Source organism: Pseudomonas bharatica CSV86 (genome assembly GCF_000319305.2).
Classification (GTDB): domain Bacteria; phylum Pseudomonadota; class Gammaproteobacteria; order Pseudomonadales; family Pseudomonadaceae; genus Aquipseudomonas; species Aquipseudomonas bharatica.
In genome coordinates, this window is record NZ_AMWJ02000002.1 from 970,940 (window position 1) to 1,027,507 (window position 56,568).

50 protein-coding genes and 21 pseudogenes (2 of these 71 only partly in view) are annotated in these 56,568 nt (G+C 55.3%); 64 read left to right on the plus strand and 7 right to left on the minus strand.

Annotated features, from left to right (window positions below; all coding sequences use genetic code 11):
- From pilN to CSV86_RS18315, 27 genes and pseudogenes are all read left to right on the plus strand, one after another.
- A protein-coding gene (gene pilN / locus CSV86_RS18185; RefSeq protein WP_009399141.1) for a PilN family type IVB pilus formation outer membrane protein crosses the window boundary here: on the plus strand, nucleotides 1-1,233 show its 3' portion. It extends 600 nt beyond the left edge of the window; only the last 1,233 of its 1,833 coding nucleotides appear in the window; its start codon lies beyond the left edge, outside the window; it ends in the stop codon at nucleotides 1,231-1,233.
- 9 nt (nucleotides 1,234-1,242) lie between these two features.
- On the plus strand, nucleotides 1,243-2,571 hold the full coding sequence (pilO2, locus tag CSV86_RS18190; RefSeq protein ID WP_080604757.1) for a type 4b pilus protein PilO2: 1,329 nt from the start codon (nucleotides 1,243-1,245) through the stop codon (nucleotides 2,569-2,571).
- Complete coding sequence (gene pilP / locus CSV86_RS18195) at nucleotides 2,561-3,115, plus strand: type IV pilus biogenesis protein PilP (RefSeq protein ID WP_080604756.1); 555 nt, start codon at nucleotides 2,561-2,563, stop codon at nucleotides 3,113-3,115. The genes pilO2 and pilP overlap by 11 nt, the downstream gene beginning before the upstream one ends.
- A gap of 9 nt (nucleotides 3,116-3,124) precedes the next feature.
- A complete protein-coding gene (locus CSV86_RS18200) occupies nucleotides 3,125-4,390 on the plus strand; it encodes a GspE/PulE family protein (RefSeq protein WP_240160531.1) in 1,266 nt (421 codons plus the stop codon).
- Between the two features lie 282 nt (nucleotides 4,391-4,672).
- Nucleotides 4,673-5,839: a type II secretion system F family protein gene (locus tag CSV86_RS18205; protein ID WP_037060148.1), complete on the plus strand. Its 1,167-nt coding sequence runs from the start codon at nucleotides 4,673-4,675 to the stop codon at nucleotides 5,837-5,839.
- A 34-nt stretch (nucleotides 5,840-5,873) separates the two neighbouring features.
- Entirely contained in the window at nucleotides 5,874-6,389 is a 516-nt protein-coding gene (locus tag CSV86_RS18210) for a type 4 pilus major pilin (protein ID WP_009399124.1), read from the plus strand.
- Nucleotides 6,390-6,404: 15 nt separating this feature from the next.
- Nucleotides 6,405-7,348, plus strand: a pseudogene (locus CSV86_RS18215) (ATPase, T2SS/T4P/T4SS family).
- A gap of 97 nt (nucleotides 7,349-7,445) precedes the next feature.
- A pseudogene (gene pilV / locus CSV86_RS18220) lies at nucleotides 7,446-8,686 on the plus strand (shufflon system plasmid conjugative transfer pilus tip adhesin PilV).
- Nucleotides 8,687-8,802: 116 nt separating this feature from the next.
- On the plus strand, nucleotides 8,803-9,243 hold the full coding sequence (pilM, locus tag CSV86_RS18225) for a type IV pilus biogenesis protein PilM (protein ID WP_009399118.1): 441 nt from the start codon (nucleotides 8,803-8,805) through the stop codon (nucleotides 9,241-9,243).
- A gap of 887 nt (nucleotides 9,244-10,130) precedes the next feature.
- Nucleotides 10,131-10,487, plus strand: coding sequence for a hypothetical protein (locus tag CSV86_RS18230; RefSeq protein WP_009399117.1), 357 nt, complete (start codon nucleotides 10,131-10,133; stop codon nucleotides 10,485-10,487).
- Nucleotides 10,488-10,595: 108 nt separating this feature from the next.
- Nucleotides 10,596-10,946 (plus strand): hypothetical protein, encoded by a 351-nt coding sequence (locus CSV86_RS18235; protein ID WP_009399115.1) that lies wholly within the window; start codon nucleotides 10,596-10,598, stop codon nucleotides 10,944-10,946.
- A gap of 696 nt (nucleotides 10,947-11,642) precedes the next feature.
- Nucleotides 11,643-12,188: an STY4534 family ICE replication protein gene (locus CSV86_RS18240; RefSeq protein ID WP_009399109.1), complete on the plus strand. Its 546-nt coding sequence runs from the start codon at nucleotides 11,643-11,645 to the stop codon at nucleotides 12,186-12,188.
- Between the two features lie 293 nt (nucleotides 12,189-12,481).
- On the plus strand, nucleotides 12,482-12,802 hold the full coding sequence (locus tag CSV86_RS18245) for a hypothetical protein (protein WP_009399108.1): 321 nt from the start codon (nucleotides 12,482-12,484) through the stop codon (nucleotides 12,800-12,802).
- Nucleotides 12,750-13,280, plus strand: coding sequence for a DUF5983 family protein (locus tag CSV86_RS33835; RefSeq protein WP_446532478.1), 531 nt, complete (start codon nucleotides 12,750-12,752; stop codon nucleotides 13,278-13,280). Before CSV86_RS18245 ends, CSV86_RS33835 begins: the two co-directional genes overlap by 53 nt.
- 62 nt (nucleotides 13,281-13,342) lie before the next feature.
- Nucleotides 13,343-13,948: a DUF3275 family protein gene (locus CSV86_RS18255; RefSeq protein WP_009399104.1), complete on the plus strand. Its 606-nt coding sequence runs from the start codon at nucleotides 13,343-13,345 to the stop codon at nucleotides 13,946-13,948.
- A 378-nt stretch (nucleotides 13,949-14,326) separates the two neighbouring features.
- Complete coding sequence (locus CSV86_RS18260; protein ID WP_009399100.1) at nucleotides 14,327-14,929, plus strand: hypothetical protein; 603 nt, start codon at nucleotides 14,327-14,329, stop codon at nucleotides 14,927-14,929.
- Between the two features lie 37 nt (nucleotides 14,930-14,966).
- Nucleotides 14,967-16,406: a DUF6094 domain-containing protein gene (locus CSV86_RS18265; protein ID WP_009399098.1), complete on the plus strand. Its 1,440-nt coding sequence runs from the start codon at nucleotides 14,967-14,969 to the stop codon at nucleotides 16,404-16,406.
- Nucleotides 16,407-16,510: 104 nt separating this feature from the next.
- Nucleotides 16,511-17,851: pseudogene (locus CSV86_RS18270) on the plus strand (SNF2-related protein); the annotation flags it as partial.
- 164 nt (nucleotides 17,852-18,015) lie between these two features.
- Nucleotides 18,016-18,696 carry a cupin domain-containing protein gene (locus tag CSV86_RS18275; protein WP_009399094.1) on the plus strand — a complete coding sequence of 227 codons (681 nt, stop codon included), beginning with the start codon at nucleotides 18,016-18,018 and terminating at the stop codon, nucleotides 18,694-18,696.
- A complete protein-coding gene (locus CSV86_RS18280; RefSeq protein ID WP_009399092.1) occupies nucleotides 18,693-19,277 on the plus strand; it encodes a TetR/AcrR family transcriptional regulator in 585 nt (194 codons plus the stop codon). The genes CSV86_RS18275 and CSV86_RS18280 overlap by 4 nt, the downstream gene beginning before the upstream one ends.
- Nucleotides 19,278-19,334: 57 nt before the next feature.
- Nucleotides 19,335-20,111, plus strand: a complete 777-nt coding sequence (locus CSV86_RS18285; RefSeq protein WP_009399088.1) for an SDR family NAD(P)-dependent oxidoreductase — start codon at nucleotides 19,335-19,337, stop codon at nucleotides 20,109-20,111.
- Nucleotides 20,112-20,125: 14 nt separating this feature from the next.
- Nucleotides 20,126-20,476: an OsmC family protein gene (locus CSV86_RS18290; RefSeq protein WP_240160532.1), complete on the plus strand. Its 351-nt coding sequence runs from the start codon at nucleotides 20,126-20,128 to the stop codon at nucleotides 20,474-20,476.
- Complete coding sequence (locus CSV86_RS18295; RefSeq protein WP_016355693.1) at nucleotides 20,473-20,844, plus strand: GIN domain-containing protein; 372 nt, start codon at nucleotides 20,473-20,475, stop codon at nucleotides 20,842-20,844. Before CSV86_RS18290 ends, CSV86_RS18295 begins: the two co-directional genes overlap by 4 nt.
- A gap of 17 nt (nucleotides 20,845-20,861) precedes the next feature.
- Nucleotides 20,862-21,135, plus strand: a pseudogene (locus CSV86_RS18300) (CopG family ribbon-helix-helix protein).
- Nucleotides 21,135-21,391 (plus strand): annotated as a pseudogene (locus CSV86_RS18305) (type II toxin-antitoxin system RelE/ParE family toxin); the annotation flags it as partial. The pseudogenes CSV86_RS18300 and CSV86_RS18305, both read left to right, overlap by 1 nt.
- Nucleotides 21,392-21,547: 156 nt before the next feature.
- Nucleotides 21,548-22,059, plus strand: a pseudogene (locus CSV86_RS18310) (acyloxyacyl hydrolase).
- 738 nt (nucleotides 22,060-22,797) lie between these two features.
- Entirely contained in the window at nucleotides 22,798-23,022 is a 225-nt protein-coding gene (locus tag CSV86_RS18315; protein WP_009399080.1) for a YgdI/YgdR family lipoprotein, read from the plus strand.
- 544 nt (nucleotides 23,023-23,566) lie between these two features.
- On the opposite strand, the pseudogene CSV86_RS18320 reads toward CSV86_RS18315, so the two are convergent.
- A pseudogene (locus CSV86_RS18320) lies at nucleotides 23,567-23,722 on the minus strand (IS110 family transposase); the annotation flags it as partial.
- A 38-nt stretch (nucleotides 23,723-23,760) separates the two neighbouring features.
- Between CSV86_RS18320 and CSV86_RS32065 the strand changes: the two are divergent.
- From CSV86_RS32065 to CSV86_RS18325, 3 genes and pseudogenes are all read left to right on the plus strand, one after another.
- A pseudogene (locus CSV86_RS32065) lies at nucleotides 23,761-23,913 on the plus strand (IS110 family transposase); the annotation flags it as partial.
- Nucleotides 23,914-24,266: 353 nt separating this feature from the next.
- Nucleotides 24,267-24,381 (plus strand): annotated as a pseudogene (locus CSV86_RS33470) (IS110 family transposase); the annotation flags it as partial.
- Complete coding sequence (locus tag CSV86_RS18325) at nucleotides 24,380-24,517, plus strand: hypothetical protein (protein ID WP_158487719.1); 138 nt, start codon at nucleotides 24,380-24,382, stop codon at nucleotides 24,515-24,517. The pseudogene CSV86_RS33470 and the gene CSV86_RS18325, both read left to right, overlap by 2 nt.
- 479 nt (nucleotides 24,518-24,996) lie before the next feature.
- Here CSV86_RS18325 and CSV86_RS18330 read toward each other — a convergent pair whose 3' ends face one another.
- Nucleotides 24,997-25,200, minus strand: a complete 204-nt coding sequence (locus CSV86_RS18330; RefSeq protein ID WP_009399078.1) for a hypothetical protein — start codon at nucleotides 25,198-25,200, stop codon at nucleotides 24,997-24,999.
- Nucleotides 25,201-25,277: 77 nt separating this feature from the next.
- Between CSV86_RS18330 and CSV86_RS18335 the strand changes: the two genes are divergently transcribed.
- Nucleotides 25,278-25,457 (plus strand): hypothetical protein, encoded by a 180-nt coding sequence (locus CSV86_RS18335; protein WP_128637350.1) that lies wholly within the window; start codon nucleotides 25,278-25,280, stop codon nucleotides 25,455-25,457.
- Nucleotides 25,458-25,594: 137 nt separating this feature from the next.
- Here the strand turns inward: CSV86_RS18335 and CSV86_RS31440 are convergent.
- Nucleotides 25,595-25,684: pseudogene (locus CSV86_RS31440) on the minus strand (type II toxin-antitoxin system RelE/ParE family toxin); the annotation flags it as partial.
- Nucleotides 25,684-25,773, minus strand: a pseudogene (locus CSV86_RS31445) (CopG family transcriptional regulator); the annotation flags it as partial. The pseudogenes CSV86_RS31445 and CSV86_RS31440, both read right to left, overlap by 1 nt.
- 49 nt (nucleotides 25,774-25,822) lie before the next feature.
- On the opposite strand from CSV86_RS31445, the pseudogene CSV86_RS18340 reads away from it, so the two are divergent.
- From CSV86_RS18340 to CSV86_RS18350, 3 genes and pseudogenes are all read left to right on the plus strand, one after another.
- A pseudogene (locus CSV86_RS18340) lies at nucleotides 25,823-26,547 on the plus strand (Tn3 family transposase); the annotation flags it as partial.
- A gap of 32 nt (nucleotides 26,548-26,579) precedes the next feature.
- Nucleotides 26,580-27,494 (plus strand): annotated as a pseudogene (locus CSV86_RS18345) (helicase-related protein); the annotation flags it as partial.
- An 83-nt stretch (nucleotides 27,495-27,577) separates the two neighbouring features.
- Nucleotides 27,578-28,843, plus strand: a complete 1,266-nt coding sequence (locus CSV86_RS18350; RefSeq protein WP_170394932.1) for a hypothetical protein — start codon at nucleotides 27,578-27,580, stop codon at nucleotides 28,841-28,843.
- A 382-nt stretch (nucleotides 28,844-29,225) separates the two neighbouring features.
- Here the strand turns inward: CSV86_RS18350 and CSV86_RS18355 are convergent, their stop codons facing one another.
- On the minus strand, nucleotides 29,226-29,918 hold the full coding sequence (locus CSV86_RS18355; protein ID WP_009399075.1) for an SOS response-associated peptidase family protein: 693 nt from the start codon (nucleotides 29,916-29,918) through the stop codon (nucleotides 29,226-29,228).
- Between the two features lie 107 nt (nucleotides 29,919-30,025).
- On the opposite strand from CSV86_RS18355, the gene CSV86_RS18360 reads away from it, so the two are divergent.
- The 7 genes and pseudogenes from CSV86_RS18360 (at nucleotide 30,026) to CSV86_RS18385 (ending at nucleotide 35,700) form a co-directional block, all read left to right on the plus strand.
- On the plus strand, nucleotides 30,026-30,454 hold the full coding sequence (locus CSV86_RS18360) for a LexA family protein (RefSeq protein WP_009399073.1): 429 nt from the start codon (nucleotides 30,026-30,028) through the stop codon (nucleotides 30,452-30,454).
- A pseudogene (locus CSV86_RS18365) lies at nucleotides 30,444-30,569 on the plus strand (Y-family DNA polymerase); the annotation flags it as partial. The gene CSV86_RS18360 and the pseudogene CSV86_RS18365, both read left to right, overlap by 11 nt.
- Before the next feature lie 107 nt (nucleotides 30,570-30,676).
- On the plus strand, nucleotides 30,677-31,834 hold the full coding sequence (locus CSV86_RS18370; protein WP_009400475.1) for a tyrosine-type recombinase/integrase: 1,158 nt from the start codon (nucleotides 30,677-30,679) through the stop codon (nucleotides 31,832-31,834).
- Between the two features lie 414 nt (nucleotides 31,835-32,248).
- Entirely contained in the window at nucleotides 32,249-33,172 is a 924-nt protein-coding gene (locus tag CSV86_RS32070; protein WP_240160533.1) for a hypothetical protein, read from the plus strand.
- Nucleotides 33,173-33,210: 38 nt separating this feature from the next.
- On the plus strand, nucleotides 33,211-33,459 hold the full coding sequence (locus CSV86_RS32075) for a hypothetical protein (protein ID WP_240160534.1): 249 nt from the start codon (nucleotides 33,211-33,213) through the stop codon (nucleotides 33,457-33,459).
- Nucleotides 33,460-33,921: 462 nt separating this feature from the next.
- A complete protein-coding gene (locus CSV86_RS32080) occupies nucleotides 33,922-35,292 on the plus strand; it encodes a site-specific integrase (RefSeq protein WP_240160535.1) in 1,371 nt (456 codons plus the stop codon).
- Nucleotides 35,285-35,700 (plus strand): annotated as a pseudogene (locus CSV86_RS18385) (TetR family transcriptional regulator). The gene CSV86_RS32080 and the pseudogene CSV86_RS18385 overlap by 8 nt, the downstream one beginning before the upstream one ends.
- A 62-nt stretch (nucleotides 35,701-35,762) precedes the next feature.
- Here CSV86_RS18385 and CSV86_RS33475 read toward each other — a convergent pair.
- Nucleotides 35,763-35,909: a DUF4113 domain-containing protein gene (locus CSV86_RS33475; RefSeq protein WP_336512780.1), complete on the minus strand. Its 147-nt coding sequence runs from the start codon at nucleotides 35,907-35,909 to the stop codon at nucleotides 35,763-35,765.
- Here CSV86_RS33475 and CSV86_RS18390 point away from each other — a divergent pair.
- Nucleotides 35,844-36,017, plus strand: a pseudogene (locus CSV86_RS18390) (transposase domain-containing protein); the annotation flags it as partial. The gene CSV86_RS33475 and the pseudogene CSV86_RS18390 overlap by 66 nt on opposite strands.
- A 64-nt stretch (nucleotides 36,018-36,081) precedes the next feature.
- Here the strand turns inward: CSV86_RS18390 and CSV86_RS18395 are convergent.
- A pseudogene (locus CSV86_RS18395) lies at nucleotides 36,082-36,569 on the minus strand (hypothetical protein).
- Between the two features lie 154 nt (nucleotides 36,570-36,723).
- On the opposite strand from CSV86_RS18395, the gene CSV86_RS18400 reads away from it, so the two are divergent.
- The 22 genes and pseudogenes from CSV86_RS18400 to CSV86_RS32085 all read left to right on the plus strand — a co-directional run.
- Complete coding sequence (locus tag CSV86_RS18400) at nucleotides 36,724-37,614, plus strand: cation efflux transmembrane domain-containing protein (RefSeq protein WP_037060584.1); 891 nt, start codon at nucleotides 36,724-36,726, stop codon at nucleotides 37,612-37,614.
- Nucleotides 37,615-38,065: 451 nt separating this feature from the next.
- Nucleotides 38,066-39,231, plus strand: a pseudogene (gene umuC, locus CSV86_RS18405) (translesion error-prone DNA polymerase V subunit UmuC); the annotation flags it as partial.
- A gap of 935 nt (nucleotides 39,232-40,166) precedes the next feature.
- Nucleotides 40,167-40,865: a hypothetical protein gene (locus CSV86_RS18410; protein ID WP_009402007.1), complete on the plus strand. Its 699-nt coding sequence runs from the start codon at nucleotides 40,167-40,169 to the stop codon at nucleotides 40,863-40,865.
- A gap of 10 nt (nucleotides 40,866-40,875) precedes the next feature.
- Nucleotides 40,876-41,634 (plus strand): TIGR03759 family integrating conjugative element protein, encoded by a 759-nt coding sequence (locus tag CSV86_RS18415; protein WP_009402009.1) that lies wholly within the window; start codon nucleotides 40,876-40,878, stop codon nucleotides 41,632-41,634.
- A complete protein-coding gene (locus CSV86_RS18420; protein ID WP_031324278.1) occupies nucleotides 41,619-42,179 on the plus strand; it encodes a lysozyme family protein in 561 nt (186 codons plus the stop codon). The genes CSV86_RS18415 and CSV86_RS18420 overlap by 16 nt, the downstream gene beginning before the upstream one ends.
- A pseudogene (locus CSV86_RS18425) lies at nucleotides 42,176-42,705 on the plus strand (integrating conjugative element protein). The gene CSV86_RS18420 and the pseudogene CSV86_RS18425 overlap by 4 nt, the downstream one beginning before the upstream one ends.
- Nucleotides 42,706-42,713: 8 nt before the next feature.
- Complete coding sequence (locus tag CSV86_RS18430; protein WP_060500124.1) at nucleotides 42,714-42,962, plus strand: hypothetical protein; 249 nt, start codon at nucleotides 42,714-42,716, stop codon at nucleotides 42,960-42,962.
- A gap of 1 nt (nucleotide 42,963) precedes the next feature.
- Nucleotides 42,964-45,178: pseudogene (gene traD, locus CSV86_RS18435) on the plus strand (type IV conjugative transfer system coupling protein TraD).
- A gap of 10 nt (nucleotides 45,179-45,188) precedes the next feature.
- Entirely contained in the window at nucleotides 45,189-45,938 is a 750-nt protein-coding gene (locus CSV86_RS18440; protein ID WP_009402026.1) for a TIGR03747 family integrating conjugative element membrane protein, read from the plus strand.
- A gap of 11 nt (nucleotides 45,939-45,949) precedes the next feature.
- Nucleotides 45,950-47,419, plus strand: a complete 1,470-nt coding sequence (locus CSV86_RS18445) for a UvrD-helicase domain-containing protein (RefSeq protein WP_009402028.1) — start codon at nucleotides 45,950-45,952, stop codon at nucleotides 47,417-47,419.
- Between the two features lie 18 nt (nucleotides 47,420-47,437).
- On the plus strand, nucleotides 47,438-47,761 hold the full coding sequence (locus CSV86_RS18450) for a DUF4177 domain-containing protein (RefSeq protein ID WP_009402030.1): 324 nt from the start codon (nucleotides 47,438-47,440) through the stop codon (nucleotides 47,759-47,761).
- Nucleotides 47,762-48,280: 519 nt separating this feature from the next.
- Complete coding sequence (locus CSV86_RS18455) at nucleotides 48,281-48,598, plus strand: integrative conjugative element protein, RAQPRD family (RefSeq protein ID WP_311985879.1); 318 nt, start codon at nucleotides 48,281-48,283, stop codon at nucleotides 48,596-48,598.
- Nucleotides 48,599-48,600: 2 nt separating this feature from the next.
- Nucleotides 48,601-48,834: a TIGR03758 family integrating conjugative element protein gene (locus CSV86_RS18460; RefSeq protein WP_240160536.1), complete on the plus strand. Its 234-nt coding sequence runs from the start codon at nucleotides 48,601-48,603 to the stop codon at nucleotides 48,832-48,834.
- A gap of 69 nt (nucleotides 48,835-48,903) precedes the next feature.
- On the plus strand, nucleotides 48,904-49,203 hold the full coding sequence (locus CSV86_RS18465; RefSeq protein WP_240160576.1) for a TIGR03745 family integrating conjugative element membrane protein: 300 nt from the start codon (nucleotides 48,904-48,906) through the stop codon (nucleotides 49,201-49,203).
- 13 nt (nucleotides 49,204-49,216) lie between these two features.
- Nucleotides 49,217-49,599: pseudogene (locus CSV86_RS18470) on the plus strand (TIGR03750 family conjugal transfer protein).
- An 8-nt stretch (nucleotides 49,600-49,607) separates the two neighbouring features.
- A complete protein-coding gene (locus CSV86_RS18475) occupies nucleotides 49,608-50,258 on the plus strand; it encodes a PFL_4703 family integrating conjugative element protein (protein ID WP_037061036.1) in 651 nt (216 codons plus the stop codon).
- Nucleotides 50,255-51,148, plus strand: coding sequence for a TIGR03749 family integrating conjugative element protein (locus CSV86_RS18480; RefSeq protein ID WP_009402037.1), 894 nt, complete (start codon nucleotides 50,255-50,257; stop codon nucleotides 51,146-51,148). Before CSV86_RS18475 ends, CSV86_RS18480 begins: the two co-directional genes overlap by 4 nt.
- On the plus strand, nucleotides 51,129-52,628 hold the full coding sequence (locus CSV86_RS18485; protein ID WP_009402038.1) for a TIGR03752 family integrating conjugative element protein: 1,500 nt from the start codon (nucleotides 51,129-51,131) through the stop codon (nucleotides 52,626-52,628). The genes CSV86_RS18480 and CSV86_RS18485 overlap by 20 nt, the downstream gene beginning before the upstream one ends.
- Nucleotides 52,606-53,055, plus strand: a complete 450-nt coding sequence (locus CSV86_RS18490; protein ID WP_009402040.1) for a TIGR03751 family conjugal transfer lipoprotein — start codon at nucleotides 52,606-52,608, stop codon at nucleotides 53,053-53,055. The genes CSV86_RS18485 and CSV86_RS18490 overlap by 23 nt, the downstream gene beginning before the upstream one ends.
- Complete coding sequence (locus CSV86_RS18495) at nucleotides 53,055-56,048, plus strand: conjugative transfer ATPase (protein WP_009402042.1); 2,994 nt, start codon at nucleotides 53,055-53,057, stop codon at nucleotides 56,046-56,048. Before CSV86_RS18490 ends, CSV86_RS18495 begins: the two co-directional genes overlap by 1 nt.
- Nucleotides 56,045-56,362: a hypothetical protein gene (locus CSV86_RS18500; protein WP_009402044.1), complete on the plus strand. Its 318-nt coding sequence runs from the start codon at nucleotides 56,045-56,047 to the stop codon at nucleotides 56,360-56,362. Before CSV86_RS18495 ends, CSV86_RS18500 begins: the two co-directional genes overlap by 4 nt.
- Nucleotides 56,359-56,568, plus strand: partial view of a DsbA family protein gene (locus CSV86_RS32085; RefSeq protein ID WP_240160537.1) — the 5' portion only. 189 nt of this gene lie beyond the right edge of the window; 210 of the gene's 399 nt are visible here — the first part of the coding sequence; the start codon lies at nucleotides 56,359-56,361; its stop codon lies off the right edge, out of view. Before CSV86_RS18500 ends, CSV86_RS32085 begins: the two co-directional genes overlap by 4 nt.

Sequence of the window (56,568 nt, forward strand, 5' to 3'; positions counted from 1 at the left end):
TGGCACTACGACCCTCAGATCAAAGGAGTGAGAATCACCTATTTCGACACCAAGGTGTTTGACGTTTGGGCCTTCGGCGACGACCAGGTGATCGAAAGCACGGTCAGATCCGGATTGGTGACTTCGACAGGTGGTGGCTCGAGTGGCGGGACCTCATCCGGCTCTGGGGCTACAGGGGAATCTGGAAGCAATCAAAGCACCACCGTGCTGATCAAAACATCGTTGCTCAGCGACATCGAGAACAACGTCAAGGCGATGCTAAGCACTCAGCCCCAAGGCAGGCTGTTCATGGCCCGTTCAACGGGCACCCTGACGGTAAGCGATCGCCCAGAGGTTTTGCAGCGAATCACGACCTATCTGCAGAGCACCAACCGCAGCATCACGCGGCAAGTGCTTTTCAACGTCAAGATCTTTGAGGTCAACCTGGTCGACCGCGACCAGACGGCCGTGGACTGGGCAGCAGTCTACAAATCGGTTTCGGGAAAATGGGGTTTTTCACTGACGAACCAGGTAACCGGCATCGCGTCAGACGCCGTGTCTGGATCAGTTAGCATCCTTGATACCTCCAGTTCTCCCTGGGCCGGATCCAACGCAGTTATGCAGGCGCTCTCCGAACAGGGGCGAATTTCGGGCGTCCGATCGCCATCCATAACGACCCTTAATCTCCAACCAGCGCCTGTACAGATTGGCAACGTCCAGAGCTATATCGCCTCGAGCACAACCAGTACCACTGCTTCGGTGGGCTCAAGCACCTCGCTGACGCCGGCGACTATCACCAGCGGCTTCAACATGACGTTGATTCCTAAGGTCCTGGACAAAGAAAACATGCTGCTCTGGGTCAACCTGGCCATGAGCAGCAAGCCGGAGTTTCAAACCTTTACCAGCAACGACTCCAGCGTTCAGACAGCAAACTACGACACCAAGAATACTGCCCCCAAGGTTCTCCTTCGAAGCGGGCAAACACTGGTCCTCACGGGTTTCGAGGAGACCAATGAGAACGCGACCAAGCGAGGAGTTGGCAGCGCCAGTTTCTTTGGATTGGGTGGTGGAAGCATCCGCAGCAGCCAGCAAACGGCCCTGGTCGTTCTGATCACGCCAGTCGTCATGTCTGACAACCTTAGCGGCAGCATCCACAACCGCTTAGCGCCTTTCATTTCTGTCGCATCCCTCCTTGCCACTCCCCAGTCGAAGCGGAGCTGCGCTACACAGCCCCGCGGCTGTGTCGGGCTTTGAGGTGAACCGATGAACACAGAAGCGCCAACCACTCGTGCCTCTCGAGTACAAACCCTCCAGTACAAAGGGAGAACTTTTGTAACCGGCCTTCGCTGGCACCCGCTCGGCAGCATCACAGGTCACATGAAAGAGGCACGGCAGTTCGGCAAAGAACACCAACTGGATATCGTCACGATCAGACGCACGCCACGAATCATTCAAGCAGGTTTTGTTTCTCGATCGGATGGGGTCACCAAGGGTATGTACTCCCTAGCGTCCACTCTGGCTGGTCAGCTTGGTGAGTCTTGGATTGCAGCATGGAAGGTCTCCCAGGATGAAGACAGCTACGCCGTCGTGGCCGTCCATAAAGGGGGCATCATCCCTGGCTGCGACCTCATCAGTACTGCAGCCGAGGTACGTAAACGAGTAGCGCAACAACGAAGCCGCGGAATCGAATTTGAGCAGTGGTATCTCCCGCCCGAGTTTGAAATGGGTGGACAGCCGCTTGATATTGAAGAGTTCCTTGTCCCTTCCCGGCTCAAACGGGAATATCGACTGCGCCCGTTGGTGTTCGGCCTGTCCCGCGCGGAGTTGGTCCAACTGGCGTTGCTGGCGATGTTGGTCGCCGGCGGGGTAATCGGATACACCCAGTGGAAGTCCTACGTAGAGTCCGAGGAGCTCAAGAAGCGCATCGCTGCAGAACAAGTACGGCTGGATGCGCTGGCACGAATGGAGGCGGAAAGCGGTAGCGCGCAACCTGTCCAAGCACTCGAGCATCCCTGGGCGAATCAGCCATCTGTCCTGAGCTTTCTGGAGGGTTGCAGCTCAATCATCTATCACCTCCCACTGAGAATTCACGGGTGGTACTTCAGTGATGTTCAGTGCAATGGCAAGCAAGTCGTCGCGACCTACAAACGCTCTGGAAACAGCACCTCAGCCGAGTTGCTGACTGCCATCGGTGAAAGGTTTTCAACTCGACCGGCATTCTTTGAGCAAGGCAATGCGACTGCCTTGAGGTATGACATTTCGCTTCCAGTTGCTGGAGACGAGCCACTGCAGGACTCGCCCCAGGTTCTCTCCGAACTGAGCTCCTGGCTGCATGGTTTTTCCCAGGATCCAACTCTCAACGAAGTTCCTGTAGTCGTACCTCAGGAACCGGCACTCCCTGGCCAGCCTGCCCCTCCGCCGCCTCCACCTCCTCAGTGGAAACACTTCGAGATCAGGTACACAACCGGCGTTCCCCCGTACGACTCGATTGGCTCGGCTCCGATCAGCGTTCTGAGACTTCGGGAAATTAAGGCCGAACTTCAAACCACCCACCTCATGTGGACTGTGACAGGTGACCTGTATGCAAAATAACTCCCTGGGACTGGCGTTGCTTTGCCTGTTCGCTGCTGAGGCGGTCGCCTCCCCTGCGGATTTGTCAGGAATCGACGTTGGCGAACTCGGCAGGATCCAAAGCCAGACCATTCTGCTCAAGGCACGGGCTGAGCTTGAAAAAGCCGAACGTGAAGTAAACGACGTTGGTAACGCGGCGCAAGCACCGCAAACAACTCATGGTGCCTTCCCATCTGGAGCTGCATCGCAGGCACCCGACGGTGGAAGGCAGCAACTCCAGCATCCGGATATTCCGGTGGTCAAAGCGATCACTGGATCATCAATCAAGCTGCAGGCAACTCTGCTCTTTAGTGGTGGAGTTGAGGTTGAGGCCGGACTTGGTCGTGAGCTCCCTGGCGGGTTCCGAGTACAACAGATCACGCTCGACGGTGTAACGCTCGAGCGGAAAGGCCAGCGTTATCCCTTGGGGTTCTCTAACCAGGTCCCGGTACCAGCGAGCCCCCAATTGCCTGCAATGAGCCAGCCAGCAGCACCGCTGCCGGGCGTAACGCAGACTTACCCCTGAGGGCGGGCAATGAACACCACCATCGCCGAGCCCGGCTCCAAAAGTGTTGAGCTGCCTCCTGGAACGAATCTAGGCGTCTATTCTGCGTCGGGGAAGGTCTTAACAGGTCCTGGTGGACGCTTCGAACTCAAGCCAGAGCTGAGGCTGTTCTGTGCTCTAACCGATGACGGAACGCTTCACCTTTCGGCGCAACACTTGAGCGACCCATACATTATGGCGTTCATGGACCGACTGGAACATGAGGCGTTCGAATTTACGGTATCCGCTTGTTCAATGACGGATATCAAAGCCATCTACCAGAATTCCACTCAGGTAAAGAACAGAACAGCCTCAGCCGGTACCGACCGCCAGGCGCAAGTGCTACACATTTTGGATGACGCACATCAAAGCGGAGCGAGTGACGTCCATCTTGTGGTAGGACACGAAATCACAAAAATCTTCTACCGGATCCACGGCTTACTTTGGGAGGCTCGCCAGGAAAAAAGCCAAGTTGGATTAGAATTATGTTCCGCACTCTACAACAGCATGTGCGATGTAACAAAAGATCACTACCAACCGCAAATACCACAAGATGCACGCGTTGCTCGCAGCTTTGTACAAGAGTTGGGATTGTTTGGTGCGCGAGTTGCTACACGCCCCTTGGTTGATGGTCCATTGATGGTCATGCGTCTTTTGTATGACGATAAAACGAAGGCGACTTTAGAGTCTTTGGGGTGGTTACCAAGCCAGCTGGCCCAGCTTGCAAGGCTGAGAAGTCTTCCCTACGGAGTAAACTTATTTACTGGACCAACCGGGTCAGGCAAATCGAAATCACTGCAACAAAACCTGGACAAGCTTTACGAGGAAACACAGGGCACAAAGCACATCTTAAGTTTAGAAGACCCGCCTGAATATCCATTGAAAGCCAACCAGTCGCCATTGGGCCCTAACGAAACTTGGGCGGATGGCATTAAAAACACAGTGCGACTAGACCCCGACGTCCTTTTATTTGGTGAGATGCGAGACTCCGAATCTGCTGTGGCAACCTACCAGGGCGGACTGACCGGGCATTTGGCTTGGTCAAGTTTACATTCGAATAACGCACCAGCGTCACTGCAGCGTCTAATTGACATGGGCGTGCCAAGCTACCTAGTGACAGATCCTGCTTTAACTACTGGCCTCATAAACCAGTCGCTACTACCTGTTCTTTGCCCAAGCTGCCGAATCCCATTAAGAGAGAACTTAGGCATATTGGAAAAAGGTCTTCTCGATCGCCTTAAAAACTTGATCTTGTAGACCAAGTCAATCTGCGCGGGGAAGGTTGTGCGTGCTGCAGAAAAATGGGGGTCATTGATCGCACAGGTGTAGGCGAAATCATACTACCTGATTTGTCTTTCATGCGAACCTTTGAAAAAAGCGGAACTGGAGCAGCTCGGAGATATTGGGTGAACGAGATGGGTGGGATCACCAAGATCGCCCATTCCATCACTAAAATTGCAAGCGGCATTGTAGACCCTCGGCTTGCAGAGAGAATAGTCGGCCCTCTGGACTTTGATCGACAACTAGTTGAGCTATCAAATGTTTGACATCTTTAGGGATTTCACTTCAGGCGTAAAGGAAGCTAGCCATGCTTGGGTAGAGTCTTTCTACGCTATGCAATTTGGCAAAAAAGAGCGCATACAGTTTTATGAAAGTCTTATGGGAGTTTTGGAAGACGGCATTCCTATAGATGTAGCGTTGGAAACCGTTGAAAAAGCATTCAGCAATGACGGCAAAGAACTGCATCCGGTTTCAATCATCTGTGGCGAAATCACAATGTCAGTTCGCTCAGGGAAATCTCTTGCACAGTCATGCAGGTCTCGCGTTCCTCCTGATGAAGCTTCTCTCATTGAAACCGGCGAGGAAACAGGAAATCTGGTGCAGTCTTTTCGAGACTGCGTGAGGATTATTGAGATCCGTCAACGAATCGCAAGGCTGGTTCGTTCAGTTGTATCTCTGCCCTCGTTAACCTGGAGTCTGATGTGGGCCCTACTGTATGTGATCGCACTGTGGATGGTTCCTTCAATGTCGCGCCGTTCTGATCCAGATAATTGGACCGGAATACCCGCGCTCCTGTATCACATGTCGAACTTTGTAAGCAGCTATGGCGTATTCCTACTTTTATCTCTCGTTGCAGCAACAACACTTTCACTTTCCACCTTATCCATATTCTGCGGATTAAAAGTTCGCCCTGACAGCCCAATCTGGAAAATCAAAGCCAGCAACTTCCTACAACGCGCTCGCTTATTAGTCGAGCCTGCCCCTCCGTGGTCTATTTACAAAGCCCTCCATGGCTCCATATTCCTACTAAACATGTCAGTCATGCTAAGAACAGGAATAAACCAACTTGACGCCCTGGCCATTCTAGAAAGAAGCGCCTCACCCTGGATGCAGGAGCGCTTAGCGGCGATTCACTACGGTGTTAGTTCAGGGAAGAACTTCGGTGAAGCATTGAAGCTCGCTGGACACCAGTTTCCAGACACCATGGCCATTCACTACCTCGGAGTACTCGCTACCAGGAAAGGGTTCGCTGAGTCGATGGAACGCTTCGCCAACCGCTGGCTTGAGCAAACACTACTTCGAGTCGAGGCCACCTCCAATTTCATCATTGCAATGTCATCAGTATTCATGGGCGTGCTCATGATCTTGGTCGTGATAGGGATTTTCCAGATGGCAGGCGGCGCTATGGAATCAGCAACACTTTAATTCAACCAACTGAGATACAACAAGGAAATAACATATGAAAAATTTCAACGTAAAGAAACAAGACGGCTTTCTCTCAATCGACGGTGTTTTCTGGCTCATGTTGATAGCCATAGCTTTAGGTTTCATTCTATGGATGGGCTGGAAAATGGTAGGAAACTCCGACGTGGCGATCGAACAGAGTAATGTCAGCTCTCTGATTGCCAACACCAAGAAACTGAAGGGATCTACCGGCTATGGCGCCTCAGGCCAGAACCTGGTTCCTTCGCTAATCAACATTGAAGGCACTGGATCTATGGGGATTTCCGGAACCAGTCTTGTGAACCAATGGAACGGTTCTGTAACCGTAGTCAGCAATGGCATGACCTTCACCATTACCGAAGCCAACGTTCCTAAAAGTGGCTGTATCACCCTTGCAACAAAAGTCGCTAAGGACAAGCAGACCTCGACTGTGATCAACGGCGGAACAGCAACCACCGGGGAGATTCTGGCCAGCTCCGCCTCGACGAGTTGCTCAAATGATGCGAACACAATCGCCTGGACTACTTACTAACTGAAGGGGTCTGACGTGAGTGAAATCTCCGAAGCCACATTCGTCGACCTCTACCTCGGCGACGGTTTCGCAGACGTGAAGGGGCTGCTCGGGCAGCCCACTCGTGTTTCCGTGCCTCTTAATTGGCACGAGGATGTTGAGGAGCTTCGAGCTCTTTGCCAGGCACACTTTGACACAACTGACGAACCGGAATTTTCCCTTATTTTCCATGGATTGGTGTATCGAGTAACACAACTACTTGACCTTAATGCTAAACCGCTATTTGTCTTGAACAGATCAGCAGTAAAAATTATACCTATTGATGATATCGGTCTTCCTGAAAACATTCTCACAGATATGTTTAGACCGACACTTCGCGGACTGGTATATGTCTGTGGCGAAATGGGTACCGGAAAAACATCCACTGCTGCATCGATGCTGGTAGCGAGACTAAGCCGTCTCGGCGGTGTAGCCTTGACTGTCGAAGACCCACCTGAGCCACTCTTACATGGAGAGCACGGACTGGGAAGATGCATTCAAATACCAGTCTCAAGGAAAAAAGGGGATATGAAGAAGCGCTTATAAGAGCACTGAGAACTCGCGCAGACATCCTTTTAGTTGGAGAGGTGCGTGATACTCCAACCGCAGCTCAGGTCGTCCAAGCAAGTATCAATGGAAACTTCATATTTTGCACCGGTCATGGAGGGTCCGCCCTTCATGGTATTGAGCGCCTGGCATCGCTAGCTGAGCCAAAAATTCCCAATGCGTTGCACATTTTGTCTCAAGGCTTGATAGCGGTGATCCATCAGACACTCCTGCCAGATCCAACCGGCTTTAAAAGGTTAAAACTGCAATGCCTTTCACTTACTGGTGACGATGCGCCAGGCATTCGAGAAAAACTGCGCCATTGGGAACACTTACAGAAGATCGAACAGGACATAGCCAATCAGTCCACCAGGAGTCTCTGGAATGATCAATAAACGCGACCAACTGGGTATGCTAAGCATTGACGGCGTATTCGTACTCATTCTTGTCAGTATCTTGCTCACACTGGGCACCTACTGGACGAGCAAACAGATGGCCGCTCAGGATCATCGAATCGCAGCAGATAAGCAGCGGATAGTTGCGGAAGCTGTCAGCAAATATTTAAAAGACAACTTTTCCGCTGTACTTGCCAGCGCCAGCCCAACTTCTCCTGCTGAAATCACAGTCGCAATGCTCAGAAACACCAATTACCTGCCTAATGGTTTCTCTGACACTAATGGATTTGGTCAAGCTATTGTTGGACTAGCGCGAAAACCAAATCCTGACCAGCTTGAGGTTATTGTCCTAACCACTGGGGCCAGCCTATCTCTGAGATTGGAGTAAGAGAGGTAGCTGAAAGTCTAGGTGGACCTGGCGGATTTATTTCGTCGTCGAATCCGAGCGTAGTTCAAGGTGTACGAGGTGGGTGGCAGGTTGCGTTGAGTAACTATGGCGTTAATCCAGGTCCCGGCCATACAGCAAGCGCTTTATTTCTAATGGATGGCGAGCTAGCGAACGACTACCTGTACCGTAACGCCGTGCCCGGTCAGCCTCAGCTGAATAAAATGAATACGGCCCTCAACATGGGAGATAATGACATTAACAGCGTTGGGGCAATCACCGCCAACGGAGCTATCACTACTAGCCAGAGTGTTAATGCGACTGACGTGGTCGCGACCGGAACTATTACTGGCGGTCAAGCCAATATAACTGGAGAAACTTACACTACTGGCTGGTTTAGGACTCGAGGCGACACTGGATGGTTCAGTGAAAAATGGGGCGGAGGCATCTATCAAACCGACCCTGACTGGGTAAAAGTCTATAACGACAAAGGCTTCAAAACTGGCGGAGCTGTTGATGCCGGATCAATAGTATCTAACACCACCATTACAGCAACAGGCCGCCTCGCCACTAGCGAATTTATTTCTATTGGAGGAATCGCAACCGAAGGAACTCCTTGTAGCGATAGTAAGCTGCTTGCAAAAACCTCAACTGGCGGAGCCCTCACATGTCAATCCGGAATGTGGACCAGCATCGCTACTGACATAGCCTACTACGAGTTCGACATGGCGGGTGTCGGTTACCGCTACCGAGGTATTGGCAAAGTAATAGATGGTAAATTCTGGGGAGACGCATGGTGCACTGCCAACGTCTACTGTGGCACAACTGGATATAACTACTGCGGCTCGAACACCGCGTGCGTTAACGCCAGCGGGCAATATGCAAACAATACCGGAAAAGTCGGTCTGGCAAGCATGCCGGTGTACAACTTAAGCAAAATGCCAGGCTGGTGAGTGCTTGAATAATCAATGAGCTAGCCCCTGACAAGCCACTGACATCAGAAGCTACACGTTGCTTTGAAGCCAGGCACTACGTGCAGCTTTCGCTCAGAAACCCTTAGAGATACGTCATGTCGTTACAATGGATAGTGCTAACATTTTTGCTCCTTGCCGTGGGTGTGATTGATCATTACAAGGATCAGTCAGCTCACGACGCAGACTCTGCCACTATTGATGCAGTTTGCAGAGGCCTGCTTGTGTACCGTTCCGCAGCTGCTGAATTTGCAAAGGACAACCCATCCTTCACTGGTTATCCGGATGAGGATGACCTCAATCTGCCAGGCTGGTACTCGAAACCAACCGGTGTGGCAGCATTTATCGCTGCCGGTCAAAGCTTCACCTATTACACGGGACATGCAGCAGCGGGATTGCCAGCGGAGCTCGTTAGAGCCACCAGGTCAGTATCGGTTGGCGTAAACCGCTCAGGGATCCTGGTATCACCGTCAACAGGCCAAACGGGCATCAGCATACCCGCCTCAGTTCCTGAAGGTGCGGTGGTAGCCGTCAACTAAAGATTAACCAGCCAGAAACCTCAGCTGCTTGCATATGCGCCTGTGCGACAACATAATGACATCACTCAGATGTTCAACCCCGCTGGCTACTGACGGTCATCAGTAGCGCCCAGGTGTTGCGGTTCGCCTCAACACCAAACCGTAAGCACGCTATAGCTCCGGGAAGGGCGTGCGGATCTGGTTGAAGCTCTCCCTGTGTCTCCCTGCTCTCTCTAGTCGCGCAGCCGTCTAACTCGTGATGATCGAGTTCACAGGCACATAGGGTTTCAAGAGGTTCGGTGCTTCTTTGATCCAAGGGCCACATTGGTAATGTGGCCCCTCCTCTTTTACTCCCTTTGGGTAGCCTGATGGACTTGTAGAAGGTCCATCAGGCTACCCAATGGGTACTCTCTCCTATGCCGGTGGCCCGCCGGCGATAAGCCGGGCTCCTTTTGTGCGCGGATGCGTGCCTCATGTTTGCTGGCCAAAGCCACGAGAATGGCCAGGTGATAAGAATCGAGACGATCAATGCCCAGGGATCGACGATTCCGACACAGGTGGCTCCTTCAACGTTTTTCCAATTCACGGCTGGATCACCTTCGAGGTCTGATCCAGCCGGCCTTCTCCTTCCCGCGCTTCCCTTCCATCCCCCTCCCGCTTGACATAACCCCTCCCCGCTCCGATTATTAAGCCGTGATCTGCTGACGTCGTCAGCAACATGCCCAATGCAGCTCGGATCCGTAATGCTGCAGCACGCCTATCGTGTGATCCTCCCGAAGGTCGTTTCAGCTTCTGGTAGCACGACCGGTCGACTTTTCGTCGATAGAAGCTCCTTCCGCAAACCCAGTGGGGAATCACTTCCCTGCCGGGCAAAGTGTTCCCCTGCATTTTTCCAGCAGGAGACACCCATGACCCTACTTTCTGAATTCGAACTTCACGAAGACGCGCCTGTTTACCAAGGCACGGCCTCACCTGAAGCCATTGAAATCACTGTCGGCAAGCTATACAGCGAAGTAGTACATCGCTACTCCACCTATGAGGCAGTAGTTCGCTCGCATTTCTGCCAAAGGATGCGAGAAGCTTACGGCGACGACGAAAACCTCGATCCTGAAGTTCAGTATGCGTTCGCTTTCGCCAGACACACCTACGACTACGTCTCTGAAGAAGAGTTGCTCGAGATTGAAGCCGAAGATAGTAACAACGGTATTTGCTCCCACGGCCTCAATTGGTTGACCTGCCCTTGTGGCTGCTTTGAAGTCGATTAAAGCGTCCCTCGATTTACCCAGTGTTCCACACGCCGCAAAAACCCAACGGGGAAACCACTCCCCTTGGGGTCAGGGTTTCTCCGCATCCCAAACCGCAGGAGAACCATCATGACCGCAATATCTGCACCATCGACCAGCTTTCGTTTTGGCTACGCGCTCGGCACCCTCACCCGAGAGTTCATGCGCTCTATGAAGCGGGCAACGCCAGCTGTCCAAACCCAGGCCCAGCCTGCTATTCATCTCGCGAACATCAAGCCCACCCGCAACGACTGGGATGAGCTCTGCCGCATACCTACCCTCGCCCGCCGCGGCGTTGATCTGAACCGGTGGTTCGATGCCAATACCAAAGCGGTACCCCCGTCCAAGCGCCGCGCCCGCCAGCGCAAGCCAAGCAAACCCAAAGCACCAGATCTACGTATGGGCTCGCTGGACGATCTCATAGCTCCAGTTGCGATCTAATCCCCTTCAACCTCACCTTGCCAGGTACCCCACCTGGCAAGGTGAGGGCCTGGCGATCAAAGGAACGCCATGGCATCAAAAAAACGCGCAGCTGTAGCAGACGACCTACGTAAGATCGGGACCACTGCCGTCGCGGCCGCCCTCGTAGGTATCTTCCTCAGCACTAGCCGTCTCCTGACCGCTTTCGCCCTCGTGGTAGGTGTTGTAATCTGGATTACAGGCATCTACCTCACCCCGGAGGAATGACATGAGCCAAACCACATTCGGCATCCTCATGTTCACCGCTCTGCTGTTCATCTGTGCTGGTATGGCAGTATGGGCTGACTGGCCCAACATCAAACGCCGGTGCCAGAAGATTCTCAAAGCACATTGATCATCGACCTTCTCAACTAAACCCTCCGCCTGGAGGGTTTTTTCTTTTAAGGCTTGACAATGGGTTTCTTCATTTACATTCTTGTGATCGTGAGCTGCTGACGTTGTCAGTAACCCAAGCCCGAGCAGTCATGATCTGGAAGACTGCTACACCCACTGCGGTGTTGATCTCCCCAAAATCGCCAAGCTTCCGGAAGCGCGATTGATCAATCTCTCGATTGATGGAAGCCTACCCAACTCGCTCCATCCCAACCCACGCGGGGAATACTTTCCCCCATGGGCGAAGTGTTTCTCCGCTTTCGCTTTTGAAACTGGAGAATCACCATGAGCAACCAATCCAACGAAGCCAAATTCTTCGACCTGCACACCACTGGCATCGGATACCTCAACCGTATCCGTCAAGTTAGTCCCCGCAAGGGCAAACCGTTCACCTGTGTCACCGTCGCGGCATTGCACGGCGCAACTGAAAAAGCTGAGTACTCCTACATCGACTGCAACGTTGTCGGTGCCGAGGCAGAATCGCTGGTTAAACGCTGCCAGCAAGCTGTTGAAGCCAATAAGAAGGTGCTCGTCTCCTTCCGAATCGGCGACATCTGGGCTGATGCTTTCACCTATGAAAAAGGTGACAAGAAAGGTCAGGCCGGCGCAAGCCTCAAGGGCCGCCTGCTCTACATCGGCTGGATCAAAGTTGACGGCAAGCTGGTCTACGAAGCGAAACCGAAAACCATCAACACCCCAGTGGACAATCAGGAGCTTCCTGCTCCTGAACAACCTCTGAACCAGGAACCGCCAGTAGCCGACCAGTTTGGTGAACAGCGCCAACCTAACTTCGGTGATGATGATCCGCAGCAGGCCGACCAGGCTGCTTAACCTCTATCAAGGCGCTGATTTCAGCGCCTTTGTTTTCTGCCAAGAGGGCATGCGAGCAACTGCGATGTTTGTGCCTACCGCCCGGCCAACGAATTCCGTATTGGTTCACTGTCGTCGACAGTGCCTCCCGGAGCCAGGGTTTAAGGCTCCAGCGCATTGCGCTAACCCACCCAAGATCGCATAGCACTCGGCGGCGCGATCACATCACCTGGTGATGGAGTGCTTTCTACTTTACCTACCCGCGAGGATCTCATCCTCGCGGACTGAGGACTCGCTCATTCTGGAGACCTCTGATGTCCATACCCTCCGCCTCGACCGAGGCATATCTCACCCTTCCGGTTGTCCTGGACAACACAGCGTGGATGCGCACGATCTATCTCGAAAACCCAGCACGGGTAGCCGAAATGAGCCAGCGTCTTGCCACCGTCGTCCAAACGGCATGGCAGGAGCTCAAGCAACAACCTCTGGCCACGGCACTCAACTTCGGCGTGTACACGAAACAACATACCGGCAGCCAGCGGGACTGGGTCGAACTCGCCTTGCGAGTCGTCACGCCCGACAATGAGCCGGCCTATATCCATATTAAGCTGCAGCCTGCTGCCGCCCCAGCCTGACACAACCATCTTTTACTCACCCAGAGGGGTCACCCTCTGGGGTGGCTTCTCTCCAGGAGCACGCCCCCATGACACAATCCCCAACCCCTTTCACATCGCTTCAACAGCTCACCTTCTAGCCCATCCCTGCTGCAGCCCAGCTTTCGAAATCGACTCAGCCCACTTGCCCGAGGCAGACTGGGAAGACCTGCAGACACTCGTTGAGAACGCAGATACATCTTTGCTTCAGTTCGAGTGTTTCACGCTACCTCTTAGTGACGCCATCGGCTTCAAAATCTTCAGCACGCCCTGGACCGATGATCATCTCGGAAAGTACTGGGGATACGATCTGCAATCACTTCAAGCTCTCCAGGCAGAAGAAGGTTTCAGTGATGAAACCATCCGATTACTCACACTTGCCGCTCAAGCAGATGTGAGGTTTCTCGTGATCGACCCCAACAGCAACGTTCTCAACGGTCTGCCTCTATTCGGCTGCTGACTACCTTCCACCCTCGCGGGGAACGCCCGCCGGGAGTTCCCCATGTTTTACGGGGAGCACACATGATCTCTATCACAGGCCAGTTGGCCATCCGCACCATCTCCGGCCGACTTGGACTCTTTAATGTCGGCCGCCTGAGCACCTCGATTGGTGAATTCACGATCAAAGACGCCCTCTTGGACCAGTACCAGGAGGGCAAGTACAGAGGTGACTTCGCGATCAAGCAGATTCGCCCCTCGTACTACTCCCACGGCGGCCGACTCGTTGTCGAAATCAGAGCCGAACTCGAGGGCATGACCCTAGATGATGTCACAGGCCTCAGCCGGGAGGACGAAGAACACCTGCCGACCAATGTTCCCGACCCCTTGGAGGAGAATGGGCTTGCGCCCCCATTGGCACCGCCCCGACATACTCCAGTTGCTCCCCCACCACCACCCCAAACCGATGCTCTTGCTTCGAATGAGCCATTCGGGATGGATCAGCCGACATCGTTAACTGCTGACGATCAAGACGCCGAGCTGTTCGGCACGGTCTGGCCGTTGAGCGAAACCGTAAGGCTCGACACCACGGTAGATCGACAACGGTTGCGCGCTCAATGCACGCGGCTAGACCAACTCGGTTTCACCATGGACTTCAAAACTCAAACCTGGTCCAGGGTCTCGCCATAAAGCGCCCTGCACCACACACCTTGGAGCCTCCTTGGGGTCCCTCTTCAGCATCGGGAGCGAATCCATGAATCCTTTTTTAAAGGCGTGCCTGACGACTATCTGTACTTCGTCGAAGACTCATTAACAAACGATAATGAGTCGACCGATGAAGAGCTCGTTGAATATTTCATCGGGGAGTTTTATCTCACATCGGAACAGGCTGACGCTGCTGTTGGGCTTCGCTCACAGTATCTGAGTCAGCGCTTCAAAGAAGGGCATGGCCCTTTGCATCGGCTTGATCCCTTGCCCTTCGATCCCACTACCCGTACCTACCATTAACTCAATACTACCCAGGGGGCATACGCCCTCTGGAGCGTACGCCTCCAATTCGGAGGTTTAATGACACCTATTCCCCTGTTCCAAATCGAGGAGTGCCCAGACCTGTACGTCGACGCCTGTGTGTGCGATGAGCAACGCAACCTGGTGTTCTTGTCGGCCTGGGGTCGTGACACCGCACTGCAGGAGTTTCTGGCCAGGCTCACACTTGGCCGGGAAGAGAATGGGCTTGAGCAGTTTCACATTCTCATCGACGGGCGGAGCATTCCTGTCTTTCCTAACCACGACCTGCTGGAAAAGCGCACCACACGGCAATTCCGCGGCACCCTATTCGGCAGCATGTTGCACCTTTGGCTATTCGATCGACGCGCCTCGGTGCCCGACCAGGCCAATCACTTCGCCTTCGCCCTCCTAGAGCGCAATGAAGCCCCACACCAACGGCTCTGGCCGCTGGTGATCGAGACCTGCCCGCTTCCCCTTCTCCTCCACTGGCGCGAGCCCGTGATGGAAGTCCTCACCCAGCACCAGATGCTGATTGCCCTCCCTGGAGCGATCGGCAATGTCTGCGCCTGGCGACTCGCCATGAAGCTCGAGGTACTCGAGCCTGCACTCGGAGAGTTGATTCGCCAGGGAGTACTCACCACTGAAGCTCAGGCGCCTGCCTGAGCTCATTCACCAACTCAACCAACTCAAAGGACGCCCTATGGCCCTCATGTTTCCGCGCTTGGCGCACAACTTTGCCCGTAACGGCAACTACCCTACCGATGAAATCACTCTTGAACGCACGCTGCAGGCACTCACTCCCGCCACTTCTGGCAGGATGAGGATCTGCGATCCCTGTGCCGGTGAAGGTGTTGCCCTTGCTGAAGCGGCTCACTTCTTGGGCCGCGATCAGGTCCAAGCGTTCGCTGTCGAGTACGATCGCGAACGCGCGGATCACGCGCATGGTCTACTCGACCGGGTGCTGCACAGCGACCTATTCGACACGTTGATCAGCCGCCAATCGTTCGGTTTGCTCTGGCTCAACCCACCTTACGGTGACCTCGTCGCGGATCACTCAGGTGCATCCCAGTATCAGGGCAGCGGCCGCCGGCGCTTGGAGAAAGCCTTTTATCAGCGCTGCCTCCCGCTTCTGCAGTACGGCGGCGTGATGGTGCTCATCGTCCCTCACTATGTATTGGACGACGAGTTGACTGGATGGCTGAGCAATCACTTCGCCGACCTGCGTGTGTACGGTGCTGCAGACTCCACCTTCAAACAGGTGGTGATCTTCGGCATCCGTGTGCGTCGGCAGGACCTGGTCCGGGCTTCCACCAGCCAGGTGAGGGTTCATCTGCAGGCGATCGGTGCCGGGCAACAACAACCCGAGGAGATCCCGGCCATCTGGCCATGGGAGCCATATCTCGTCCCGTCAGTTGCTGGCGAGCTGGAGCACTTCTACCGCATTAGCCTGGAGCCGGAGCAATTCGCCGCCGAGATTCTGCGGTTGCGAGGTCTCTGGCCCGATTTCAACTTGCACTTCGGGCAAGCCGGCCTTCAACCCCGAGCCCCTGTCCGCGAGCTTTCTCGCTGGCACCTCGCTCTGGCCCTGGCCGCCGGCGCAATTTCCGGTGTTGTACGTTCGAAATCGGGGCGGGTCTTGGTCGTGAAGGGTGATACCTACAAAGAGAAGGTGCGCAAGACCGAATTCACCGAGGACGAGAAGGGTAACGTCTCAGAAGTCAGAACCCTCACTGATCGCTTCATCCCGATCATCCGCGCTTGGGAAATGACGACCTCCTCGGTGAACCACGGCCAGGTGCTGATCATCAGCTCCTCGCCGGCGAGCATCGACGAAGCGCCTGCAGCTGAAGAGCTTGTTGCAACGTCACTGTTCAACCCAGGACAAATCGTGATGACCGCCGCTATCAGCCATCTGGTGGAAACTGGGCAGCTGAATCCCGCCTCTGTGCTGAAACGCCACCTTGCAGGCGACTGGGGCGAGCTATGCGATGACGATAGAGCCTCCAACCAGCTCGCACTTACCCACGGAGACCGTTTGTTCTCAAGCTACGACATCGACGCCGGGGACGAGTCCAGGCTCTGGATCATCACCGAAGCCGATCGTAGCTACACCACCCTGCTACTTCCCAGCGACTACTGACCCACGCCACTCACGCCGCAACGGCGTACACATCACAACCCCGCAGGGTATGCCAATACCCGCCGCGGTTTGTGCATGCCCTGCGTTACCTGCAGGAGATGCACATGAACGCACTGACCCAATCGGCCGCCTCGGCCAACTCCCCCCTGAACATCAACCTGACCGATTTCATCGACGAGTTCGGCGACGAGCTCCTGAAGTCACTGAACCGCTCCAACCCTCCGGTTTTTAACGGTAGCGTCAACGAACAGCGCCAGGCCGTGATGGCAAATCTCAAGCGCACGCCATTCGTGGCGCAAGCCGAAGTTGTTCAAGCCATTACGGCGCTACTGCTCGATCGCAACGAGCAAGCCGCGATCATCAACGCCGAGATGGGTACCGGGAAGACGATGATGGCCATCGCAGTCGCTGCCGTGCTCCACGCGGCAGGCTACCGTCGTACCCTCGTCGTCTCGCCACCCCACCTGGTCTACAAGTGGCGACGCGAAATCCTAGAAACGACGCCTGGCGCCCGCGTCTGGGTACTCAACGGCCCGGATACACTGGTGAAACTTCTCAAGCTGCGTGACCAGCAGTGGCAATCCTATGACGGCCGGCCGGAGTTCTTCATCCTCGGCCGTGTACGGATGCGGATGGGCTTCCACTGGAGGCTCGCCTGCTGGAAGCGACGTGCTGCATGCGGCCAACTGTTGGCCGCATGCCCAGACTGTGGCCAGGTCCTCGAGGATCTGGAACGCAACCTGGTCACCGTGGACGAGTTCAAGCGCGGAGACCGCCGTCGCAATTGCACCGCCTGCAACGCTGCCCTCTGGACGCTTATGCGTCCAGGCAAAACCGATGGTGGCGACCGACGCTCGACGATCCTGAAGTCGATGTGTCGAATCCCAACGATCGGCCCGGTTCGGGCAGAACGTCTGCTGAATGACTTCGGCGAGGACTTCTTGGCCTCGATGCTGGTCGACAACGTCTCGGAGTTCATCAATCTGATGGACGCGAAAGGCAACTTCGTCTTCAGCGACCGCCAGGCCAAGCGCATGGAGCGAGCAATGGCAAACATCGAGTTCGGTTTCGGCGAAGGCGGCTACCAGCCGACAGAATTCATCAAGCGCTACCTACCCGATGGTTTCTTCGACCTGCTGGTGGTCGACGAGGGGCATGAGTACAAGAACAGCGGTTCGGCCCAGGGCCAGGCCATGGGGGTGTTGGCCGCGAAGGCGCGTAAAACCGTGCTTCTCACCGGGACCTTGATGGGTGGTTACGCCGACGACCTGTTCTACCTTCTGTTCCGCATCCTCACCCGGCGCATGATCGAGGATGGCTACCGACCCAACGCACGCGGCAGCATGGCTCCTGCAGCCATGTCGTTCATGCGCGATCACGGCGTGCTCAAGGACATCTACACCGAGCGCGATGGCGATTCGCACAAGACCGCCAAGGGCAAGAAGGGGGCGCCTCAGAATTCGGAAAAAATCGTACGCTAAGCTTCGCGAGTTCTCGTAACCAATTCACTGTTTTTCAATGTGTGAAAGAAAATGGCGAAAGCTGCTTGACAAGCGAACCGTCGACTTCCATTCTACCTACCAATTAGTCGGTATATGAAAATAAAGCCATGAAACTTAATTCAGATCTTTCGCAGCGTGTCGTCGTCGAGCCTTCAAGCTTACAGTGGGTCGATTCGCCAGCGACTGGGATTCAACGCCAGTTACTGGAGCGTGATGGCGACGAAGTGGCGAGGGCCACCTCGTTCGTGCGATATGCGCCAGGATCGAGGTTCAAGCGCCATGTTCATCACCTGGGCGAAGAAATCCTCGTTCTTGATGGTATGTTCACCGATGAGTCCGGAACCTTCGGGCCTGGGACTTATATCAAGAATCCACCAGGTTCTTCGCATGCACCAAGCTCCGCGACGGGTTGCACGTTGTTCGTCAAGCTGCGCCATCTTGATCTAGCCGACAGCCAACGCACCGTGGTCGACACTCGTAACGGACCCTGGTTTCCAGGCCTCGTGCCGGGTCTGTCGGTGATGCCACTTTCTGAGTTCGACACCCAACATACGGCTTTGGTGCGCTGGGCTCCGGGGACACGATTCAATTCGCATCGTCACTACGGCGGTGAAGAAATCTATGTGTTGGAAGGCGTCTTTGAGGATGAGTTCGGAAGCTACCCTGCCGGCACATGGATGCGCAGTCCGCATTTGAGTGCTCACCGCCCCTTCAGCAATGAAGGCTGCACTATCCTGGTCAAGACAGGCCATCTGCCAGTCGCTGAATCAAATGAGGCACTTGCATGAAGCATTTCTCCGAAATCTCGCCGACCGCCGAGCGCGTGGTCGATGCCGCTGAAGGCTTGGTACAGCGGCATGGCTACAACGGCTTCTCATACGACGACGTGGCCCAGTTGGTAGGCATCAAAAAACCAAGCATCCACCACCACTTCCCCAAGAAGGGAGAACTCGTGGCCGTGGTCGCACAGCGCTACACGCACCGGTTTCGTGAGGAGTTGCTGAGCATCGAAGGGCAGCATGCGAAAGCGCCTGATAGGCTAACTGCGTATGCGGCACTTTTCGAACGCACCTTCGCCAAGGACCGGCGCCTTTGTGTCTGCGGCATGTTGGGTGCCGAGTCGGACTCGCTGCCGGACGCCGTTGTGAGCGAGGTCAAGCGATTCTTTAAAGTCAATCTCGACTGGTTGACTCTTGTCGTTGCCGACGGTCAGCGTGCCGCGCTGATCACCTCAAATTCCGCCGCAGAGGCTCTCGCAGAGGCGTTCTTGTGCGCGTTGGAGGGCTCGATGGTGGTGGGCCGTGGCATGCGATCGCCACGCGGACCGGCCGATGTTGGAAACACTTTTCTTTCTACCGTGTTGACCTAAGGTCGGCACTTTTTGCTACATGATCCTACCATTTAGTTGGTAGTTTAAGAGGTTATTATGAACACTGAATTTAATGGCAAGAAGCTGTTGGTCATCGGCGGCACTAGTGGGATGGGATTGCAAACTGCCCGCATGGTTCTCGAGCAAGGCGGAAGCGTCGTCATCGTCGGTCACCGCGAAGACAAAGCCGAAGAGGCCCGCAAGGAGCTGTCGTCGTTGGGCGCCGTGACAGCCCTGACTGCCGATCTCTCGCGGGTCGAAGATGTGAAGCGACTCCTGCATACCATCGATGAGAACCACAAGGACATCAATCTTCTGGTCAACGCTGCTGGGGTGTTCTTCCCGAAGGCGTTTCTTGAGCACACGGAAAGTGATTACGAGCAATATTTGTCGTTGAATAAAGCGTTCTTCTTAATCACACAAAAGGTCGTGGCCAACCTCGTGGCCAGCGAGCGTCCCGGCGCCATCGTGAACATCGGCTCGATGTGGGGCAAACAGGCGATCGCGGCTACGCCGTCGTCCGCGTATTCGATGGCAAAAGCAGGTTTGCATTCGCTGACCCAGCACCTTGCGATGGAGTTGGCATCCAAACAAATCAGGGTCAATGCCGTTTCTCCGGCGGTTGTCGAAACGCCGATTTACGAGGGTTTCATACCCAAGGCCGAGGTTCATGGCGCCTTACAGGGATTCAACAGCTTCCACCCAATCGGCAGGGTTGGGACGCCACAAGACGTAGCCGAGGTCATCATCTTTCTGTTGTCGGACAAGGCAGCATGGGTGACGGGCGCAATCTGGGACGTTGACGGCGGTGTGATGGCCGGGCGTAACGCATAATGGGGGAACGAGAAATGAACACAAACATTAAAGGAACGCCCGACAACGGGATCAACGTCGGTACATTGCGGGAGTTTGCAGATCAGGTCGCAGCAAAGCCCGCCGCAGGCATCGCGACGTTTGGCGTCGTGACAACCTGGAAGGGGGGCACCCGGACGCGTGCGCGAACCATGCCGCTCGTCCTGGGTGACACAGCCTTGGCGCGCGGCTTTGTCATCGACGCGGACGAACCGGCAGAATTGCTCGGTACCGACACGGCCGCTAATCCACAAGAGTTGATCATGGCTGCGTTGAACGCATGCATGACTGTGGAGTCGCACTGCCTGAAGCGCCAAGCATCCGCATCAAGGGCAGGGGCGATGTGACTTTGTATGCCCTTCAGCAGGCTGTGCTCGATCTCCGTGTCCAAGGATCGGGTGACATCACGGCCTTTGGCCAAGTGGATCTTCTGGTCGCCGAGATGGCCGGTTCGGGCGATGTCGATGCCAGTGAGCTGGTGGCTAAGTCCGCCAAGCTGTCGATGGTTGGCTCCGGCGATATCGACGCTTATGTCAGCGACTCCGTGAAGGCCAGAGTGATGGGTTCTGGCGACATCGTGATCCGCGGTAACCCACCGATCCGCGATCATCGGTTGCCGGCTCAGGCGACATCAAGTTCAAGAAGAAGTAACGCTCCAGCCGGAAGTGACTGTTACAGAACGCCGGCAGAGCATCCACTTTGTACCGACCATTGATCAGGAGTAACCCGATCATGGCAACTACCGCAAAAACCCGATCTGTCACGGCTCACGTCCCTGTGCAACTGGCCGAAAAGGTCGATTTGATGGCTGAGCGCCTGTAGCGCTCCAAGAACTGGATCGTCAAGCAGGCCCTGTCCGCCTGGATCGACCAGGAAGAAGAGCATAGTCATCTGACCCGTCAGGCTTTGGGCCAATGTGGATGCTGGCCGCGTGATTGATCACCGGGCTGTCCAAGCCTGGGCTGATAGCCTTAGCACCGACACGCCGTTGCCTGTACCGCGCTGATGGAGCTGAAGTGGACAAACAAGGCGCTTTCCGCCATTGCCAGGCTGTACGAGTTTCTGGCGGCGGTGAATCAGCCTGCTGCCGCACGCACGGTACAGCAACTCACGGCTGCTCCGACCACGCTGCAGGCCAATCCGCGCATTGGCGAACGCCTGGAAGAGTTCGACCACGGGATGTGCGCCGAATTCAGATCGGCCACTATGAAATGCGCTATGAGATTGCAGACTCTACTATTTACCTGCTGCGTTTATGGCAAACCCGCGAGGACCGCTGATGATCGCAACTGTAGGGTTGCAAGCTGCTTAGCCAGAAATTCATGCTTATTCCAAGGATCCTCATGTAAGCTAGGCTCGGTGTTCGAAGTAGCTGCTCGTGAATACACTGTCAAAATTTGGTTTATTAGGGTTATACCATGAAAAAATTAGCTATTTTAGGTGCTGCTTTGTCAATTTCCTGTCTTAGCGTTGATGCGGCAGAGCTGACCAGTGCAGTCGGCGCCACAAGTCAGGGCGGCGGAACTGCTCGTCTTGCCCTTGGGTTCGACTGGGAAAAATCTTGGTTTCAAACTTCTATCGGGAAAGTAACTGGCTATTGGGATTTAGGATATACCTACTGGCAAGCAGGGGACCAAGCTGGCGGCCGTCATAGCGTATCCTTCGCGCCGGTTTTTGTGTATGAGTTTGGCGAAGGAAATATTAAACCTTTTATTGAAGCAGGAATTGGCGCTTCTATATTTAGCGGAACTAATGCTGGGGATCAGAATTTTGGTTCAGCTTTTAATTTCGAAGACCGCATAGGGGCTGGGTTAAAAATAGGTAATACACAAAAATCGGTATTCGCGCTATTCACTATTCAAATGCCAGTATAAAACAGCCAAATGATGGAATCGAATCTTACTCACTCTTTTATAGTCATTCGCTTTGAATAAAACGGAGCGCAACTGACTGTACTATTGGAAGTCGTTGCGCTTCGAAATTATTTTTTCTATTAAAAGCATGCTATTCCTAGACTAGCGGCGATTAACAAAAGGATCAGGCCACTAAGGCCTGTTATTTCTAAAGGCCTAGATAGGTCGATTTCATCATAGCTGGCATCATTCTCAATTATTCTGCGTTTCATACTGTAGTCCTCTGCATTCACTGTAGATCCTTTCTTTCGAAAGTTCAGAAGAGTAGACAGCCAGGCAAAATACACGTTCGCGTTATTTTAATGGCAATTTGTTATTTTTAGTATAGCATATATAGCTTTTAGATATATGCGAGAAGAGGGAAGCTAAAGAGAGAAACTCTGTACTACAGATGCTTTTGGCTAAAGTGCTGAGGCCAGCGTTTGGCCTGAGGATTCCCCTGACGTGACCATTCTGGCTGACGTTACCTCCGCTGCCTCCGGTGCGTTCTCGACCGAGCAAACTGGCCGGATGACCGTCTTATAGAGCGCTACCTGCTGAGGCGCTGTAACAGAACCACATGGAGCATTGCCGTTCGCAATGCTTCGTGAAGGGTCAATCAGGGCTAGCAAGGAGCAGTAAAGGTAGGAGTACCGAAGCAGATTTAAAGACATATGAACCCATCGTTGTAGGCATGGGGAACTAGAGCAAAGCACAGGAATCAAAGGGTAAGAGAAAGCCGGAATCAGCCTCCATTACAAAATCAGAAGGACGCTATGAAAATTAAAAATCTTAATATAGTTGCTGTGTTTTTTTATTGTGTATTACTGGCCGGGTGTTCTACCACCACAGTGGTTACCCTTCAGGACGGCACACAATATATCACCAAAGATATACCAAAGACCAAAACAAAAGACGGTTTCTATGAGTTCGATGATGTGTCAGGTAAACATGTGAAAGTGAGATCTGATGAGGTTGCTACGATAAAAGAAGAGGATTAATCTATCCGGACTATGATGTTGTGCTTATGGCAGTAACGCTATGTGATTATAGTCGCTTCAAAGCAAAAGTCTCGCCTCATGCCTTCATTTGAGACCGGGAGTTATGCATATGAGCTATGTGGATATCCCCTGCTGGAAATGCATTTGATCGGGTGCCATCAGCATCACTCGATGGAGTCAGAAACATGTGCTGCCCCGAACGGATAGAGCGCCAGTTAAAGCTGGCGGAAAATAGTCGATGAAAGTTCGATGCTGGTAAGAAATGGCGAATCAACCAGACCCCGAGTCATGCATGTTGCACCGTGAGGTGCAGGGTGAAGCGTTGCCAGGGGAAACCGCTGGGCCAGCCGTTGAGCCGCGTAATCAGGAATCCGGGATGCCGATGCTGTTATCCGAAGCAGAAGGCAATACGGGGCATGGCGATATACGCCAGTCATGCTCTGATCCCGCGCGGTCGGAGACCCTGTGCACGTCGGGAAGTCCTCCGCCCAGGAACTGGGTGATCACAGCGGTGCCCGGTGCGCACGCACACACCGTCAGCCGAAGGCAACTCGTGCTCCGCCAGAACAGCGGACAAGCGTTTCATCACGGCCAGGCCTTGCGGCAGACTGATACCAAACACGAGCAAGAAATCATGCATTTGATTGACCGTCTTGGTGCGGTCTCGGATCAGCGATTCGCGCAGCCGATGCAATTGTCTGTTAGTGCAATTATATGCGGCATCTGGAGTTCTAGAAGGGCGCGTTGGCAGACTGGGTAAGATCGCTGCTGACATGGCGGCAATCCAACGTGGTTGCCTGCGCGCTGGCCAACAAGCTGGCCCGCATAGCCTGGGCAATTTCAGCGCACCACTCCCAATGCGAAGAAGGGCCAGACGCGCTGAACGCCTGACGCCGCGGTTGTTGCTGTACCACGATTCACCTTTCAGGTTTTGCGATAGCGGAACAACAGATGATGTGCGCGGCCAACCGGCCTGGGGAAGATCCTGGATAAACATCTGGCTTTTGAAGCCGCACGGTTTTTTCAAAGAACGCCAGGCGCGACTCTCACCGCGGCGCGGGGCTTGCCCCAACAGACGCCGGATAGATTTAAGCAAGCCACCACACCGCCCCTTAGTCAGCACTGGAAAAATGGGTGGTGACCATAGAATGTTTATGACTAACAGCAACGATAAGAGTGGTGAGCTTTTGGGCCAGGAGCGGGGACGCCGCAACCGTACGCGCGCGACGTGAAGTCGCACCTGTTATTGCTGTAGTCGGGACTTCGCGGCGTCACTAGGCCTGGTGTCTAGGCAGTACAGCAGGTGGCTAAGCCAACTTGTTGGGTATCAGCAAGCGGGGCGACAAGAACCTGCGACGTGCTGCAGCGCCTGCACGATCATTTCGTCTACCTGGACGAGCAAATCAAGCAATTGGATAAAGAACTGGCTGACAATGATCTAGGTCGTCGCTGCCTCCGCGAAACCCGGGGCGGTTCAAAACCTTTTAAAGGGTGAGAAAGGCGGTGTTATCACTAAACGCTGCCCGTTCTGGATTAGCTATGTAGATGGTAAGTTCGTTCTGAACGAACATGCAAAATCGGCGACCCCGTAGGGGGAGTAACTTGGCAGATTATCCATCAACGCACACTAGCTTGCTCGAACAAAAAATCAGTTAAGCGTCAATATAAGAATTTCACCGCTGTTCTGTATAACCACTTCTCTCCCAACTAAACGCCCAATTTCTTTGTAAAATTTAAAAAAAGATTTATCAATGAGGAAATATTTTTCCGTATGTATTTTTTGATGTTAATCGAACCGATATAATACATTGTCAATCATTGCACCTATGTCTACTCCATCTTTAACTACAAGATAAGGATTCGAGGGGTATAGATAAATTCAATTTTCATAGCGGTCAAACCCTTTTGATTGGCTCTGATTCAACCTAGCACCCCCTTTACATAACGCACATTTTCACACAACCGCTTATCGGATCATTTGGATTTATCGCCGTTGATCAGAGCAGCATTAGCTAACCGGACCATTTCCATCCACGTCTGGTTTGTTATCAGCCCCTCTGCGTTGAGCCTGTCCGCCGCGAGCAGCGCCCGCTCATATTGACATTCGTTAAGAGTTGCTCCCTTAAGATAATCTTTCCGCCAAATTTGGAAGGTGTGTTTAGGTGGTTTGAATTCCATTTGTTTAACCACATATTTTTTATGGAAATAATGGCAATTTGATACTTTATTCGTAAGGCTTGTCAAGGAGAATGTGCATGGCACTGTGCCAGAGACTTCCACAAATTCAATCTGCTTATTGCCAACATAAACGTCTGCTATTACCTGAATATCCTATAGATCACTTCAATTATGAAAGATTGGAATGGCTATCGCGCCGTTCTTTTGATTACGTTGGCGAATACGAGAAACAACAACCCGATGTTGTGCGTGGTTGACTACACTGGACGGCGTAGCTGCCAGGACTGGCCATCCGATACCAAGACGCATGAGTGATTGTCTTGGCTGTGACAGTGACCCGCTTTGATTGCTGTATCAGCATCCACGCGAAGAAAACCGCCCAACACGATGAGCAGCGTGCGGCAGCAGGCTGATTCACCGCCGCCAGAAACTCGTACAGCCTGGCAATGGCGGAAAGCGCCTTGTTTGTCCACTTCAGCTCCATCAGCGCGGTACAGGCAACGGCGTGTCGGTGCTAAGGCTATCAGCCCAGGCTTGGACAGCCTGGTGATCAATCACGCGGCCAGCATAGCTTTCGAGCAGTTCCACAGGCTTCATTTGATGCCGGCGCGCTTCCCACTTTGAGGAGCACTACACCGACACGGCTGGCTTCACCGATCACGTCTTCGCCCTGATGCACCTGCTGGGCTTCCGCTTCGCACCGCGCATCCGCGACCTCGGCGAAACCAAGCTGTATGTTCCGAATAGCGTCCAGGACTACCCAACATTGCGCCCAATGGTTGGCGGCACCCTGAACATCAAGCATGTCCGCGCCCACTGGGACGACATCCTGCGCCTGGCCAGCTCGATCAAGCAGGGCACCGTCACTGCCTCGCTGATGCTGCGCAAGCTCGGCAGCTACCCGCGCCAGAACGGTCTGGCCGTGGCCTTGCGCGAACTGGGCCGGATTGAGCGCACACTGTTCATCCTCGACTGGCTGCAAAGCGTAGAGCTACGTCGCCGCGTGCATGCCGGACTGAACAAGGGCGAGGCGCGCAACTCCCTGGCCAGGGCGGTGTTCTTCAACCGCCTCGGCGAAATCAGGGATCGGAGCTTCGAGCAGCAGCGCTACCGGCCAGCGGTCTCAACCTGGTGACGGCCGCCATCGTGCTGTGGAACACGGTGTACTTGGAACGCGCCACCCAGGCGATGGGCGAAGCGGGGAAGTCGGTGGATGGCGAGCTGCTGCAGTACCTGTCGCCGCTGGGATGGGAGCACATCAACCTGACCGGCGATTATGTCTGGCGGCAGAGCCGCAGGCTGGAGGACGGGAAGTTTCGGCCGCTAAGGCTGCCCGGAAAACCTTAGCGTACGATTTTTTCCGTTTTCTCTATTCGCCCAAGAAGCTGTCGGTACGCACCGTGAAAGCCCCAGGCTTCGGTCCTAAAGGCATCCATCGGTTCGTGCTGCCATTCACCGTGTTCCTGAAGCTCAAGGATATCGGTGGCAATGTGCTGCCCAGCTACCAGGAGGAGTTCATGGACGTGCCCATGGCGCCGGAACAGGCCTCGGCCTACCAGCGCTTGGCGGCCACGTTGACCGCTGAGCTCCGTCAGGCTCTTGCCCGGAGAGACACCACACTCATGGGGGTAGTGCTCAACGTGCTGCTGGCCTGGCCGGACTGCTGCTTCCGATCGGAGATGGTTAAACATCCGCGTACCCGTGACACACTGGCCTTTGTGCCGGCGCTCTTCGGTGACGATGAACAGATGCCTAAGGAGCAGGCGCTGCTGAACCTGTGCCTCGAGGAGAAGGCGAAAGGCCGCAAGGTCCTTGCATATACCGTCTACAGCGGGACGCGCGACACTACGTCCAGGCTGAAGAAGGTCCTCGAGCAGGTAGGTCTGCGCGTTGCGGTACTGCGGGCCGCGGTTGAAACGGCTCGGCGCGAGGACTGGATTCTCGACCAGGTCGACCGCGGTGTCGACGTGCTGCTCACCAACCCGGAACTGGTCAAGACCGGGCTGGACCTGCTGGACTTCCCAACCATCGCCTTCCTGCAGACGGGGTACAACGTGTACACCCTACAGCAGGCCGCGCGGCGGTCGTGGAGGATCGGGCAGAAACACCCGGTCCGCGTGATTTTCTTCGGCTACGCCGGCAGTTCGCAGATTACCTGCCTGCAGCTGATGGCGAAGAAGATCGCAGTGGCGCAGAGCACTTCGGGTGACGTCCCTGAGTCTGGGCTCGACTCTCTGAACCAAGATGGGGACTCCGTCGAGATGGCACTTGCACGTCAACTCATAGCCGCATGATTCATAGCCGCCTTCGGGCGGCTTTTTAGTATCATCCACGTCTGCCCTTCCCCTGGATTACGCTTCACAACTGGACGTGTCTAATGAGTATCCCCAAAATAAAGCATAAGCCCACAGCCAAAGAAACAGCTCAAGCGCTGTATACCGAACGGTCGAATAAAATCATAAGAAAAATCCGAGGAATTGACCGGGATTTTTTCATTAATACATGCTTAGCAAAAATATCAAAGATCAAAAAAAATAAGGAAGCAAGCTTCGATTATGAACATGTATGGATACTAGCTATAAAAATTGCCGCCACACACTCGACCGGCACTCGAAAGCCAGACAACAATGAAATAGTAGGAATCATAAATAGCCTGTGGCGCCTGCACAACTGCTTAATACCCTACCTAGCATCTAACCTCAACCCTTTCGTCGCTATACGCGCCATGTTCAATCAACAATCAACTCTCCAGCACCACATAGTTAAGGCCTACGCAGACATAATGCGTCAATCTCACCTACTTTCTTCCTCCACCCCCCTAAACGACTATTTAAAAACAAAGTATGGCATTTCAATTACAACTTACTGCTTCATTTGGTTTGTGATACTTACCCAGATTGCAGAATCAGAATTCGGTTCAACTGAAATTAATCTAGGGCGTCTGATCATTGACTGCCGACCTTACATAAAAATCAAAGACATCTACCAATTTTTCAAAGCCTTCTCTATATCTACTAGTGAAATGCCAGCTTTTTTTGCAAATTACACAACTTACGATTCTGACTTCGAAAGCTACTTTTATGATTCGCCCCTGAAGCGAAGACCATTCATCCATAAAGAAATGACCATCAGCACCATCTCCAATAACCTCGCATTCTCATCAGCAAGCTTTTTGCTCCCACAGCTATTTAAAGACTCAAAAGAAATATCCCAAACCTTTAAAAAAATATTCACCAAAAAATTTGAAAATTACATTGGTGAGCTATTAGCACAGACCAATGTGACGCACAAAACCGAGGAGCAAATCAAAGACTTATATAGATCACTAGGGCACTCTGGAAAAACCAATAACGTCGTCGACCATATGCTAATTTCACCCGAAACCAAGATCGTGTTATTGATTGAGTCAAAAGGTGTTGAGCAAACCGACTTCGTCAAGGTCATCCTTGATCCCACTACCCTTGCCAAGAGACTCGAAGATAACCACATCAAAGGCATAGCTCAATCACAACAATGCATTGGCATACTTGATAAAAATCCCGACTTTAAAGGCTACACCTTCTACTCATTCATTATCGTCAATGACGACTACGGGTTCTGGATGCTCAGTCGCTTGAGAACCTTATTGGAGTCTCCGCATTAGCCCAAGCCAAAACTCCAGTATCATACCCTTCACCAATTCCATTTTCTCGAATATTATTCGTAAGAATTAGCACTCTTGAGAAAATATGCAGCTCTATTCAAGACAGTGAATACACTCTCGGCGAGCTACTGCATCAACTTGAGGCTCCCCAAACATTCGGCAACCTTGAGAAAATCCATCACTCACTTAGCAAAGCTCATCCCGCAGAGGCAGTAGCGAAAACACTGACCGTAAACTCCCGGCGATACAGACTCTTCTCTCTCAAAATTCTGGGCACTCAGAAAACTACTCGTTACTAGAACTAATGCAGAACATGCATAGCATATCAACAAGTCTTATACATCATCACAACGCGAGTCCGTCCTGCACTTGAACAACGCGTTCAGGCTGTTATTGGCAAGATGAGATCTTGCCCCTCATTAAAGGCGCCTCCCACCTTCTTACTGACAAGGTGCCAATTGAAGTCGGTGGCCGGGCGGCAACCGCTCTCCACGATTTCTGCTGCGCGCTCGATTGAGGTTGCTGGACTAATCCACTCCCGAGCCTGATCGGGGCTCAGCACCAGGGGCTTTCGGTCGTGTATATCGACAAGGCCTTGATCAGCTGCTGCGGTGATGATCACGAAACCGTCGTGCTTGTCTGGCTCGATGCCGGGGTGGACTTCAGCAAGGGCTGCGAAGAACAACGGGGAGTGGTCCACTGGCTGGATATAGTAGGGCTGCTTACGCTTTGGGTCCGCAGGATCAGGCACCCACTCGAACCAGCCATTCGCCGGCGCCAAGGCCCGCCCACCCGGCCATAGCGACTTGAAGAACTTTCCGGTCATCAATGTCTCTGCACGCGCATTGATCGGGTCAGGGCGCTTTCCTTTAGCCCAGAACGGCGACCACCCCCACCTCACCCGATCAATACTAAGACCTCCAAGCGCAGGCCTTATCACCTCCACCCGGGTAGAGGGCGCGACGTTGTACCGATTGATCCGCTCGTGGTCATACCCATTGATCACCACTAGATCGAGCGCCAACTGCTTCAGGTAGTCGTCCATGCTGTCGTAGATTGAGTATCGCCCGCACATAACCCACCTCGCTCGTTTGTCGGCTGCATCGCGCCTACGCATTGACGTAGGAGCGGTCTGACAGTTTACTGTATAAGTATACAGCCATTCATTTGAGTTGATCTGCCATGAATATCACCTTCCTGGGCGCGCCGACGGGCGGCCCTACGCAGCTACCGGTGTACTCGTTCCGTGTACCGGCCGGATTCCCTTCGCCGGCGGCCGATCACCTGGAGCGCCATATCTCCCTCGACGAACTGTTCGACCTGCGTGCCCCTCACATGTACTTGGTGCAGGTGGAGGGCGACAGCATGCAGGGCGCCGGTATTTTCTCAGGCGATCTTCTCATCGTAGACCGCAGCACAGAGGCAGAGCACGGCGACATCGTGATCGCCGCGATCAACACTGAGCCCGTTTGCAAGCGCCTGTATCGGCGCGCCGGCGTGTTGATCCTGCAATCGGAGAATCCAGCCTACCCACCGCGGCACGTGATGGAAGGCGACGACCTGGTCATCTGGGGTGTTGTTCGCTACAGCGTGCGCGACCATGCCCAGTGACCAGGTGGGCCAGGTGTTCGCGCTGATTGACTGCAACTCGTTCTACGCGAGCTGTGAGCGAGTGTTCCGGCCGGATCTGGCCAAAACCCCCATCGTGGTGCTGAGCAACAACGATCTGAAGGGTGCCAACTGTTAGCTAATCCATTACAGTCCGCCCCCCCTGATCGAGGTTTGTCCCGGCTCTTGATGGGAGATCACTAATAGAGGCTTGAAGGCTGTGGAATGAGGTTAGTGCTCGCGACAAAAGACCTGACGGTAGCCGGTCGATCCTTCGAAGGTTTCCCGCTCTTGGTTGGTTCAGATGGCTGGCCTGTGGAACCGGCTCAATCATTCCTATGGCACATTCTAGTCGAGTCAGGTGAGGCACTCAGTGTTCTGACGTGGGAGGCCTATGGTCGTCGTCTGTTCGACTACTTCGCCTTCCTGGAGGCTAATGGCCTGGCCTGGAATGAGGAGAGTCAGGCAGATGGCCTGAGCGTCCTGTCGCGATATAGAGACTGGTCGAGCGGTGAGCTGGAGCTAGATCCCAGCACACTGAATAAGCGACTGAACCTAATTGTGAGGTTCTACCAATGGGCCAAGCAGCGTGATCTGATCGCAGTTCTACCCTTTGGCGAGCGAAGGGTCAGAGCGACTCCGCACTCTGGCTTTCTCAGTCACGTAGCGCGTCCTAACGCCGCGAGTACCAAACCCTCAGTGATGGTGCGAGAGCGTAAGCGATTGACCAAATTCCTGACCAAAGATCAGGCAAAGGTTTGCCTCGCCCTTGATGCAGATCCGAGTCACCGGATCTTGTTCCATCTAATGGTTCGTACTGGCCTTCGCTCCTGCGAGGCTCGCACTTTCCCTCTCAAGTACATCTTTAATCCTCGGCTGAAGAAGGGCCTACGTCTTGGGCAAATGATCAGCGTGGCTCTTGAACCATCGGACATGCATCTCAAGTACAACCGTCCGAGGACAATCGACGTGCCTTGGTCGCTGATGGAGGAAATGTGGTCGTACACGCTTCATAAGCGCGAAGTACGGAAAGCGACCGGCAACGGACGCACCACGGCCTTGGTGCTGACCAAGGAGGGGCGGCAATACGCGAAAGACTCTATCGTCGACGTGATGAAAGCGTATGAGCGCAAGTGCGGCTTTTATGTTAGGGCCCATATGCTTCGCCATACCTATGGAACTTATACCCTTCTTGCATTGCGAAAAAGCCGAGATTTTAAAGGCGAGCCGTTACTCTATGTCCGAGACAGAATGGGGCACTCCGACATTCAAACAACAATGGTGTATCTGCATCTAATTAATCAGCTAGAGGCTCAGTCTGTTCTTGCCCATGAGGATGAGATAGACATGATGTTTATGGCCGGCTCTACTCCAAGCGCCTGAGGTACTACTGTTGGCTCGAAAGAAAAACTATAAGGCCGAGATGCATTCGGTCACTAAAGGATTCGAGACCGTAGAGAATGAGCTTGTAATCGATCTCCCGAAAAATCCTCGGAATGTAACTAAGATTGATCACACTCAGTACATTGGGCTTGGCTTTGACGCATGGGCCATTCAGAGCACTCATGTAATCAGGGCGCTGGTCAATGGAGGGAACTTCTCTCTGGCTACTCTTGTAGGGTACTCTAGCTATGGCCTTCGATATTTCATGGCCTTCTTGAAAAGCGGAGCGATTGATTCACCACCGTCATCCCCAACAGCCTAACTAGACGGCATCTTGATCGATATGTTTCTTGGTTGAAGCTAAAATATCCAAACGGGTCAACTGCAAAGAACTATTACACTTCACTGAGGTCATTGATCATCAGTCTAATTGAATACGGATTCATTGAGGCAGACAAAGATAATTTTCTTCCAGTTGTTCCTTTCCCGAATAACGCGAAATCCACCAATGACGCGAAGCCGCTCAGCCTCTCGGAAATGCAGAGTCTTATAACTGCACTAAAATCAGACTTAATAGCTATTCATAAGGGGTTATTCCCTGGGAATGACGCTGAAGCAATGACGGTCTTGTTACTGATTACAGCCGCCAGATCTGGCATTAACACTACGCCGCTCTTGGAAATGTCTAGAGATGCGCTCCAGTCACACCCATTCATCCCTAATCTTCGACTTTTGAACACCGTAAAAAGACGCGGAAAGGGTGCTCAGAGCAAAACCATTCGACAGACGGGACTGCATGACGAATACAACTCAATTCCTTTAGATGGGGTTGCTGTTGTAAATAAGGCTTTGTCAATTTCTGAACCACTGGTTGAGTTTGCACCTGAGAATATTAAGTCGCATGTTTGGCTATATAGATCCGGACAGAATGGGCATGGTCATAAGATAGTCGCGCTTGCTTCCAGCACGTTATTTCAATCAACGAAGAGTATTTGTGCGAGGCACTCTTTGAAGGATGATCAGGGCAAGCCGCTGATCGTTAATCTCAGTCGTCTTCGAAAGACTATGGAAAGTAGGCTTTGGAAGCTCAGCGGCGGCGACCTACTGGAAGTGTCCGCCGTGATGGGCCAGTCCCCTAGCGTCGCTGATAACCATTATTTGAAGATAAATGACGAGATCAGGGTTGAGGGGCGATCTTCGTCGGATCGGCTTTCACCGATCAGCTGCGTGGCATCAATGTCACACCGACACCCCCAGGAGGCTGTAAAGATAGCCTCTATGGAAGCCTGGCGCCCAAAGATGGTGTCACCCATTGTTCCGAGTTCATTCATTGCTTGACATGTCCTAGTTACGCAATTGTCGGTACTCTTGATGACTTGTATCGACTGTTCAGCTATCAGCAGTTTCTGCGCGCGGAGATGGAGTATTTTTTAACGGATGAGTGGGCGGGATGGCGTAAACGCCAAGGCGATTTCATCAGGCTCATTGACGAGTTTACGTCGAGAAAATTTAATATTGAACTGATCGAGGCGGCTAAAGCCAAAGCGAAAATGTCCCCTCATCCGTTCTGGGGATGCAAGATTGAGTTTATGCGGAAAATTCGAGGGGGCGATCTTGTCGGCTAATAGGAACTCCAAGGCAGCTCTCAAGGCCTATGATGTACTGTTCGCGCAACCTGTAACAGCCTCGGGCCTCAGCAAGGCTGAGCGAGATGCGATAGTTGTTAGTGCGATTGTTAATGATCATGGCGAAACTTTTGTATTAAGCAGATTTGGTGATGCTCGGTGGGATCTTCGGCCATTCTTTGATCAATCTAACGTAAGTGAGGGGCACAAGTATGTCAGTTGGGACTTTAATCTCCCACCTGAGATGATTGATGACTGCAAGGCAGTCGCGTATGCATGGTTCAAGAGAGGGCTCCCAGGGTCAAAGCCACCTGTCGCCAGGGGATCACAACTCTCGTCAGCGCCAGCGTAATTCCGTTCATTCGTTGGCTTAGTGGCTTGGGAATTGAACGGTTTTCCGATGTTCGGCCTATACATATCAGCAACTACATACATCATTGCAAGTCAGAATCATTGAGGCCGATGCCTCTTTATTCCAGACTGCGGATAATTGATTTTTTATGGATATTCTCTGTCGAAACCATTTCCCCTCTTCAGTATTTTCCATGGGGAGAGTCGTCCCTGTGGCGAGTTAGCGGAATTGGAGAAACAAGGGGAAGTTCAGCTGCTAATAAGAACACCGGTAGGACGGATATAATTCCGCCAGACGATCAGGCGAAGATATTTAATTACTGCGAGCAGGTCGTCCATGAGGCGAAAGAAGATTTGATGGTCACCGGCATTGACACTTTTACTCGCCGCAGCCCCAAAATGATTAATTGTCGTGATGCTGTCTTGTACATCGCGTCAATTACCAGCGGCATGCGTAACGAAGAAGTCATCGGAATTGAAGTCGGCGCATGGCGAAAAGAGGTGGTGGATGGTGTTACTTACTGCTGGGTAATCACGACCGAGCATAAAACAGGAAAGGGGCGAGTCGAATATCTTGTCCCTGAGCTTACGCTGGATGCGTTAAATCTCTTTGCCGTGTGCTCAACCCCAATGAGAAGAGAGCTTGAGGCGGAGTTGAGCGACCTTGAACTGTCGCCCAATTTAACTGACTCCGCTGATCTTTTGCTTCGATTGGAGAAGGCCAGAAAAGACTCGAAGAGACTGTTCCTCTGCTTGAATGGAAGCGGCAACAAAACCGAGCGCGTTGGACACATCGAAGTGCTCAGCGCCGCAGGTTCCAATGAGGCCTTCAAGCGACTCGCAAAAGCCGCTGGAAGTGATTGGCCATTGCGGACTCACCAGTGCCGTCGCACCTATGCCCGGTGCTTTGTAGAGTCTCGTATGGGGCGTGCTTCGCTTGTATTCCTCAAGTGGCAGTTCAAACACAGCAGTATGAGCATGACTCAGCTCTATGCCTCCAACCCCCTTCAGGATCTCACGTTGTTCGATGAGATCCTCCAGCAAATGACCGAATTCAAAATCGACCTGATTGAATCTTGGCTCGACGATCAGCCATTGGCCGGAGGCGCAGGAGAGAGGATCGTTGAGTTGCGGGCTATTCCGGTCAAGAACAGGGCCGCTCTACTGGCCCAAACTGCGCCTCATGCGAATATTCGGGCGACTGGCCATGGCTGGTGCATTGCCACAGAGCGCGGATGCGGAGGTGCGGGCTTATACGAGGCGACACGGTGCCCTGGGTGCAAGCATTCGGTGATTGATGAGACATTCGCCGGCACTTGGCATGCTATCTACTCGCAACAGCGGGAGTTGATGAAAATTGAGGATGCAGGCCCAGCAGTAAGACAGCGCGCCGAGCGTGATTTGAAGGTCGCGCTCGATGTTATCAACAGCCTAGGCCTATCCCCTGATGGCGACGAGCAAGAAGGGGCTGTGAATGGCTAAGCAAGCGACGGAGCCTCGCTCCACTGGGCGATCTCGGCCAAAGACAGCCGATGCACTCGACAAGGTCATCGATGGCATGGTCGAGGGCAACCAAAAGCTCAGCATCTCCTCAGTTGCCAGGGCCGCAGGAGTCACGCCGGGTCTTATCCATAATACCTACCCTGCGGTGGCGGAACGTATTCGCAACCTTATGGGCAAGTCGGTGCGCGCCCAGCGTGACTCCAAGCATCAAGCACTGATGAAGGAGAAAGAACTGAACAAGGCGCTCCGGGGGAGAACAGCCTGCTTCTTGAGGAGCTAGCCAGGCTCGCGTCGGTGAACCAGCGCCTCATGATTGAGCTGGCCCAGTTGGATGGCGTTGCCCAAGGTAAGGTAGTTACGCTTGCACCGAAGCCTGGGGCTAAGTAGCCCCAGGGGCTTATTTCACCATCCATAGCTGATCGATCCGGGTTGTATAGCTGGGGCTCGCTTCATGTTCCACTTCGGGGTAACAGGCAACGGCCTGGCCGCAGGGTTCCACGGCCCCATTTCGAGTTGACTTGATCCATCACCTGCATGACCGTAAGCGGGCGGCGGCAATCATGAGCTTGATCCAGTCGGTGCGGATGAATGGGCATGAACCGTATGCCTACTTGAAAGATGTGCGCACGCGGTTGCCGACGCAGCGGGCGAGTGAGATCGAGCAGCTGCTGCCGCATCGGTGGGGCCTGCCTAACCCATGCTAGGTGAGTTGGGCAGACGCTTAACAGTGCGGAATAGGATGCTCCCCCGTGGAGTGGACGTGAGGGCTTAGCGAGGCGGTATGCCCATGTGTTGCTGATGCTGCATCATCTGATCCATCATCATCTGCTGCATGCCCATGTACCTATCCATCATGTATTGATGCTGCTTCATCTGCTCAGGCGTCATCTGGGAGTAGTGACTGCCCATTTGGCCCCAGCCCATCATATGGCCGCCCATCATGCCGCCCCGCAACACCCCATCATCCCGTTACCCTGCATCCCATTCATCATCTGCATGCCTTGTTGCATCATGGCTTGGTGCTCTTGCATCAGCTTCTGGCGCTGAGCGGGGTCGGTGGACTTCTGAATTTGGCTCATTTGCTCCTGCATTTTTTTGAGATTTTCTTGTGCCTTTGCCATCTCTTGGTCGAATTGCTCAACGCTTATCGGTTGCTGTTGGGCCGATTTAGCAGCGGTTGAGTCCTGCTGCGCGGAGGCTAATGCGGGGAAAAGCGCTGCCGCCAAAGCGACGGCGGCGAGTTGGGATGCTTTCATCTTCTGCTCCTTGTAGCTGGTGATTGATCGAGGGTGAATCACTACTTTCCAATATAGACCTCAATTTTGGGCATAGCCTGACTGGGATCAATGGTTGACCCTGTACCTGCTACAGGGTGTATTCAGGCTGCCTACTTGTTAGGAGGTGAACGGGATGAGTGGTGACAAAGCTTGTGGTTGTGCGAATAGCGTTGCGCCGTCGAATGAGGTGTCCACCCCAAGCAATGGGGCTGCGTGGGTCAGTGAGTTTTCTGTACCCAAGATGGACTGTCCCTCTGAAGAGCGCATGATTCGCTTGGCTTTGGAGGGGCTGGAAGGTATCGAGTCGTTATCCTTCGATCTCAGTCAACGGCGCGTTCACGTCTATCACTCGGGGGCGATAGATCTGCACGCTAACAAGCTCGATTCCTTGGGCCTTGGCTCGACCCTGATAGGTACGCGGGCTTGCGCACCAAGCGAGGTCGCGGAGAGAGGGCAGGCTGACGCCCAGGAGGCTCTAGACGAGTCCAGAGTGCTTAAAGCCTTGCTGGGTATCAACGCTCTTATGTTTGTAGCCGAGCTGGTTCTTGGGGTTATTGCTGAGTCCACAGGGTTGATTGCGGATTCGCTGGATATGTTCGCCGATGCCGCTGTTTATGGCCTTGCCTTCTATGCCGCTGGACGGAGCAAGGGTCTACAGCTTAAGGCCGCACATCTGTCGGGCTTTCTACAAATAGCGCTCGCGTTAGGCGTTTTACTGGAAGTTGTGCGCAGATTTATTTTCGGCAGCGAACCCGAGTCATTGCTGATGATGGGGGTTGGCCTGGTCGCCCTTGTGGCCAATGTTGGCTGTTTGCTCTTGATATCAAAACACCGGAATGGTGGCGCTCACATGCGAGCAAGCTGGATATTCTCAGCAAACGATGTATTGGCCAACCTAGGGGTTATTGTTGCTGGCTTACTGGTGATGCTTACGGGTTCGCCTTATCCCGACCTTGCCATTGGTTTTGCTGTCGGGCTGCTTGTCCTCAACGGTGGTCGGCGAATTCTTGCCATGAAGGCTTGATGATCATGCTCAAACCTCCGCCCATTAAGCAACGTGGAGGTTTAACCGGGAGGAAATTAATCTTTCTTTTTTCGATCTACCTAAAGGACGTGCTCACGCGCTTGCCAACCCGGAAAGCCAGCTGTTGCTGCACAGCTGGGCTCCCCGGCAAGGCGTGATGCCCCGTTCGCCTAGCTAGATGTATGCGTCCGGCTGATTTCTGCACGTCGGCACGAGGGTGCCCACTTACCGTGAGCAAACGCTCTTTTCTGCCACCTCAATCAGATCGGCCTTGCCAGCTTGCGGGCGACTGTACGCATGACCTGCTGGGATGACGATGGTTACGTTGGCGTTCGAACAGTGGTCGTGAAGGGTTTCAAGAGGCCTCGAAAAATTGAAAAATTGTTAGTCTGGTAAAATGCTTATAAAACAGTATGTTACAATCTACTAACTGTTAGAGTCATTCAGATACAACGATGGCTGTGTGATCGCCAGGTCATACGACGCCAAGCCGTACGTGAAAATGGGCGAACCATACTTCCAATGTCGGGAAAAACTCCGTCGTCACGGCATCGTGGCGTTCTCGTCGAACTACGCGCTGTACGGAGACATGAGTGAGCGCGTTATGTCGCTGATCGAGGCAATGGTGCCGGCGGCCGAGGTCTATTCCATCGACGAATGTTTCGCCGACCTCACGGGCGTGCCAGGGAGCCTTACTCAGCTCGGCCATGATGTGCGTGCCAAGGTGCTGCGTTGTACCGGCATCCCGGTCGGAGTCGGGATCGCTCGCACGAAGACCCTGGCGAAGCTCGCCAACCACACTGCGAAGCGATTGCAGGTGCACACGGGTGGAGTGGTCGACATCACCGATGACTTCAAGCGCGATTGGGTACTGCGTAACACCGAGGTGAAAGAGGTGTGGGGCATCGGCAGGAAGATGACGGTGCACTTAGAGGCTCTGGGTATCCGTACAGCGATGGATCTGGCCAAGGCAGACCCCCGAATGTTGCGCGAGAAATTCAGTGTGATGGTGGAGAGGACCGCGCGTGAGCTCGCCGGCACGCCATGCCTCGAACTGGATGAGGCTGCCCCCCGAAGCAGGAAATCTGCTGCAGCCGGATGTTCGGCAAGAGAATGACAGAACTGACGCCAATCAAGCAGGCGGTGGCCACCTATGCAGCACGAGCAGCCGAGAAGCTGCGGGCCCAAGGATCGGTGTGCAAACGCATGCGAGTGTCGATCCGCACCGGCATGTTCAATCCCAACGAACTGCATTTGGCGAAAGGGGCGCTGGTTGAGCTGCCTTACCCCACGAACGATACCCTATTGCTCACGCGGGCGGCGACTGAGGCTGTGGAGAAGGTCTACCAGGACGGTTACCGCTACAGCAAGGCCGAGGTTCTACTGCTCGATCTACGGCAACCGGGTGAGTTCACTGACGATCTCTTCGCGGCAACGCAACCAGTTGCCTGCGATCGCCTGATGTCGGTAATGGATGGCATAAACCAGCGGTACGGCAAAGGCACACTGAGATCTGCCAACGTTCCAAGAAGCCCTGAGTGGGGTATGCGTCGGGAACTGCTGAGTCAGTCGTTTACGACCCGGTTAGATCAGCTATGGCGGGTTTACTGCAGATGAGGGTGGCGCGCCAGGCATTGGCCATGCTCTGTGCTAATGCAAAAAGCCCCGCCCTGGCGAACCAGAACGGGGCTTCCCCATTAATTAGAACCAGTCTTCATAATGGTCCCGCAGGAACTCGTACAGCTTGAAAGCTCTGTAACCATTCCAAACGAGGTCCCACAAACGTCCAAATTTAGACATTTCGGCCTCCTAAGTAGGCAAGGCCGAACCTCCAGCGCTTTTTCCAGAACACATAGCGCCTTCGAGTTACCGTTGATGGTCCCTGTGAGGTGGCCGGTTGAGAACCCCCGGATGGTCATCTGGCGCGGGTTCCTACGCCGCGTCTGGGGGATGAAACTGTTGCGTAACTGGCCACCTGCTTCGGGCAACGTGAGTGCAGGCAGCGCCATAATAGCTGCAAATCTGGCATTGTGCGATCATGGCCGGAAGCAGTCAGCTTCAGCCAGCGCGAAAAGCGGGTCGGTTCTCAGGCCACCGAAAACGGCCGCTAGGTTCGTCGCATGCCAAAACGCAATCCCGATCGGACCACCACCATTTGCAAATCGTAATTTACGAACGTAAACTGAACGCACGTTGATGGTCCCTGTGAGGACTCGCAATTCAGACCCCTAATCTGGATTGCACAAAAACCGCCTCCCCTAAAGGCGGTTTTTTTTTGTCTGCTGGAAAGTGAATCCAGTGTAACCCACAGATGGCAGGTTCTAAACATTCGGGGCAATCGTTCACTGGCCGTCAGCCGAAGAAGCCGTTTGTCCAGCACGCTCGTCCTGAGCGACCCGGGCTGCAAGAGTGGGTTTTCAGTCGCGGCGCTCACCAGCAGATGGCGGGCCCTTCGGCATCGATCAATAAATTCCACGCGGTCGGGCTAAGTATTTTCTGCTGAAACAGCATCATGGTTGCGCGAGGGTGTACTCGGCTTCGAGAGGACACCCATGAAACTGCCGATCCGAAAATATCTGCCCATCGCCGCAGGACTGCTCATCCTGGGCGGCATCATCGCGTTCCAGCAATACCAGCTGTCGACCCTGTCTCGCGCTGTGAACGGAGCAGCAGAGAAAATTTCCATCGACGCACTTCAGAACAGGGTGAGCGCGATCGACGATCGTCTCGACAGTGTGTCAGGCAAACCCCTGGTCACGATGGAAGACTTCCGTGTTAGCCAGCAAGCACTCTCGAGCCGGATCGATGCTGTGCAAGCCACGGCAAAGCAGGCCCACGATGCTGCAGTTGAAGCCACTCGCTCATCCGCGACTGCGGGCGATCTCCTGGTACTGAAAGCCGACCTTGAGTCGCTTGACAGCAAACTGCAGAAAATGAGCAGGCCTCAGGCCCAGGCAACTGCACCAGCTCCTAAGGCCTCCACTTCCAAACCGAAGGCGAAGCCCGCACCGGTTAAAGCCACGCCCATCCCGCAAGAGCCTCCGCCATTTCAGATGGTCGGTCTCGAATACCGAGGCGGCGAGCGCTTTCTGTCTGTTGCCCCCACCGGTAGCACGCGACTGAGCCAGATCTACCTGCTTCGGCCAGGCGAAGTGGTCAGTGGCAGCACCTGGCGACTCAAGGCTGTAGATGAACGAACTGCAACCTTCGACGCCGGCGGCACAACCCGAACCCTGAGCATCCAGCCATGAGAAAAGCATCATGAATCTACCGATCGTTCGAGCCATCGCCTGCGCCTGCGCATTTACTGCTGCGGGCATTGAGGCCGCGCCGCTTCCTTCCGCTGCAGGAGGAGCGGCCTCCAGTGTTCAACAGCTCACCAGCGAAAGCATCCTGTCGCAGGACAAGCTTCATGATAAAGCAGCGCAGGAGTGGGGCCTGACCTCCAAGGAATACGAGCGATATCAAGAGGTGATGCAAGGGCCTCGGGGAGTGTATTCGCCGGGGCTTGACCCGCTAACTGCACTCGGAATCGAAGCTCGATCGGATAGTGAGCGGCGCCGGTTTGCCGAGCTCCAGGTTCAGGCAGAGCGTCAACGAGTCGACAGGGAGCTCGCCTACCAGCGAGCCTACGATGAGGCGTACCAGCGTCTGTTCCCGGGCATCAATGCCATTGAGATTTCGGCCTCCCCTTCGGCCCAGTCCGGGTCCGGGAGCGGCCCAGCTCTGGAAGGTAACGGGCGAATGGCACTCTTCGTCAAAGACGACTGCCTGCCCTGCATCGACCAGGTCAAACGCCTGCAGGCGTCCCAGACGCCATTTGACCTCTATTTCGTCGGCAGCCAGAACGACGATGAACGGATTCGCCGCTGGGCCATCCTCGCGGGTGTTGATCCGTCCAGCGTTAAAAGCCGACTGATCACACTCAATCATGACCAGGGCCGTTGGATTCGCCTCGGTCTCGGCGGCTCGCTGCCAGCGGCCGTGACGCAGGTGAACGGATCATGGCGCCGTCAATGAGTTGGTGGCAGCTCTGCCTGCTGCCGGTGCTACTGTTCGCCGGCAATGCGTGGGGCGTGGAAGATCCGCCACCAGCTTACAAGGCGATCGCCATCAGGCACGGGGTCCCACCGGTCGTGCTCTATTCCGTGGCGCTGCAGGAGAGCGGCACCCGCCTTCGGGGTCAGCTTGTGCCCTGGCCGTGGACGTTGAATGTCGCGGGCACCGGCTATCGCTTCGCCACCCGCGCAGATGCTTGCCGAGCGCTATTGGTCGCAATTGCGACCGCTGGGCCCGCTCGAGTCGACGTGGGACTGGGGCAAACCAATATTCGCTCGAACGGGCATCGCTACAGCTTTCCCTGCGAAGGCCTGGACCCCTACAAGAACTTGGCGGTGACCGCCCAGATCCTGGCTGAGCAAAAGGCCAAGGGGGGAACCTGGATCGATGCTGCCGGGCGGTATCACCGCCCGGCCGGCGGCGCGCCGGCGGCAAAGTACCGTGGCTACTTCGCGAAACATCTCAGCCGGGTCACCGGCATCAATTTCGAGGTACGGACCCCATGACATATCCCCACGCTTGGCGGTCACACGTCTTGCAAGCCCTGGCGTTCGCGATAGTGACCAGCCTGGCCCTACCCTCCAGTGCTGACCAGCAAGCGGTGCTCACAGTAGTGGAGGACCGCGGCGGAGCATCCGCATTGCCCTACTACCAGGACATTGACCCCGAGCCTGCGCACGCTCCCCGGTTGTGACTGGTGTCCGGGCTGGTGGGGCGTTCCCGGTGTTGACTCCAGAACTGAGTCCGGGCCCAGTACAGGGACGGGTCATCAATGCAGCTGGTCTGCAGCCGATGTTCATCGTCGGGGATGATCAAATGTCGCAGGCCTGGCTCAAGCAGAAACTGCCGGCACTTCAAGGCCTGCAGGCGGTGGGACTCGCCGTGAATGTCGGCAACGCAGCACGACTGCAAGAGATCCGCCGCTGGGCTCCCGGGTTGCAAGTGATGCCCGTTCCTGCCAGCGATATTGCTGGTCGCTTGGGGCTGCAGCACTACCCGGTGCTGATCACAGCCACAACCCTTCAGCAGTGAGACCCGGTATGCGCCCAACACGACCTGTATCGCCGGTGTTCACGCTGATCATCAGCCATCCCCTGCACCGACCCGGCCGCGAGCAAATGATCGAGCAGGTCCGCCACGTGAGCGAGCTCTACGGTGCGCGCTTAACCGGGATCTCCGAGTTCAACGAACACGCATTCGCCCAGCGCCTGGCCGAACGGCTGACTCCGGACCAGGTCGAGGCAGCACGAGCTGAAGCCGACGCCCTGACCTACACCTCGAGGACGTGAGATGGCGACATATACCCTTGAATCTCTGCTCCGCCCCCGGTAGAACTATTCACCACTGCCGTCTGCTATGTAGCGGCTGCACTCTGCATTGGCGCACCCTGGGCTTTTGCCCTGACACCGCTGTTCGGGATTGTCGCCGCCCTGGGCTTTATCTACCTGGGCACCATTCGGCTCCTGCAGGCGCGGAGGGTCCTACGCTACCAGGCGAATTTACGGCGGCTTCCCCACTACACCATGACCAGCGCTGAAATGCCGATCAGCAACGAGCGCCTGTTCATCGGCCGCGGATTCCGGTGGACACAGAAGCACACGCAACGCCTGGCCGACACCTACCTTCCCCAGTTCGCGGTCTACGTCGAGCCGACGAACTTTTATATGCGTGCGCGCTGGCTGGAAGAACGTCTGGAGTTCGCTCCCTTCCCACTGAAGTTGATCACCAAGGTCACTGGCTGGGACTCGAACTGGAACCCCGCCAGGCCGCTGCCACCCGTGGGTGGCCTACCCAGACTGCATGGGATCGAGCCTGATGAGCAGAATGTCAGCTTGCCTCTAGGTGAGCGTGTGGGCCACACATTGGTGCTGGGGACAACACGGGTAGGCAAGACTCGCCTGGCTGAAGTTTTCATCACGCAGGACATTCGCCGAACGCATCGACGCGGGCCACGAGTCCGTATGGGGCGCCGGAGCCAAACCTTCCATCGCTGGAGCCGGCGCCAGCGTGCAGAGGCACAGGCCGACCACGAGGTTGTGATCGTCTTCGATCCGAAAGGTGATGCGGATCTGCTCAAACGCATGTACATCGAATGCAAGCGCGCCGGCCGCCTCGACGAGTTTTATGTGTTTCACCTGGGCTGGCCAGACATTTCTGCGCGCTACAACGCCATCGGCCGCTTTGGTCGGATCAGCGAGGTGGCCACACGTATCGCTGGCCAGCTCTCCGGCGAGGGAAACTCTGCTGCGTTCCGCGAGTTCGCCTGGCGGTTCGTCAACATCATTGCCCAGTCGCTGGTCGCACTCGGCCGCCGCCCTGACTACGAGCAGATTCGCCGGCACGTCATCAACATCGACGAGCTGTTCATCGAGTACGCACAGAAGTACTTCGCGGAACATGATCCGAAGGCTTGGCAAACCATCGTTGAAGTTGAAGGCAAGATCGATCGGAAGAACCTGTCATTCGCCATGAAGGACCGACCGCTGCGCGTCGTGGCCATCGACATGTACTTGACCCAGAAACGCATCAACGACTCCGTCATGGATGGCCTGCGCAGTGCCGTGCGCTACGACAAGACCTACTTTGACAAAATCGTGGCGTCCCTGCTGCCGCTTCTGGAGAAACTCACCACCGGTCGTATCGCTGAACTACTCGCGCCCGACTACCTGGATCTCGCTGACCAGCGACCGATTTTTGACTGGATGCAAGTGATACGGAAGCGTGCGGTCGTATACGTCGGCCTCGATGCGCTGTCCGACACTGAGGTCGCTGCGGCGGTGGGCAACTCGATGTTCAGCGATCTGGTCTCAGTCGCCGGGCACATTTACAAGCATGGCATCGATGATGGTCTGCCCGGCCATATGGCCGGTGGCAAGGTTCGCATCAACCTCCATGCTGACGAGTTCAACGAACTGATCGGGGACGAATTCATCCCCATGGTAAACAAAGCCGGCGGCGCCGGCATGCAGGTCACCGCCTACACCCAGACCATGAGCGACATCGAGGCGAAGATTGGCTCGAAGGCAAAGGCCGGCCAAGTGATCGGTAACTTCAACAACCTGTTCATGCTACGAGTCCGTGAAACTGCGACCGCCGAGCTGCTGACCAACCAGCTGCCGAAGGTGCAAATCTACAACAGTACGCCGGCAAGCAGTGCGAACGACTCGGTCAATGGCAAAACAGCATTCACGTCGAGCTCCCATGACCAGGTGCAACTGGCGAGCGTGCCGATGATTGAGCCAGCCCACGTGGTCGGGCTTCCCAAAGGGCAGGCCTTCGCGCTCATTGAGGGGGGAACCTCTGGAAGGTCCGCATGCCGCTCCCCGCGAACGACCCAGATGAGGTCATGCCCGGCAACCTGCAGGACTTGGCCGCCGGCATGCGGCGATCGGCGGCGCATTCGAGCGACTGGTGGGAAGCCCCTGGCTATCAAGAGCTGAAATCAGCTTTGCCCGAAGACCTGATTGAAGATTTTCGCCAGGTGGCCACCGATGATGCAGCTTGAGGTGTAGTCAATGGCAGATGAAGTTTCAAAGAAGGCCGAACAGCAGCAAGAGCGGCAGGAATCGCTGTTCAGCAAGATCTTTTGGTTCCCTGTCACCTTCATCGGTGTGATGTTCAGCTCACTGTTCCTCGCCATCGTGGTCGACTGGGTATGCCTGTACTTCTTCTGGCCAGAGGCCGGATGGCGGCACGGTCAGCAAATGCTGGTAAGCGAGGTCAGCTGGTTGTCCAAGGGGCTGGTCCATAGCGCTGTCATCCAGGAGCCCGGGCGTACCGCGACCTGGCTGGTCACCGAAGCTTATGATTGGCTGGTCGTTAAGACCGGAATGCTTAGCTGGGTTCAGGGCATGGAGTCGATCGCTCAAGCCGGTCCCCGCAACGAGCTGGACATGCGCTATTGGGCCGCGCAGAGCGTCACAACTGTACAGAACTACGCCCTAGCGGCCCTCTTCACCGTTCTGGTGTTTTGCGTCCGCCTGGTCGTGCTGCTGATGACGGTACCGCTTTTTGCGATGGCCGCACTCACAGGCCTGGTCGACGGCCTAGTGCGCCGAGATTTGCGCAAATTCGGCGCAGGTCGCGAATCCAGCTACCTCTATCACAAGGCCCGCGCAACGATCATGCCGTTGGCTATTTTCCCCTGGACCTTCTACTTGGCACTCCCGATCAGCATCAGTCCCATGCTGGTGCTGCTCCCCTGCGCCGCCCTGCTAGGTGTGTCCGTGAGCATCACGGCCGCGAGCTTCAAGAAGTATTTGTGAGGAAGAGCACGATGCAATGGACCCACGAACAGTCGCCGATCATCCAGTCGGAGGCTCCGAAACTCCTCATCCAGGCCGGCGCCGGCAGTGGAAAGACCACCACGCTGGTGGGATACGCTCAACATCACTCCCGACTGCGGATTCTCTATCTCTGCTACAACAAGTCGGTGGAGATCGCCGCACGGGGACGCTTCCCGCGCAACGTGGTGAACAAAACCGCACACGGCCTGGCCTACGCCGTCTATGGCACACAGTTCAGCCATAAGCAGACCAACAACTTGCGGCTGACCGACATTGCCCGTGCGATCGATACGCAGGACTGGGAGTTGGTCAGAGACGTGCTGACCACCCTCAACAACTACATGGCCAGCGCCGACGATCTTATCGAACGCTGCCACTTTCCGCGGTTCCGTGACCGGCCGATGCTTACGTCCGCCCAGGAGCGCTACCTGAAGCAAGCGCTCGCAGCAGCGATGGGCATCTGGATGCGAATGACTGACCTGCAGGACACAGCGGTGCAGATCACTCATGACGGTTACCTGAAGCTGTACCAGTTGAGCAAACCCGATCTGAGCCAGCGCTTCGACTGTGTTCTGCTCGATGAGGGGCAGGACGTAAACCCCGTGATCGCAGACATTGTGCGCATTCAGAACATTCGCAAGGTGGCAGTGGGCGATCGTCATCAGCAGATCTATCGCTTTCGAGGGGCGGAAGATGCTCTCAATGCCAGCTGGATGGCCGGGGCTGAGAAGCACTACCTGACCCAGAGCTTCAGGTTTGGGCCGGCAGTCGCCCATGTCGCCAACATCATCCTGTCCTACAAGGGAGAAACCAGGAAGCTGCAGGGACTGGGCGAGAAGACATTGGTGAAGAAAGCGCTGCCGGTCGGACTGCCGCACAGGACGTACATTCATCGGACCGTCATTGGGGTGATTGAAAACGCTCTGTGCCTGGTCACCGAGAAACCCAAGATCTATTGGGTTGGCGGCATCGACAGCTACTCCGTCCGCGACCTCGAGGACCTGTTCTATTTCAGTCGACAGCAGCGCGACCTGGTCCAGAACAAAAAACTGCTCCGTGACTACCGGGACTATGCCCAGTACGTAGAAATCGCCGAGGTGAGCCAGGACAGCGAGATGATCCGCTCGATCAAGATCATCAACATGTATCCGGATCTGCCCCAGCGAATCTTGGCTTTACGCTCATGCACGGTGGACAAGGAGCTTGACGCAACTATCACCCTGACCTCTGCCCACAAGTCGAAAGGCCTGGAGTGGGATTTCGTCGGGCTCTTCGACGACTTCACGTCAGACCCGCTCTCACCCGATATCGATCCAGGCCGACGAGATGATGAGCTGAACCTTCTGTATGTGGCCGTTACCCGAGCGATGAAGATCTTGGCGATCAACAGTCTGGTGCTGTCCATTATGGAACGCTACGTCGACGCGCTCGCCCCCGGGGCACGTCAAGCGCGCGGCTGATTAAGTAAAGGAGGAACCATGAGCAAGAAATTCGAACACCGCGCTGAGTTTGTCGCTATCCCATTCAAGAACACGACTAGCGGCGCATGGATCTTCAAGAGCACGGAGCAGACGTTGGAGCCCGATGTTGTGTCTCTCTTGTCCGAAGACGAGCCGCTGCAGACGAAGATGCTCGAGCTCGGCGCCGATGGCTGGGAACTCGTCAGCACGCAGCCAGTGTGCCGAGGGGAGATCAAGGTGGGAAATCAAAATGCCCAGGCCTGGTCCTACGGATTTCCCATGCCGGTCGGATATCTGCTCTTTTTCAAGCGCGAGGCCAGGAACGGCGAGTTACCAGCCTGACCCAGCCGTTGCCTAGCCTTCATGATCGTAACCAGGGAGAAGGGCCAACATGGCATTGGCTCTTCTGACCATCTCGATCAACTCCGTCGAGCTAACTGCCCGACTGTGCTGCAACAGCTCAGCGGCCAGGACCGCTTTATCGTAGCAACCCTCATCTCGGAAACGGACACCGAGAAAGTCCGAGACCCAAGCATCAAACGCCGGCGAATAAGTTTTTTGCTGCGGCATACGACTCCCCACAGATCAGTATTCCAGTACACCAACTCCCTGGCTTGACTCCGGCTCATCGTAATCGATGCAGTGGGCTCAGGCCGAACTGGGCTGATCAGCTGCCTTATCGAGACAGGTCAATTGTAGGGTTTCAAAGCCTGATTGGCGTCGAGAAAAAATTCTACGGCCCCCAGATATGTATTTCTTGAGGCGCCCCCCACCTGGTCTCGGCATTCTGACATCCACAGTCAGTCGTCCCAGAGCCCAGCCGTGAACAAGCCATCCCTCCTCCTTGTATCTCCTCGCCGAATCCTGCTTGGCGCGCTGATCAGCGTCAGCGGCGGCTTTTCACTAATACCCAGCGCTCAGGCGGCCGGTGCATCAGAACAGGCCAACATCGAGGTGATGATCCGCCAGCTGAACGCGCTGGAGGACTCAGCGCGCCGCAGCGCCACGATCGCCAGCGAACCTGGCCAGCGCTACTACTTCGACTATGAACGTCTGGCCGGCGATATCCAGCGCGTTCGCCAGGGCCTGCAAGAGTACCTGACCCCAAGTCGCGCACAGCCACGGGATCCGGCAGAGCTGACGGGCAAGTACACACTCACCGGCGGGCGGATGCCATGAGCATGAGCGGGACTCAAGTCGCAGCGTTCAACGCGGCTAGCGGTGTCACGCCCCAAGCCAGCACTGTGCTGTTCGTAGGCACTGTCATCGCGCTATCGACGCTGTGGGGGGCCTGGGCGCTGTACAGCATCTACCGCGGCTGGGCGACTCAGAACATTGACAAACACATTGCAGGATCGTCGACCGTCCGAGTCATCGTCTTGCTACTGATCCTCTCCGCACTCGTTCTCAGCTAGCTATCAAGGAGCTAATCAATGTCCGTTCAAAACACCATCAAATCACTGGTCAGCGCTGCCTCAGTTGCAATGGTCTTGCTGCCCGGACTCGCTGCGGCAGCTCTCCCAGGATCCCAGGCACCAACCCGGGGTGAAGGCACCAGCTGGCTGCAAACCATCCAGAACTATGGGTATGACGGATTCATGCTGCTCGGGCTTTTCTTGCTCGGAGGCATGATGGTGGGAGTCGCCTCCCATGCCTATGGCGTTTACCACGACATCCACGAGGGTAAGAAAAAGTGGCGGGACCTGGGGCTCACCGCCGTGGTTGGGATTTGCCTGATCGGAGTTGGCATCTTCATGGTCACCAAGGCTACTGGCGTCCTCTAACCGGTGGTGCGATATGGCTGAGACCACTTACCTGAAGGATGGAACGCTCGATTTCCTCCCACACAATCTCAACAGACAGCCCATCGTCATGGGCGGCCTCACTGCTGATGAGATGTGGGGAACGGTCGGCGTTTGTGGGGGGCCGGAATGATTCTAGGCATCCCTGTGTCGTTCTTGTTCGGCAACCCAGCTCTCTTTATCGCTTGCGCGCTTGTAGGTGGAGCGCTGGGCTTGACCGTGGCAAGCCGGATCCTCCGGAAGATGAAGCGCGGCCGGCCGGATACCTGGTTCTACCGCCAACTCCAGTTCTACAAGGCTCAACACCTCCCCTTCCTCGGTGGCCCCCAGTTGGTCACCCGGAAGGGTGCGTGGACATGCCGTCGTACAGGAAAGTAGGGATCTTCATGAGTTTTCGAAAACGAGTGGATGCTCAGCAGGCACACATCCTTAGCTTGCGAATCGCGGTCATTGTGCTGGGCGCAGTCAGTCTTTTTGCGTTCTACGGCTGGCACAAAGCCCCCGAAGACCTGACCGTGCATGTGCCGCCGGACCTCCGCTCAGGCAGCACTCGCAAATGGTGGGAAGTGCCGCCAGAGAACGTGTATGCCTTCGGGTTCTATATCTTCCAGCAGATGCAGCGCTGGGAGAAGAATGGGGACGACGACTACCAGGACAACATCGAACGCCTGGCCTCCTACGTTACCCCTGGTTGCAAGGAATACTTGAAGAAAGACTACGAGATGCGCCGTAACGCCGGTGAGCTGCGTCGCCGTGAGCGGAACGTCTCGGAAATCCCGGGCCATGGGCTGACCGACCCTGGCGTGCTGCGCGTAGAAGAAATCGGGATCAACGATTGGACAGTCAACCTGGATCTGCTCGCTGACGAGTCGGTGAACGGAGAGCGGGTCAAGCGCGCCATGACCCGCTACCCACTGTCCATTGTCCGTGCCGACGTCAACCCAGAGAAAAATCCGTTCGGGTTGATGTGGAACTGCTACGCCTCCAACCCGCAGCGCATCGAGGTTGATCTGCAAGCCGCCGGGGTGAAGCCATGAATCTGCGTGCCTGGCTCCTTGCTCTGGGCCTCTTCGCAGTTGCCGATGTGAAGGCGGTAGAGCTACTGCAGTGGGACCGTATCCCCATGGCAATCCCGCTGATTGTCGGGCAAGAGCGCATTGTGTTCGTCGACCAAAACGTGCGCGTAGGGATGCCTCCCCAGCTTGTCGGCATGCTGCGCGTCCAGAGCACCGGTGGCGCGGTATACCTCTTGGCCAGCCAAGAAATTCCACCGACCCGGCTCCAGCTGCAGAACGTGGCCACCGGCGAGATCATGCTGGTGGATATTGCCGCGACACCGGCGGCAGAGGGCCAAGCCAAGCTCGAGCCCGCCAAGATCGTCGCCGGTGCGGCCCCTTCCACCTACTACGGCGATACCACCTCCGCACGAACTTCGACGAAGCGATCCGCGACGTCGGAGGAGGATGAGGATGTTCCGCCGCCCCCCCGCCATGAGACTCCTGCGCCGGTGGCCCTGACCCGCTATGCGGCACAAATGCTGTACGCCCCACTTCGGACCGTTGAGCCTGTCGCCGGCATCAGCCAGGTGCGTGTTGACCGGGCCCTGGATCTGAGCACTTTGTTGCCGGTGTTGCCGGTGGAGGCATCAATCCTAGGGGCTTGGCGCCTCGACAACAGTTACGTCACTGCGGTCAAGCTGAGGAATCTGAGCGCCCAGCAGCTGACGATGAATGCCACAGAGCTGATGGGTAACTTCACCACAGCGACATTCCAGCATCCGTATCTTGGGGCTCGCGGAAACGCCAGCGATACCACCACGCTTTACCTGGTCACCCATGGCAAAGGGCTCAAAGAGGCTCTGCTGCCGTCCTCGGTCAGCCAAATTGATCCGAAAGCAGGAGGGCGCCGTGGGCAGTCTGAAAAGTAATCCACTCCTCAAGTACCTGCTCATTCCGGTGCTGATCGTCGTGCTCATCATCCTGTTCAAGGGCGGGAGTAAAAAAGAAGAGGTGAAGGCTCCTGAAGATGAAACGATCATCATCGGCGGCGACACCGCGCGCAAGTTAGGGGTGGACGGTGATACCCCTGCCGACACCCTCCGCACAGTTGTCGCCGAAAGCCGGGAGGTGAAAGACCAGATCGCAAAGGTTCTCACGGATAACAAAGAACTCAAGGACCAGAATGCAGAGCTACAGCTCCGACTCTCGCGTATTGATCAGAATGTCGACAATAAACTGAATGATGCGAAGGGCGAGCTTCAGGAGCAGGTAAAAAACCAGAGCATGGGCCTGCTGGATCAAGTCCAGCGTCAGTTGGATAACCTGTCGCAGAATCCGAATAGCGCTGGGCAAGACCTCCCCATAGGACTAGGAGTGCAACCAGGTGACGGCGCGGGTTTCGACAAAGCGACGAAGTCCAATGGGCTCGTCTGGGTCGAACCAAATGATGCGACTGCGATAGACGCTAGCGGGAAACCGCTTCAGCCAGGCTCCGCCCAGGCAGCAACCAGCTTCAATTTTCCCACCAGTTTCGGCAGCACCCTGGACAAAGGCCAGACCGTTCTCAGCTCAACAGCACAGAACGTCGGCGCTGAAATATCTCCACAGGACACCCGTAAGCAAGTCCGCAAGGCCTATACCTTGCCCCAGAACTCCACCTTGATGGGATCGGTGGCCATGTCGGCGCTCATTGGGCGCGTACCGATCGATGGAACAGTCAATGACCCCTTTCCCTTCAAGGTCCTGATCGGCCCGGACAACCTGACCGCAAACGGTATCGAACTCCCTGACGTCGTCGGCGCCGTCGCCAGCGGTACCGCATCCGGCGACTGGACGTTGTCCTGCGTGCGCGGTCAAGTCCGGAGCCTGACCTTCGTATTCGCCGACGGCACGGTCCGATCGTTCCCTGCACCGGCAGAAGAGGCCAACGGCAGCCAGAACAACAACCAGAACAGCAGCAACGGGAACGGGCAGCCTGCGATCCAGGGTGGACTCGGCTGGATCAGCGATTCCTACGGTATTCCATGCATCTCCGGCGAGCGCCGATCCAACGCTAAGGAGTACTTGACCAACCAGTCCTTGGTGACGGCCGCGGGCGCCGGCATAGCCAAATTGTTGAAGGCAGATGAGCAAAATAGCTCGACGACTTTTAGCAGCGGAGGAACGTCATTCGGGACCACTGGTTCCTCGGGGAACTCCGCCATGGGGGCAATCCTCACCGGTGGAGTTAGCGACATCCGTTCCTGGATGAACAAGCTCTACGGCGAAGCTTTCGCCGCCGTGTACGTCCAACCAGGGGCAAAGGTCGCCGTCCACTTGGACCAGCAGCTCGCCATCGACTACGAGATCAAAGGCCGCAAGGTCGACTACAACGCCGGAGCCAACCATGTATCCGCAAACCTTGACTAAGCCCCAGCTGCAGGCCGGGGCCTGGCTTGTGCTCGCCCTAGTTCTAGGCGGATGCACGACTGATAAAGACGAGCTACTCCCTCATGGGCAAGCCAACATGATGGACGTGTGGCAACACGGAACGTCTGGCGGGGGCTCTGGCAGCTCCAACAGCAGAATGCTACTGGATGCACGCCAAGAGCTTCGCCGGCCGCTCGATGAGGCACAGGTGGTTCGCCAACAAGCAGGTGCAGGCACGTTCACCCGCACGCCCCACAACGAGATTTACAGCCAGTTCAAGCGACTGCCGAACCCTGACCTGGTGATGTACGTGTTCCCGCACTTGGCAGGGACGGACCCGGTACCGGTACCTGGCTACACCACGGTATTCCCAATGTATCAACGCGTGCAGTACGCCATGCCAGGCGAGCGGACGGAGGAGTACTGATGCAGTTCTTCAACAAATGGCGGGACAAAGGCTCTGCAACGCAGCTCGAGCCCGTGCTCGGCCAGACAACAACCGATCCCGACCTGGTCGACGACCATCCCGCAACAGCCAGCACGGCCACCAACGAGGAAAACCGCCTGGCTGCAAATGACCGGTACATTGCCCGTCTGGAGTCGATGGGCATCCCTTCCCCTTCCGACTGGCAAAACCCTAAACGTCGGCCGGCGACGAAAGCTGACGTGTCGCGCATGTACGAGGTCAACCCGTCGTTCGTAGACATGCTGCCATGGGCCGAATATCTGCCAGAGGAAGAAGCCATGCTCCTCGAGGATGGCATTAGCAGGGCGGCGTTTTTCGAGTTGGTCCCGATCGGGACCGAGGGGCGCTCCGACGACTGGCTTCAACAAGCTCGCGATGCGTTGCAAGGCGTCCTGCAGGACAGTTTTGACGAGCTTGAGAGCTCGCACTGGGTCGTACAGCTTTACGCCCAGGACGAAACGGACTGGGGTGACTACCTGCAGAAACTCCATGCCTACGTTCAGCCCCGGGCTGAAAACACAGACTTCACCAAGTTGTATCTCGCGCTGTTCCGCCACCACCTCGAATCCATCTCCAAGCCCGGTGGGTTGTTCGTCGACACAGCCGTCAGCAATCTCCCGTGGCGTGGACAGACCCGGAAAGTCCGCCTGGTGGTATACCGCCGGGTAAAGAAACAAGACCTCGTGGTTCGCGGACAGGATCCTGCCGCCTACCTCAAGTCAATTTGCGATCGTCTTAAAGGATCCCTGGCCAACGCCGGCGTTACAACCAAACGTATGGATGGCCACGCAATCAAGCGCTGGCTCGTGGGCTGGTTCAACCCACACCCTGATCACCTGGGCTCGACTGATCGAGATATCCGTCGATTTTACGACACGGTTTGCCAACCACCCCGCGAGCTCGATGAGGGTGAGCTTCCAGTGGCCAGCGGTACCGACTTTTCGGAGAACTTGTTCTACCGAGAACCGCGTTCGGATGTCGACAGCGGCCTTTGGTCGTTCGACGGCATGCCGCACCGAGTTGTGATACTCGATCGCCTGAAAAATGCTCCCCTCACTGGGCACCTGACCGGTGAGACCAAGCAGGCAGATTCCTTGAACTCGCTATTCGACCGCCTGCCTGAGGATACCGTGCTGTGCATCACCATGGTGCCGACCCCGCAGGATCTGCTGGAAGGGCATCTTGAACAACTCTCCAGGAAGGCCATCGGCGACACCCAGGCATCCAGCCACACCCGGGATGATGTACAAACGGCACGGTCCATTCTCGGGCGCAAGCACAAGCTCTATAGGGGAACTGTTGGTTTCTTCCTGCGCGGTCAGGATAAAGCCGTGCTCGAGGAACGCACGACCAGTCTGTGCAACGTCCTCCTCGGCGCCGGCATGCAGCCAGTCCAGCCACAGGACGAGGTAGCTCCCCTGAACAGCTACCTGCGGTGGTTACCCTGCAATTTCGACCCGAATGAAAATCGCGCCTTGGATTGGTACACCCAGCTGATGTTCACACAACACATCGCGAACCTGGCACCCGTGTGGGGGCGCTCCACGGGTACAGGTAACCCAGGGTTCACGCTGTCCAACAGGGGAGGTGCAACGCTGACCTTCGACCCATTAAACAAGCTCGATCGCCAGATGAACGCCCACCTGTTCTTGTTCGGGCCCACGGGCGCCGGTAAGTCTGCAACGGCCAACTACCTGATCATGCAAGCCATCGCACTGTATCGCCCGAGGTTCTTCATTATCGAGGCCGGCAACAGCTTCGGCCTGCTGGGTGATTTCGCCAAGCGGCTCGGCCTGACCGTCAACCGAGTACGGCTGGCCCCAGGCAGCGGCGTGAGCCTTGCCCCCTTCGTAGACGCGGTGCAACTCGTCAAAAACAAGGACCAGGTCAAGGTTCTGAATGCGGCAGACGTGGATGCCTCAGACCAACATCTGGCCGACGCCCTGGCGGGGATGGAAGACGAGCAGCGGGACATCTTGGGCGAGTTGGAGATTACTGCCCGATTGATGATCACAGGCGGCGAGTCCAAGGAAGACGCCCGGCTCACTCGTGCTGACCGCAGTGCCATCCGCCAGTGCATCCTCAACGCGGCCGAGCTGTGTGTCAGCGAGAACCGTCCAGTGCTCACTGAAGATATCAGCGCAGCGCTGCAAGCGATGGCCAGCGACGACAAACTCCCTGAAAGCCGGCGCAACCGATTCATGGAAATGGCTGAGGCCATGGGGATGTTCACGATGGGTACGGAAGCCGAGATGTTCAACCGTCCTGGCACCGCTTGGCCGGAGGCCGACATCACGATCGTGGACTTGGCTACCTACGCGCGTGAGGGCTATCAGGCCCAGATGGCCATTGCCTACATCTCACTGCTGAACACCATCAACAACATCGCGGAGCGGGACCAGTTCAAAGGACGGCCACTGATAGCTTTCACCGACGAAGGCCACATTCCATTGAAGGTGCCACTGCTCTCCCCTTACTCGGTGAAGATCACCAAGATGTGGCGAAAACTGGGCGCCTGGTACTGGATGGCAACCCAGAACGTCGACGACATCCCCCCAGAAGCATCCGCGCTGCTCAACATGATCGAGTGGTGGATCTGTTTGAACATGCCGCCCGACGAGGTGGAAAAGATTGCGCGCTTCCGTGAGCTCACACCGGCACAGAAGACGATGATGCTCTCGGCAAGGAAAGAGAACGGCAAGTTCACCGAAGGCATCGTCCTGGCCAAGCGGATCGAGATGCTGTTCCGGGTAGTGCCGCCCAGCTTGTGCCTCGCCTTGGCCATGACTGAGCCAGAAGAAAAGCGGCAACGTTATGAAATCATGCAGGCGCTTGGCTGCGATGAGCTTCACGCCGCATTGCAGGTGGCTGCAGATCTGGACCGCAAGCGCGGTATTCACCCCTTCCCCATCACCTTTCCCCAATCTAAGAAGGCCGTGGAGCGCGTGGAATGAGAGTCATGAACATCCTGACCCAGAATATCATCGATAACCTGACCCAACTGCTCAAAGACCCGGGACGCGATACCCTTCAGTCGCTATCGGTCTGCGCCCCGGTGCTGATTGATGAGTTACAACAAATTAAAAAAAACGCCATTGATCGGCGAGATATCATGCCGCTGATTCAAGGAGCATTGAATGAATGGCTGAAACAGCACCCACAACCGGACGGTGCCCTCCACGACTTAATGGAGACTTTGCAGCGCCACTCAGCTTTTAAATCCCCAGGCGATCCCATAACGCCAAGCGCGATGGAGTCTCCACAATGAATCCATCACATAAAATTATTACCGTACTTGGGTTGGGTGTTGTACTCACGGTTGTCTTTACGCTTAAGGCTATTTCTTCAAATCTTTCTTCATATCGTTCGACCGTGGAGAACGAATGGTTTTACGGAAAGGCTTCCGCTCGCTGGACCATTACAGAATACGCCGACCTCGAATGCCCTTATTGCAGGGTATACACCCCGCAATTG

Excerpts from the sequence above, each read along its gene's own strand:
- pilO2 (WP_080604757.1), top strand. The coding sequence starts at position 1,243 with ATGAACACAGAAGCGCCAACCACTCGTGCCTCTCGAGTACAAACCCTC.
- pilP (WP_080604756.1), top strand. The coding sequence starts at position 2,561 with ATGCAAAATAACTCCCTGGGACTGGCGTTGCTTTGCCTGTTCGCTGCT.
- CSV86_RS18200 (WP_240160531.1), top strand. The coding sequence starts at position 3,125 with ATGAACACCACCATCGCCGAGCCCGGCTCCAAAAGTGTTGAGCTGCCT.
- CSV86_RS18205 (WP_037060148.1), top strand. The coding sequence starts at position 4,673 with ATGTTTGACATCTTTAGGGATTTCACTTCAGGCGTAAAGGAAGCTAGC.
- CSV86_RS18210 (WP_009399124.1), top strand. The coding sequence starts at position 5,874 with ATGAAAAATTTCAACGTAAAGAAACAAGACGGCTTTCTCTCAATCGAC.
- pilM (WP_009399118.1), top strand. The coding sequence starts at position 8,803 with ATGTCGTTACAATGGATAGTGCTAACATTTTTGCTCCTTGCCGTGGGT.
- CSV86_RS18230 (WP_009399117.1), top strand. The coding sequence starts at position 10,131 with ATGACCCTACTTTCTGAATTCGAACTTCACGAAGACGCGCCTGTTTAC.
- CSV86_RS18235 (WP_009399115.1), top strand. The coding sequence starts at position 10,596 with ATGACCGCAATATCTGCACCATCGACCAGCTTTCGTTTTGGCTACGCG.
- CSV86_RS18240 (WP_009399109.1), top strand. The coding sequence starts at position 11,643 with ATGAGCAACCAATCCAACGAAGCCAAATTCTTCGACCTGCACACCACT.
- CSV86_RS18245 (WP_009399108.1), top strand. The coding sequence starts at position 12,482 with ATGTCCATACCCTCCGCCTCGACCGAGGCATATCTCACCCTTCCGGTT.
- CSV86_RS33835 (WP_446532478.1), top strand. The coding sequence starts at position 12,750 with ATGAGCCGGCCTATATCCATATTAAGCTGCAGCCTGCTGCCGCCCCAG.
- CSV86_RS18255 (WP_009399104.1), top strand. The coding sequence starts at position 13,343 with ATGATCTCTATCACAGGCCAGTTGGCCATCCGCACCATCTCCGGCCGA.
- CSV86_RS18260 (WP_009399100.1), top strand. The coding sequence starts at position 14,327 with ATGACACCTATTCCCCTGTTCCAAATCGAGGAGTGCCCAGACCTGTAC.
- CSV86_RS18265 (WP_009399098.1), top strand. The coding sequence starts at position 14,967 with ATGGCCCTCATGTTTCCGCGCTTGGCGCACAACTTTGCCCGTAACGGC.
- CSV86_RS18275 (WP_009399094.1), top strand. The coding sequence starts at position 18,016 with ATGAAACTTAATTCAGATCTTTCGCAGCGTGTCGTCGTCGAGCCTTCA.
- CSV86_RS18280 (WP_009399092.1), top strand. The coding sequence starts at position 18,693 with ATGAAGCATTTCTCCGAAATCTCGCCGACCGCCGAGCGCGTGGTCGAT.
- CSV86_RS18285 (WP_009399088.1), top strand. The coding sequence starts at position 19,335 with ATGAACACTGAATTTAATGGCAAGAAGCTGTTGGTCATCGGCGGCACT.
- CSV86_RS18290 (WP_240160532.1), top strand. The coding sequence starts at position 20,126 with ATGAACACAAACATTAAAGGAACGCCCGACAACGGGATCAACGTCGGT.
- CSV86_RS18315 (WP_009399080.1), top strand. The coding sequence starts at position 22,798 with ATGAAAATTAAAAATCTTAATATAGTTGCTGTGTTTTTTTATTGTGTA.
- CSV86_RS18330 (WP_009399078.1), bottom strand. The coding sequence starts at position 25,200 with ATGGAATTCAAACCACCTAAACACACCTTCCAAATTTGGCGGAAAGAT.
- CSV86_RS18335 (WP_128637350.1), top strand. The coding sequence starts at position 25,278 with ATGGCACTGTGCCAGAGACTTCCACAAATTCAATCTGCTTATTGCCAA.
- CSV86_RS18350 (WP_170394932.1), top strand. The coding sequence starts at position 27,578 with ATGAGTATCCCCAAAATAAAGCATAAGCCCACAGCCAAAGAAACAGCT.
- CSV86_RS18355 (WP_009399075.1), bottom strand. The coding sequence starts at position 29,918 with ATGTGCGGGCGATACTCAATCTACGACAGCATGGACGACTACCTGAAG.
- CSV86_RS18360 (WP_009399073.1), top strand. The coding sequence starts at position 30,026 with ATGAATATCACCTTCCTGGGCGCGCCGACGGGCGGCCCTACGCAGCTA.
- CSV86_RS18370 (WP_009400475.1), top strand. The coding sequence starts at position 30,677 with ATGAGGTTAGTGCTCGCGACAAAAGACCTGACGGTAGCCGGTCGATCC.
- CSV86_RS32080 (WP_240160535.1), top strand. The coding sequence starts at position 33,922 with ATGCCTCTTTATTCCAGACTGCGGATAATTGATTTTTTATGGATATTC.
- CSV86_RS33475 (WP_336512780.1), bottom strand. The coding sequence starts at position 35,909 with ATGCCCATTCATCCGCACCGACTGGATCAAGCTCATGATTGCCGCCGC.
- CSV86_RS18400 (WP_037060584.1), top strand. The coding sequence starts at position 36,724 with ATGAGTGGTGACAAAGCTTGTGGTTGTGCGAATAGCGTTGCGCCGTCG.
- CSV86_RS18410 (WP_009402007.1), top strand. The coding sequence starts at position 40,167 with ATGAAACTGCCGATCCGAAAATATCTGCCCATCGCCGCAGGACTGCTC.
- CSV86_RS18415 (WP_009402009.1), top strand. The coding sequence starts at position 40,876 with ATGAATCTACCGATCGTTCGAGCCATCGCCTGCGCCTGCGCATTTACT.
- CSV86_RS18420 (WP_031324278.1), top strand. The coding sequence starts at position 41,619 with ATGGCGCCGTCAATGAGTTGGTGGCAGCTCTGCCTGCTGCCGGTGCTA.
- CSV86_RS18430 (WP_060500124.1), top strand. The coding sequence starts at position 42,714 with ATGCGCCCAACACGACCTGTATCGCCGGTGTTCACGCTGATCATCAGC.
- CSV86_RS18440 (WP_009402026.1), top strand. The coding sequence starts at position 45,189 with ATGGCAGATGAAGTTTCAAAGAAGGCCGAACAGCAGCAAGAGCGGCAG.
- CSV86_RS18445 (WP_009402028.1), top strand. The coding sequence starts at position 45,950 with ATGCAATGGACCCACGAACAGTCGCCGATCATCCAGTCGGAGGCTCCG.
- CSV86_RS18450 (WP_009402030.1), top strand. The coding sequence starts at position 47,438 with ATGAGCAAGAAATTCGAACACCGCGCTGAGTTTGTCGCTATCCCATTC.
- CSV86_RS18460 (WP_240160536.1), top strand. The coding sequence starts at position 48,601 with ATGAGCGGGACTCAAGTCGCAGCGTTCAACGCGGCTAGCGGTGTCACG.
- CSV86_RS18465 (WP_240160576.1), top strand. The coding sequence starts at position 48,904 with ATGGTCTTGCTGCCCGGACTCGCTGCGGCAGCTCTCCCAGGATCCCAG.
- CSV86_RS18475 (WP_037061036.1), top strand. The coding sequence starts at position 49,608 with ATGAGTTTTCGAAAACGAGTGGATGCTCAGCAGGCACACATCCTTAGC.
- CSV86_RS18480 (WP_009402037.1), top strand. The coding sequence starts at position 50,255 with ATGAATCTGCGTGCCTGGCTCCTTGCTCTGGGCCTCTTCGCAGTTGCC.
- CSV86_RS18490 (WP_009402040.1), top strand. The coding sequence starts at position 52,606 with ATGTATCCGCAAACCTTGACTAAGCCCCAGCTGCAGGCCGGGGCCTGG.
- CSV86_RS18495 (WP_009402042.1), top strand. The coding sequence starts at position 53,055 with ATGCAGTTCTTCAACAAATGGCGGGACAAAGGCTCTGCAACGCAGCTC.
- CSV86_RS18500 (WP_009402044.1), top strand. The coding sequence starts at position 56,045 with ATGAGAGTCATGAACATCCTGACCCAGAATATCATCGATAACCTGACC.